General features: G+C 64.8%; 54 protein-coding genes and 2 pseudogenes (2 of these 56 only partly in view). 15 read left to right on the forward strand and 41 right to left on the reverse strand.

Annotated features, from left to right (window positions below; all coding sequences use genetic code 11):
* Positions 1 to 345 carry the start of an ABC transporter substrate-binding protein gene (locus tag BPNPMPFG_RS30105; protein WP_258592191.1) on the reverse strand. It extends 975 nt beyond the left edge of the window, so the window shows 345 of its 1,320 coding nt (coding positions 1-345); its start codon is at positions 343 to 345; the stop codon falls past the left edge of the window.
* A gap of 168 nt (positions 346 to 513) precedes the next feature.
* On the opposite strand from BPNPMPFG_RS30105, the gene BPNPMPFG_RS30110 reads away from it, so the two are divergent.
* Complete coding sequence (locus BPNPMPFG_RS30110; protein ID WP_258592192.1) at positions 514 to 1,299, forward strand: IclR family transcriptional regulator; 786 nt, start codon at positions 514 to 516, stop codon at positions 1,297 to 1,299.
* Between the two features lie 64 nt (positions 1,300 to 1,363).
* Complete coding sequence (locus BPNPMPFG_RS30115; protein WP_258592193.1) at positions 1,364 to 2,203, forward strand: amidohydrolase family protein; 840 nt, start codon at positions 1,364 to 1,366, stop codon at positions 2,201 to 2,203.
* Positions 2,204 to 2,228: 25 nt separating this feature from the next.
* On the opposite strand, the gene BPNPMPFG_RS30120 is transcribed toward BPNPMPFG_RS30115, so the two are convergent.
* The 8 genes and pseudogenes from BPNPMPFG_RS30120 to BPNPMPFG_RS30155 all read right to left on the reverse strand — a co-directional run bounded on the left by BPNPMPFG_RS30120 (position 2,229) and on the right by BPNPMPFG_RS30155 (position 9,822).
* On the reverse strand, positions 2,229 to 3,200 hold the full coding sequence (locus BPNPMPFG_RS30120) for an ABC transporter permease (protein WP_258592194.1): 972 nt from the start codon (positions 3,198 to 3,200) through the stop codon (positions 2,229 to 2,231).
* A 1-nt stretch (position 3,201) separates the two neighbouring features.
* On the reverse strand, positions 3,202 to 4,152 hold the full coding sequence (locus BPNPMPFG_RS30125; protein ID WP_258592195.1) for an ABC transporter permease: 951 nt from the start codon (positions 4,150 to 4,152) through the stop codon (positions 3,202 to 3,204).
* Positions 4,149 to 4,883, reverse strand: a complete 735-nt coding sequence (locus BPNPMPFG_RS30130) for an ATP-binding cassette domain-containing protein (RefSeq protein WP_258592196.1) — start codon at positions 4,881 to 4,883, stop codon at positions 4,149 to 4,151. Before BPNPMPFG_RS30130 ends, BPNPMPFG_RS30125 begins: the two co-directional genes overlap by 4 nt.
* Entirely contained in the window at positions 4,876 to 5,613 is a 738-nt protein-coding gene (locus BPNPMPFG_RS30135; protein WP_258592197.1) for an ATP-binding cassette domain-containing protein, read from the reverse strand. Before BPNPMPFG_RS30135 ends, BPNPMPFG_RS30130 begins: the two co-directional genes overlap by 8 nt.
* A 104-nt stretch (positions 5,614 to 5,717) precedes the next feature.
* Entirely contained in the window at positions 5,718 to 6,905 is a 1,188-nt protein-coding gene (locus BPNPMPFG_RS30140) for an ABC transporter substrate-binding protein (RefSeq protein WP_258592198.1), read from the reverse strand.
* Between the two features lie 25 nt (positions 6,906 to 6,930).
* Positions 6,931 to 8,093 (reverse strand): annotated as a pseudogene (locus BPNPMPFG_RS30145) (extracellular solute-binding protein).
* A gap of 14 nt (positions 8,094 to 8,107) precedes the next feature.
* Positions 8,108 to 9,268 (reverse strand): CaiB/BaiF CoA transferase family protein, encoded by a 1,161-nt coding sequence (locus tag BPNPMPFG_RS30150; protein ID WP_258592199.1) that lies wholly within the window; start codon positions 9,266 to 9,268, stop codon positions 8,108 to 8,110.
* A 2-nt stretch (positions 9,269 to 9,270) separates the two neighbouring features.
* Positions 9,271 to 9,822: a MaoC family dehydratase gene (locus BPNPMPFG_RS30155; RefSeq protein ID WP_258592200.1), complete on the reverse strand. Its 552-nt coding sequence runs from the start codon at positions 9,820 to 9,822 to the stop codon at positions 9,271 to 9,273.
* Positions 9,823 to 10,021: 199 nt separating this feature from the next.
* Between BPNPMPFG_RS30155 and BPNPMPFG_RS30160 the strand changes: the two genes are divergently transcribed.
* Positions 10,022 to 11,119, forward strand: a complete 1,098-nt coding sequence (locus BPNPMPFG_RS30160; protein WP_258592201.1) for a lactonase family protein — start codon at positions 10,022 to 10,024, stop codon at positions 11,117 to 11,119.
* A 56-nt stretch (positions 11,120 to 11,175) separates the two neighbouring features.
* Here BPNPMPFG_RS30160 and BPNPMPFG_RS30165 read toward each other — a convergent pair whose 3' ends face one another.
* The 11 genes from BPNPMPFG_RS30165 to BPNPMPFG_RS30215 form a co-directional block, all read right to left on the reverse strand.
* On the reverse strand, positions 11,176 to 12,168 hold the full coding sequence (locus BPNPMPFG_RS30165) for a Tim44 domain-containing protein (protein WP_258592202.1): 993 nt from the start codon (positions 12,166 to 12,168) through the stop codon (positions 11,176 to 11,178).
* 73 nt (positions 12,169 to 12,241) lie between these two features.
* Entirely contained in the window at positions 12,242 to 12,541 is a 300-nt protein-coding gene (locus tag BPNPMPFG_RS30170; RefSeq protein ID WP_258592203.1) for a TFIIB-type zinc ribbon-containing protein, read from the reverse strand.
* A gap of 256 nt (positions 12,542 to 12,797) precedes the next feature.
* Positions 12,798 to 13,274 (reverse strand): hypothetical protein, encoded by a 477-nt coding sequence (locus BPNPMPFG_RS30175; RefSeq protein ID WP_258592204.1) that lies wholly within the window; start codon positions 13,272 to 13,274, stop codon positions 12,798 to 12,800.
* A gap of 91 nt (positions 13,275 to 13,365) precedes the next feature.
* The gene (locus BPNPMPFG_RS30180; RefSeq protein ID WP_258592205.1) at positions 13,366 to 14,535 is read right to left on the reverse strand and encodes a substrate-binding protein; all 1,170 of its coding nucleotides are present in this window, start codon (positions 14,533 to 14,535) and stop codon (positions 13,366 to 13,368) included.
* Positions 14,536 to 14,616: 81 nt separating this feature from the next.
* Positions 14,617 to 15,318 carry an ABC transporter ATP-binding protein gene (locus tag BPNPMPFG_RS30185; RefSeq protein WP_258592206.1) on the reverse strand — a complete coding sequence of 234 codons (702 nt, stop codon included), beginning with the start codon at positions 15,316 to 15,318 and terminating at the stop codon, positions 14,617 to 14,619.
* Between the two features lie 2 nt (positions 15,319 to 15,320).
* Entirely contained in the window at positions 15,321 to 16,025 is a 705-nt protein-coding gene (locus tag BPNPMPFG_RS30190) for an ATP-binding cassette domain-containing protein (RefSeq protein ID WP_258592207.1), read from the reverse strand.
* The gene (locus tag BPNPMPFG_RS30195) at positions 16,022 to 17,008 is read right to left on the reverse strand and encodes a branched-chain amino acid ABC transporter permease (protein WP_258592208.1); all 987 of its coding nucleotides are present in this window, start codon (positions 17,006 to 17,008) and stop codon (positions 16,022 to 16,024) included. Before BPNPMPFG_RS30195 ends, BPNPMPFG_RS30190 begins: the two co-directional genes overlap by 4 nt.
* Positions 17,005 to 17,862 carry an urea ABC transporter permease subunit UrtB gene (gene urtB / locus BPNPMPFG_RS30200; RefSeq protein ID WP_258592209.1) on the reverse strand — a complete coding sequence of 286 codons (858 nt, stop codon included), beginning with the start codon at positions 17,860 to 17,862 and terminating at the stop codon, positions 17,005 to 17,007. Before urtB ends, BPNPMPFG_RS30195 begins: the two co-directional genes overlap by 4 nt.
* Before the next feature lie 4 nt (positions 17,863 to 17,866).
* On the reverse strand, positions 17,867 to 18,988 hold the full coding sequence (locus BPNPMPFG_RS30205; RefSeq protein WP_258592210.1) for a class II histone deacetylase: 1,122 nt from the start codon (positions 18,986 to 18,988) through the stop codon (positions 17,867 to 17,869).
* 84 nt (positions 18,989 to 19,072) lie between these two features.
* The gene (locus BPNPMPFG_RS30210; RefSeq protein ID WP_258592211.1) at positions 19,073 to 21,787 is read right to left on the reverse strand and encodes a winged helix-turn-helix domain-containing protein; all 2,715 of its coding nucleotides are present in this window, start codon (positions 21,785 to 21,787) and stop codon (positions 19,073 to 19,075) included.
* Positions 21,788 to 22,456, reverse strand: a complete 669-nt coding sequence (locus BPNPMPFG_RS30215) for a GNAT family N-acetyltransferase (RefSeq protein ID WP_258592212.1) — start codon at positions 22,454 to 22,456, stop codon at positions 21,788 to 21,790.
* 181 nt (positions 22,457 to 22,637) lie between these two features.
* Here BPNPMPFG_RS30215 and BPNPMPFG_RS30220 point away from each other — a divergent pair.
* From BPNPMPFG_RS30220 to BPNPMPFG_RS30235, 4 genes and pseudogenes are all read left to right on the forward strand, one after another.
* Positions 22,638 to 23,940 (forward strand): annotated as a pseudogene (locus BPNPMPFG_RS30220) (ArgE/DapE family deacylase).
* On the forward strand, positions 23,937 to 24,995 hold the full coding sequence (locus tag BPNPMPFG_RS30225; RefSeq protein ID WP_258592213.1) for a phosphotransferase: 1,059 nt from the start codon (positions 23,937 to 23,939) through the stop codon (positions 24,993 to 24,995). Before BPNPMPFG_RS30220 ends, BPNPMPFG_RS30225 begins: the two are co-directional and overlap by 4 nt.
* Positions 24,996 to 26,306 carry an aspartate aminotransferase family protein gene (locus tag BPNPMPFG_RS30230; RefSeq protein ID WP_258592214.1) on the forward strand — a complete coding sequence of 437 codons (1,311 nt, stop codon included), beginning with the start codon at positions 24,996 to 24,998 and terminating at the stop codon, positions 26,304 to 26,306. It abuts the gene before it with no gap.
* Positions 26,307 to 26,321: 15 nt separating this feature from the next.
* On the forward strand, positions 26,322 to 26,978 hold the full coding sequence (locus BPNPMPFG_RS30235; protein WP_258592215.1) for a GntR family transcriptional regulator: 657 nt from the start codon (positions 26,322 to 26,324) through the stop codon (positions 26,976 to 26,978).
* Between the two features lie 8 nt (positions 26,979 to 26,986).
* Here BPNPMPFG_RS30235 and BPNPMPFG_RS30240 read toward each other — a convergent pair whose 3' ends face one another.
* From BPNPMPFG_RS30240 to BPNPMPFG_RS30260, 5 genes are read right to left on the reverse strand one after another with little or no spacing between them, the layout of a single operon-like run.
* Complete coding sequence (locus BPNPMPFG_RS30240) at positions 26,987 to 28,291, reverse strand: NAD(P)/FAD-dependent oxidoreductase (RefSeq protein WP_258592216.1); 1,305 nt, start codon at positions 28,289 to 28,291, stop codon at positions 26,987 to 26,989.
* Positions 28,288 to 29,262 (reverse strand): branched-chain amino acid ABC transporter permease, encoded by a 975-nt coding sequence (locus BPNPMPFG_RS30245; protein WP_258596986.1) that lies wholly within the window; start codon positions 29,260 to 29,262, stop codon positions 28,288 to 28,290. The genes BPNPMPFG_RS30240 and BPNPMPFG_RS30245 overlap by 4 nt, the downstream gene beginning before the upstream one ends.
* Positions 29,259 to 30,167: a branched-chain amino acid ABC transporter permease gene (locus BPNPMPFG_RS30250; protein ID WP_258592217.1), complete on the reverse strand. Its 909-nt coding sequence runs from the start codon at positions 30,165 to 30,167 to the stop codon at positions 29,259 to 29,261. The genes BPNPMPFG_RS30245 and BPNPMPFG_RS30250 overlap by 4 nt, the downstream gene beginning before the upstream one ends.
* Entirely contained in the window at positions 30,164 to 30,931 is a 768-nt protein-coding gene (locus BPNPMPFG_RS30255; RefSeq protein WP_258592218.1) for a branched-chain amino acid ABC transporter ATP-binding protein, read from the reverse strand. Before BPNPMPFG_RS30255 ends, BPNPMPFG_RS30250 begins: the two co-directional genes overlap by 4 nt.
* On the reverse strand, positions 30,928 to 31,728 hold the full coding sequence (locus BPNPMPFG_RS30260) for an ABC transporter ATP-binding protein (RefSeq protein ID WP_258592219.1): 801 nt from the start codon (positions 31,726 to 31,728) through the stop codon (positions 30,928 to 30,930). Before BPNPMPFG_RS30260 ends, BPNPMPFG_RS30255 begins: the two co-directional genes overlap by 4 nt.
* A 127-nt stretch (positions 31,729 to 31,855) precedes the next feature.
* Between BPNPMPFG_RS30260 and BPNPMPFG_RS30265 the strand changes: the two genes are divergently transcribed.
* The 7 genes from BPNPMPFG_RS30265 (at position 31,856) to BPNPMPFG_RS30295 (ending at position 37,857) form a co-directional block, all read left to right on the forward strand.
* A complete protein-coding gene (locus tag BPNPMPFG_RS30265; protein ID WP_258592220.1) occupies positions 31,856 to 32,587 on the forward strand; it encodes a GntR family transcriptional regulator in 732 nt (243 codons plus the stop codon).
* Positions 32,584 to 33,066 carry a DUF3830 family protein gene (locus BPNPMPFG_RS30270; RefSeq protein ID WP_258592221.1) on the forward strand — a complete coding sequence of 161 codons (483 nt, stop codon included), beginning with the start codon at positions 32,584 to 32,586 and terminating at the stop codon, positions 33,064 to 33,066. The genes BPNPMPFG_RS30265 and BPNPMPFG_RS30270 overlap by 4 nt, the downstream gene beginning before the upstream one ends.
* A complete protein-coding gene (locus BPNPMPFG_RS30275) occupies positions 33,067 to 33,420 on the forward strand; it encodes a TIGR04076 family protein (RefSeq protein ID WP_258592222.1) in 354 nt (117 codons plus the stop codon).
* Complete coding sequence (locus tag BPNPMPFG_RS30280) at positions 33,417 to 34,472, forward strand: aldo/keto reductase (RefSeq protein ID WP_258592223.1); 1,056 nt, start codon at positions 33,417 to 33,419, stop codon at positions 34,470 to 34,472. The genes BPNPMPFG_RS30275 and BPNPMPFG_RS30280 overlap by 4 nt, the downstream gene beginning before the upstream one ends.
* A complete protein-coding gene (locus tag BPNPMPFG_RS30285; RefSeq protein ID WP_258592224.1) occupies positions 34,469 to 34,897 on the forward strand; it encodes a DUF4440 domain-containing protein in 429 nt (142 codons plus the stop codon). The genes BPNPMPFG_RS30280 and BPNPMPFG_RS30285 overlap by 4 nt, the downstream gene beginning before the upstream one ends.
* Before the next feature lie 166 nt (positions 34,898 to 35,063).
* Complete coding sequence (locus tag BPNPMPFG_RS30290) at positions 35,064 to 36,323, forward strand: ABC transporter substrate-binding protein (protein ID WP_258592225.1); 1,260 nt, start codon at positions 35,064 to 35,066, stop codon at positions 36,321 to 36,323.
* A 130-nt stretch (positions 36,324 to 36,453) separates the two neighbouring features.
* On the forward strand, positions 36,454 to 37,857 hold the full coding sequence (locus BPNPMPFG_RS30295) for an FAD-binding oxidoreductase (protein ID WP_258592226.1): 1,404 nt from the start codon (positions 36,454 to 36,456) through the stop codon (positions 37,855 to 37,857).
* A gap of 29 nt (positions 37,858 to 37,886) precedes the next feature.
* Here the strand turns inward: BPNPMPFG_RS30295 and BPNPMPFG_RS30300 are convergent, their stop codons facing one another.
* From BPNPMPFG_RS30300 to BPNPMPFG_RS30335, 8 genes are all read right to left on the reverse strand, one after another.
* Positions 37,887 to 38,687 (reverse strand): ABC transporter permease, encoded by an 801-nt coding sequence (locus BPNPMPFG_RS30300; protein ID WP_258592227.1) that lies wholly within the window; start codon positions 38,685 to 38,687, stop codon positions 37,887 to 37,889.
* Entirely contained in the window at positions 38,684 to 39,556 is an 873-nt protein-coding gene (locus BPNPMPFG_RS30305; protein ID WP_258592228.1) for an ABC transporter permease, read from the reverse strand. Before BPNPMPFG_RS30305 ends, BPNPMPFG_RS30300 begins: the two co-directional genes overlap by 4 nt.
* A complete protein-coding gene (locus BPNPMPFG_RS30310) occupies positions 39,553 to 40,656 on the reverse strand; it encodes an ABC transporter ATP-binding protein (protein WP_258592229.1) in 1,104 nt (367 codons plus the stop codon). Before BPNPMPFG_RS30310 ends, BPNPMPFG_RS30305 begins: the two co-directional genes overlap by 4 nt.
* A gap of 76 nt (positions 40,657 to 40,732) precedes the next feature.
* Entirely contained in the window at positions 40,733 to 41,758 is a 1,026-nt protein-coding gene (locus BPNPMPFG_RS30315) for an ABC transporter substrate-binding protein (RefSeq protein ID WP_258592230.1), read from the reverse strand.
* Between the two features lie 52 nt (positions 41,759 to 41,810).
* Positions 41,811 to 42,809: an AraD1 family protein gene (araD1, locus tag BPNPMPFG_RS30320; RefSeq protein ID WP_258592231.1), complete on the reverse strand. Its 999-nt coding sequence runs from the start codon at positions 42,807 to 42,809 to the stop codon at positions 41,811 to 41,813.
* Between the two features lie 32 nt (positions 42,810 to 42,841).
* Positions 42,842 to 43,618, reverse strand: coding sequence for an SDR family NAD(P)-dependent oxidoreductase (locus BPNPMPFG_RS30325; protein ID WP_258592232.1), 777 nt, complete (start codon positions 43,616 to 43,618; stop codon positions 42,842 to 42,844).
* A gap of 11 nt (positions 43,619 to 43,629) precedes the next feature.
* Positions 43,630 to 45,357, reverse strand: coding sequence for an IlvD/Edd family dehydratase (locus tag BPNPMPFG_RS30330; protein WP_258592233.1), 1,728 nt, complete (start codon positions 45,355 to 45,357; stop codon positions 43,630 to 43,632).
* Entirely contained in the window at positions 45,354 to 46,097 is a 744-nt protein-coding gene (locus tag BPNPMPFG_RS30335; RefSeq protein ID WP_258592234.1) for a FadR/GntR family transcriptional regulator, read from the reverse strand. Before BPNPMPFG_RS30335 ends, BPNPMPFG_RS30330 begins: the two co-directional genes overlap by 4 nt.
* A 109-nt stretch (positions 46,098 to 46,206) precedes the next feature.
* On the opposite strand from BPNPMPFG_RS30335, the gene BPNPMPFG_RS30340 reads away from it, so the two are divergent.
* The gene (locus BPNPMPFG_RS30340; RefSeq protein ID WP_258592235.1) at positions 46,207 to 47,130 is read left to right on the forward strand and encodes an aldose 1-epimerase; all 924 of its coding nucleotides are present in this window, start codon (positions 46,207 to 46,209) and stop codon (positions 47,128 to 47,130) included.
* A gap of 34 nt (positions 47,131 to 47,164) precedes the next feature.
* Here BPNPMPFG_RS30340 and BPNPMPFG_RS30345 read toward each other — a convergent pair whose 3' ends face one another.
* The 8 genes from BPNPMPFG_RS30345 to pcaQ form a co-directional block, all read right to left on the reverse strand.
* Complete coding sequence (locus BPNPMPFG_RS30345) at positions 47,165 to 48,610, reverse strand: aldehyde dehydrogenase (protein WP_258592236.1); 1,446 nt, start codon at positions 48,608 to 48,610, stop codon at positions 47,165 to 47,167.
* Positions 48,611 to 48,686: 76 nt separating this feature from the next.
* Positions 48,687 to 49,472, reverse strand: a complete 786-nt coding sequence (locus BPNPMPFG_RS30350) for a coniferyl-alcohol dehydrogenase (RefSeq protein WP_258596987.1) — start codon at positions 49,470 to 49,472, stop codon at positions 48,687 to 48,689.
* 2 nt (positions 49,473 to 49,474) lie between these two features.
* Positions 49,475 to 50,533: a branched-chain amino acid ABC transporter permease gene (locus BPNPMPFG_RS30355; protein ID WP_258592237.1), complete on the reverse strand. Its 1,059-nt coding sequence runs from the start codon at positions 50,531 to 50,533 to the stop codon at positions 49,475 to 49,477.
* Positions 50,530 to 51,426, reverse strand: coding sequence for a branched-chain amino acid ABC transporter permease (locus BPNPMPFG_RS30360; protein WP_258592238.1), 897 nt, complete (start codon positions 51,424 to 51,426; stop codon positions 50,530 to 50,532). Before BPNPMPFG_RS30360 ends, BPNPMPFG_RS30355 begins: the two co-directional genes overlap by 4 nt.
* Positions 51,423 to 52,151 (reverse strand): ABC transporter ATP-binding protein, encoded by a 729-nt coding sequence (locus BPNPMPFG_RS30365; protein ID WP_258592239.1) that lies wholly within the window; start codon positions 52,149 to 52,151, stop codon positions 51,423 to 51,425. The genes BPNPMPFG_RS30360 and BPNPMPFG_RS30365 overlap by 4 nt, the downstream gene beginning before the upstream one ends.
* Positions 52,148 to 52,795 (reverse strand): ABC transporter ATP-binding protein, encoded by a 648-nt coding sequence (locus BPNPMPFG_RS30370; protein ID WP_258596988.1) that lies wholly within the window; start codon positions 52,793 to 52,795, stop codon positions 52,148 to 52,150. Before BPNPMPFG_RS30370 ends, BPNPMPFG_RS30365 begins: the two co-directional genes overlap by 4 nt.
* Positions 52,796 to 52,912: 117 nt before the next feature.
* Positions 52,913 to 54,229 (reverse strand): ABC transporter substrate-binding protein, encoded by a 1,317-nt coding sequence (locus BPNPMPFG_RS30375; protein ID WP_258592240.1) that lies wholly within the window; start codon positions 54,227 to 54,229, stop codon positions 52,913 to 52,915.
* A gap of 141 nt (positions 54,230 to 54,370) precedes the next feature.
* Positions 54,371 to 55,059, reverse strand: partial view of a pca operon transcription factor PcaQ gene (gene pcaQ, locus BPNPMPFG_RS30380; RefSeq protein WP_258592241.1) — the 3' portion only. The gene runs 229 nt beyond the window's last position; only the last 689 of its 918 coding nucleotides appear in the window; the start codon falls outside the window, past its right edge; the stop codon is at positions 54,371 to 54,373.

A 55,059-nucleotide genomic window follows, 5' to 3' on the forward strand; every position in this document is an offset into this window, starting at 1 on the left:
GGGCAAGAGCTTGCTGAGGTCGGTGTAGAGGCCTGTATACTGCGGCGCGAAGGACGAATGGTTCCAGCCGACGCACCAGTTGGTGCTGCCCGAGGCGATGTCGGACTTGAGTTCCTTGTCGATGTCGAAGCCGTTCTTCTTGGTCAGGATGTTGACCTTGGCGCCGGTCAGCTTCTCCCATTCGGGGATCCGCTCGTAGAGCTTTTCATATTGCTGGCCACCGATCAGCTTGACGTCGACGGTGACGCCTTCGAACTTGCCGGGCAGGTCGCCGGCAAGGGCCGTGCCTGCACCGAATGCAAGCAACAATGCGCCGGCGGACACGCCGGAAAGCAGTCTGTTCATTGGTATCCTCCCTAGGTGCGCCTTAGCGGCGACCGCAACTCGCCTAATGACAAGAAGCGTTACATTCATATACAAACAAAACATTCATGGATACGTCAAGGCGAAATTTGTTTCCGCCGGCCGCGTTCATGCGTATATGAAAGCCGGAATTCACTGGAAGGATGGGCCATGGACGACAGCGAAGACGAGCGCTATCGCGCGCCGGCGCTCGACAAGGGGCTCGACATCCTCGAACTGCTGGCCGGCGTGGACGGCGGCCTGACGCAAGCCGAAATCGCCAAGAAACTCGACCGCAGCCCCAACGAATTCTACCGCATGCTGGACCGGCTGGTGCGACGCGGCTACGTCACGCGGCTAGACGGGGATCGCTATTCGCTGACGCTCAAGCTGTTCGGCCTGGCGCAATTGCACGCGCCGGTGCGGCGGTTGGTTTCCTACGCCACGCCACTGATGCGCGAGCTCGCCGAGACATCGCAACAGGCCAACCAACTCGTTGTTTTCGATCGCGGTTCCGCCGTTGTGATCAGCCAGCAGGAGGCGCCGAACTACTGGGGCATCTCGATCCGGGTCGGCTCCCACATCAGCCTGTTCGACACCGGTTCGGGCCATGTGCTGCTCGCCTTCCGTCCACAGGAAGAGCGGCAGATGATGATATCGGAACATGTCCGCAGCACCGACAAGACGGCGCAGTCGGCCGAGTTCTTCACCCGGCTCGACCAGATCCGCGACCGCGGCTACGAGATGATGGCATCGTTGCAGACCGCCGGTGTCTTCAACCTCTCCGCACCGGTGCGGAGTTCCGATGGCAAGGCCATCGCGGCACTGACGATCCCCTACATCACCGTCGTCAATGCGCCTTCGGCGCCTGACATCACCAAGACGATCGAGCTGTTGGTGGCAACAGCTGAAAAGCTGTCGCATCTGGCCGGATCGTCCATTGGCTCGTCAGCTTGAATTCTTATTTGAATGAAGAATTCCTCCGTGAGATGATTTGAACAGCCAAACAGGAGGAGCCGCCATGATCATCGACACCCATCTGCATCTCATCGATCGTTCGGTGCTGCGCTATCCCTGGCTGGCTGGCGTGCCGGCACTCGACCGCGATTTTTCCTACGACGAATACGCCGTGGAAGCGCATCGCGTCGGCGTCGAGCGTGTGCTGCATATGGAGGTCGATGTCGATCCGGCCGACATCGAGGCCGAGACCACCCGTATCGACAGCCTGTCGCGACAGCCAGGCAGCATGCTGGCCGGCGCAATTGCGTCCTGCCGGCCGGAAGAGGCGGATTTTCCAGCCTATCTCGAACGCCAGAGGGCAAATCCATTCGTCAAGGGTTTCCGCCGCGTCCTCCATGTCATGCCCGACGATCTTTCGGAGGGCGCGCTGTTTCGTGACAACATCAAGCGGCTTGGCGGCACCGGCCTGACCTTCGACCTCGTCGTCCTGCCGCACCAGATTCCGAAGGCGATCGCGCTTGCCGATTTGGCGCCCGATGCCCAGTTCGTCCTCGACCATTGCGGCGTCCCCGACATCAAGGGCGACAGTGAACATCCGTGGCGCGAACACATCAGCGAGATCGCGCGGCGCCCGAATGTCGTGGCCAAGATTTCCGGTGTCGTCGCTTATGCCGATCCCGGCAGCTGGACGGCCGAGACGCTGCGGCCTTATGTCGAACACACCATCGCTGCGTTCGGCTGGGACCGTGTCGTCTGGGGCAGCGACTGGCCGGTCTGCACGCTCGGCGGCGGCCTGTCGACCTGGGTGGCGGCGACCCATGCGCTGCTTTCAGGCTGCAGCATTGCCGAGCGCGACAGACTGCTGTCCGCGAATGCCCGCAAGCTCTGGCGGTTGGCATAGAAGTCGCCGGGCCCGATGTCGTTCCTCAGATCGTCGTCGAGACGTGCCGTTCGCGGCCATAGAGCGAGACCAGCAGCACGATGATGAAACCAAGCGCGGCCTGCACCGCGGAGGGCTGGAAGCCGAGGCCGATCAGCAACGTGTTGATTTCGGTCAGCACCAGAACGCCGGCGATCGTGCCGAGATAGCTGCCTCGACCGCCGACCAGCGCGGCGCCACCGACGACGACCGCCGCGATGGTCTGGAACAGATAGGGCTGACCGACATCGCCATAGGCCGAGCCGGTGAAACCGAGCAACAACACGCCCGCCACGGCGGCGAAGAAGGCGCTTGCCGCATAGGTGATGACCCACATGCGAACCGGATCGATCAGCGCCAAAGGCGCCGCGCCAGGATTGCTGCCAAGCGCATAGAGCCGGCGCCCATAGGGTGTCCGCTCCAGCACCAGCACGACGAGTGCCGCCAGAACCACAAGGCTTGGCACCAGCCACGGCACCGGCAGTGGCCCGGCGGATCCGCCGATCGACACGAAGCTGGAAACGGCTTGCGGCGCCGAGCCCGACGGGAAGCCGGCCGTCCACAACAGCACCAGCCCCTGCACGACCATGCCGATGCCGAGCGTGACGATCAGCGGCTGGATATCCAGGCTGCGCGAGATCAACCCGTTCAGTGCGCCGATGGCGAGCGCCAGCACGCCAACGACGCCGCAGACGAGGACAAAGTTCCAGCCATCGCCATAGAGCTGCGCGGCCACGACATTGGCAAAGCCAATGACGAAGGGGATCGACAGGTCGATGCCCCCCATGATGACGACCAGCGTCTGCCCAATCGAGGCAACGGCAAGCAGAGAGGCGAGCACCAGCATGGCGCGTACGGCAAACGGCGCCGAGTAGCCCGGAATGAGAATGGTGCCGGCGAGATGCAGGAGGGCGGCGACACAGAAGGCGCCGATGACGCGGGCATTGGTGGTCGCGAACAGGTTTCGGCGCAAAATCATGTCAGCGCCCCCTCGTGGCAAGACGTTCCTGCAGCGCGGTCAGCATCACGGCCAGCACCAGTATGGCGCCATAGGCGATCTGCAGCACGAAGGTCGAGACGTTGAATGTCGTCAGCACGCTTTGCAGCAGGAAGATATCGATGGCGCCGATAGCAGCACCCGCGACGCCACCGCGCCCGCCCGCCAGGCTGACGGCGCCAAGCGCGACGGCGGCAATGGCGATCAGTGTGTAGGTCGGCCCGATGTTGGGGTCGGCGGAGCCTATCAGCGCCGTCAACATCAGCCCGGCGCATCCGCTAAAGATGCCGGTCATGACATAGGCGATGAAGCGGACGCGCGTGACATCGACGCCGGCGGTGTAGGCGGCGCGGTCGTCACTGCCAACCGCCATCAGCTGATCGTAGTAGGGGGTGCGCCGCACCAGCCACCAGGCAATGAACATTGCGGCCAGCGGCAGCATCGACAGTGGGCCGGACAGCGCCTTCAGCCAGGCCGGCGCGGGGCCGATCGGCGCCGGCAGGATCGTCAGCGTGACGCCGGTGAGGATCAGATAGGTGCCGAGCGTGGCGACGATCGGCTGGATGCGCACGACCGTTGCCAGAAAGCCATTCGCCGCACCGACCAGCGCGCCGACCAGCAGCGCTGTCGGAACCAGCACCAAGGGCGATGAAATGCCGGCTCCAAGGAACAGCACCTGGATCGCGAAAGCGTTGACGAAGCCCATCAGCGGCCCGACCGAAATGTCGATGCCGCCACGGCCGGCGAGGATCACCGGTGTCGAGGCGATCGCCGCGCCGATCAAGGGCGCGGCCAATCCGATCAACGCGCCCCAGGAGCCCGGCTGGAACCGCACCGGACTGAGGATGAGATTGACCGCAAGCAGGATGACCAGCAGCACGGCAGCGAAACCGACGCTTCGCCAAAGAGACAGAAGGCGCGTGACAGGGCTCATGCCGCGCGTCCGAACATGGCTGATATCACGCTGTCGGTGGTCAGCGCCTGACCGGCGATCTCGGACGCGACCTCGTTTTCCCTGAACACCAGCACGCGGTGGCACAAGAGCAGGATCTCCTCGATCTCGCTGGACAGGATGACGAGCCCCATGCCGTCGGCCGCCAGCCGGCGGAAGACGTCGTAGAGAACATGGCGCGTCGCCACATCGACGCCACGCGTCGGGTCGTTGAGAAGCAGGATCGCGGGCTCCAGAGCCAGCGCCCGTGCCAGCAGCACCTTCTGCTGGTTGCCTCCCGACAAGGTGGTGATCGGCGCATCGGGCCGGGGTGCGACGATCGACAGCTTTTCGCGGTAGATGTCATAGCGGGCCTTGCGCGCCGCCGGGCTGATCAGGCCAAGGCGCGTATCGCGCGACAGCGTGGAAACGGCGAAATTGTCGAGCACCGACTGCGTCGGAAAAATGCCGTTCGCGCGCCTGTCGCGCGGTAGATAGGCGATGCCGCTGGAGACGGCTTTGCGAAACCCGGTGATCTTGCGGGATGCGCCGAGCATGATCGAGCCGCCAAGCGGCGGCGCCAGGCCGGCAAGCATCTTCAGGAACAGCTCCTGGCCATGACCATCGAGGCCGGCGAGGCCGACGATCTCGCCTGGAGCGATCGTTTGCGTGATCGGGCTGGCGCCGCGCGCGATGATGAGGTCACCAACCGTGAGCGCGGCGCGGTCAGCCATGCGCCAGCTCCGCCGCCGTGCGTGGCGCCATGGCCTTGAGAAGTTCAGCCGGCGTCGAAGTGCCGCGCTCTTCGGTGCGCACCACGCTGCCGCCGCGCAGGATCGAGATGCGATCCGAAAGCGAGATCACCTCGTCCATGCGATGCGTGATGAACAGGATCAGGCAGCCTTCGCCGGCAAGGGTGCGCATCAGGGCAAAGACGGACTCGCGGTCGGCGAAGTCGAGTGCGGCGGTGACCTCGTCGAGGATGAGGATTTTTGGATTGCGCACGATCGCCCGGGCGAGCACGACCAATTGCTGCGCGGCAAGCGGTAACAGACCGGCACGCGCGTCGAGAGGCACGTCGGTAATCGCGAAACGCTTCAGTGCGGCGGCCGCCCTGTCGCGGCGCTCGTTACGAGGAACGGCGCGCCGGACCAGCCCGTCGAGGCCGAGCAGGATATTGTCGGTGACGCTGCGATCGGGCGCAACCAGCACCTCCTGGAACACCGTCGCAAACCCTTGCCCCTGGAAGGCCGAAGGGTTGACGCCGGAAAACGGTTTGCCTTGCAACAGGATCGCGCCGCTGTCCGGCTGGACGATGCCGGACAACAGCTTGACCATCGTGCTCTTGCCGGAACCGTTCTCGCCCAGAATGGTGTGGATGGTCCCCGCCCGGAACGCGATCGAAGCGTCCGCGAGCGCGACCGTCTCGCCATAGCGTTTGGATATGGTTTTGATTTCAAGCATGTCGCGTTTCGATGCTGGCAAGCCGGCTCCCCGAAGAGAGCCGGCTTGCCGAGATGTTAGTTGGCGCAGGCATCACTTTGCACAGGCGTCACTTTGAGCAAGCGTCACTTTGCACAGGCGTCTGGCACCTTCGAATAGTCCCAGCCCTTGGTCGGCGCCGGGTTCGAGAAATAGGCGTTGAGCCATTCCTCCGGCATCGGGTCCGTTGGCGGGATCGGGAAGATTGAGACGGCGTCCGTCGTCATGCAGTCCTTGTACCAGGCGCCGAGATCGGCGCCGTGAACCGGTGGGATCGGGATCAGCAGCGTGTTCAGTTTCGGCTTCTGGCCGTCGAGCATGCGCTCGCCGACGCGAAACAGCGTCTGCGCGGTCCAGTGCGGCAGCACCGCATGGCCTTCGAAGCGATACTTGTCGGGATTGGCCTTCCAGTAGCCTAGCGCATCGCCGGTTATCGAGCCGGTGATCAATGGCGCCGGCCGGCCGGCTTCGGCAAACGCTTCGGCGACGACGCGGCTTTCGCTGCCGGTCGTCCACACCGCGTCGATCGGCGCCGGGTTGGTGGCGATCGCCTGCAGCACCACGGTCTTGGTGACGTTCGCCGTCCAGTTGCCGTTGACGTTGCGCGAGATCTTCAGCTTCGGATTCTCCGTCAGCGCCTTGTCCGCGCCCTGGCGTTCCTGGACCACGATCGGGTGGCCGGCAATGCCTTCGACCAGCAGGATGCTGGCTCCGTCCGGCTGCGCCTTGCCGATCGCCGTCATCATGTCATAGCCCCAGCGCGCATAGTTGGAATCGACATTGATCGCGTTCGGGCTGGTCACCGAACCGGCGGCGGTGATGAACGGGATGCCGGCCTTGGCGGCGGCATCGATGGCGTCATCCAGCGCGGTCGCCGATCCCGGGATCGAGGTGATGATCGAGCACTTCTTGTCGATGAAGGCGCGGATCTGGTTGATCTGCTGGCTGGCATCGTTGTTGGAATCCGACACTTCGAAACTGGAGACGGTGCCGTCGGCGATCAGCCCGTCGACGAGACGCTTCAGTTCCTTGGTGACGGTGACCCGCCACGGATTGCCCTGGTAGGATTCCGAGTGGCACCACTTCCACGGCTTCGGTGGTGGCGTGAAATTGTCCCAGGCCGAGGGCAGCACCTTCTGCGGCGCGCCGTCATACTGCGCCTTCAGTTCGGTCGGCAGCCCGCCGATGACGCCTTGCACATCCTGTGCGAAGGCGGTCGTTGCGAGCGAGGCAAGCGCCGTTGCGGCCATCAGGCCGCGGATCATTCTTGTCATCTTGTTCTCCTCCGTTCGGTTTCGTTCAGGCTCCTCCACCGGCAACGCCGGTCGCCTGCGCCGGAACACTTTCCCGGAACAGGCGATTGAGATCGGCAACGACCTGGGCGGCTCGATGCCCGCAGGTCATGCCGGAAATGATGCGCTCGGACGCCGCCTGCTGGAAGGCCATATAGCCGTCATGGCGCGGCCGCACCCAAGCGCCCTCCAGCGTCGCGCGCGTATCCCTGTAGAAATTGCCGGTCGCGGCATTGACGGCCTGATCCTCCCAGGCCGCTGCATGGCCGGGCTGGCCGCCGGCGGCGGCATAGGGACCGCGCTGGACATCGCCGCTGGCGACCCAGTAGGCGAAGTCGGTCGCCGCATCCTTTGCCTTGGAAAACGCAGATACCGCTATGCCCGTGCCACCAAGCGCCGAACCGATGGGGCCGCCGGATCCAATCACCGGGATATCGGCAAAGGCCAGGCGATGCGCGCGAAAACCCGCCACCGCATAGGAAACATAGCCGTAGATCAGCGGTGCGCAGACGATTTTGGAATCCGCCTCAGCCATGCGCTCCGAAATGGCGATCGGATCCATGTCGAAGCAGGCGGGGTCAACCATCGCCGCGATCTCGCGCATCGTCTCGAAGGCCTTGCTCCCGGTCTCGATGTCGATGAGATCGCGGGATGGGTCCGTCGCGCAGGCATGGCCGAGATTGCCGGCCAGCGTGTAGAACACCATCAGCGCATGGGGTGGACGCAACGGCAACAGCACGCGGCCTTGCCGGGCGAGATCGAGCACTTCGCTCCAGCGCGATGGCGGCGCATCGAGCGCATCCGGCCGCCAGGCCTGCACCTGCGTCGCCGCATCGATCGGGAAGGCCCATTGCCGTCCCTGCCAGCTGTAGCTTGGATAGGATTGGCCGACGCTGCCCGAGGCCAGCACCGCGCGCTCCGCCTCGCGGCCGTTGACGTCGAGCGGTTCTAGGCACCGCTCCGCCGTGATCTGGCCGACATGCGGATGGTCGATGACGATCAGGTCATACGCGCGTGCCAACTCTTCCACCGGGAAGGATTCGAAATCTTGCAGCGAGCGCTTGTCCACTCTATCGAGATACCAGTCTGTTGCTGCCACAGCGACGAACACGCAACCATCGGATCGTAGCCGCGCGGATGGCTCCAGGTCATGCCCCTGAGCGTGGGCATGAGCGTGCGCACGCTCACAGGCCGAACTCCTCGCGGATTGCCGCACTGTGCTCGCCGATGCGCGGTGCTGCCCGGTCGACCTTGGCTCTGATGCCGTCGACCCTGAGCGGCGAGCTGGTGGTGAGGATAGAGACGTCGTCCTCGCGCGTCACCGTCTGCAACATGTCGAGCGACTGGAACCCCTCGCTTGCCAGCATCTCCGGCCAGGTCAGCACCTTGGCGCACCAGATGTCGGCCGGCTCCAGAATGGCTAGCCATTCGTCGATCGTCTTGGTGGCGATCCTTTGCGCGATGATCGCCTTGATGTCGTCACGCGCCGTGAACCATGAAGCCGGTTTGTCGCGATAGGGCGCCAGTTCGCTGAGCGACAGCAGGTCGGCCAGCTTGGGGATCGGCGTCATGGCGATGGCAAGGTAGCCGTCCTTGGCCGGATAGACGCCGTAGGGCGCCGACAGATAGGCATGCGCGCTGCGGAAGCTGGAGCGCCTGGGCAAGCGGCGGCCGTCATTGAGATGCGTGGTCAGCACCTCGAACTGGAAATCGACCAAAGCTTCCAGCAGGCTGGTTTCGATGTGGCTTCCCTGGCCGCTGATGCCGCGCCGCACGAGTGCCGCCAGGATGCCTTGCGCGCAGGCCGCACCCGCCAGCATGTCGCCGATGGCAAGGCCGAACGGCACCGGTCCCTGGTCCTCGTCGCCGTTCAGCCACATCACCCCGGAGCGCGACTGCGCCAGGAGATCTTGGCCGGGGCGCTTGACCCATGGGCCGTCCTCGCCATAGCCGCTGATCGAGGCATAGACCAGGCGCGGGTTGATCTTGCGGACGGCCTCGTAGTCGAAGCCGAGCCGTTCGATGACGCCCGGCCGGAAATTCTGGATCAGCACGTCGGCCTTGGCCAGCAGGGTGCGTAGCGCCTTGAGGTCGGCCTCGTTCTTGAGGTCGATGGCGAGGCTTTCCTTGGCCCGGTTGATGGCATGGAAGATGGTGGAATCGCCGCCGATCTCGGTATCGCTGAGGTAGAGCCGGCGCGACAGGTCGCCGCCATCCGGGCGCTCGATCTTGATGACGCGGGCGCCGAGATCGAGCAGCCTGAGCGAGCAGTAGGGCCCAGACAGGAACTGGCTCATGTCAACGACGATCAGACCGGCAAGCGGCAATTCGGCTGCTGCCGGCATCTTCATTTCTCCGTCTTGCCGGCGAAATCGGCGGCGTTGCGGTATTTTACCGTCTGCAGATGCTCGCAATACAAAACGAGTTCGCCTTCGCCCTTGAACACCTCGTAGCTGGCACGGATCAGCCCCATCTCCTTGTAGCGGGGCTTCTTGTCGAGGTTCGAGCGGATCGAATAGATCGTGTCGCCAATGAAGACGGGCTTTATGAAACGCAGTTTGTCGTAGCCGTAGGAAAAGGCATTCACGCAATTGGTGGCGACCAGCCCGAGGCCCGCCGAAAACACGAAGGCGCCGGCGACCAGCCGCTTGCCGAAAATGCCTTCGGTCTCGGCGAACATCTGGTCCTGCACATAGGGGTGGATGTCGAGCACCAGCGTGTTGAAAAGGTGGCTGTCGCCTTCCGCCATGGTGCGCCGCAACGAGCGGATTTTCTGGCCGACCGGCCAGTCCTCGTAGAACCAGTTCTCGGCATTCCACACCGGCAGTGCGGCGTGTTCCTCGGGCATGTTGGTGGGATGCGTCGAGGCGACGCCGACAGTGGGTGCGAAATCGTTCATCACCGGCTCCATACCTCCAGCGGGAGCGTACCGGCGACCGTTTGAACACGCGTCAAGGCGCCTGAAAGCACGTCGTTTCCTCCCGTCAATCTTCTTTTGTAAATAGTATTTTCACATATGGGGTTGCGTTGCAAGCGTGAACAGGCGAAATTTTGGCTGTTCCCGCGCGCCGAAGCGCTGGCGGGCAGGGAGAAAAAACATGCGCAATGCCTGTCTGGTCTTTGTCGGCAGCCTGAACCGTGAAGCGCCGTATTTTCAGGGCGCGCGCGGTGTCGGCCTCGGCGTCTACAGCTTCGACGAAGCGACGCTGGAAACGCGAAAACTGGCCGAGACCAACGACGTCGACAACCCGACTTTCCTGTCGGTGACGCCGGACGGCTCGCACGTCTATGCCAATTCGGAAGTCTTCACCTGGCGCGAGGGAACCGTCTCGGCCTATAGCTTCGATCGTGGCTCGGGCACGCTGAGCTATCTGAACAAGCAGCCTTCGCTGGGCAGCATCACCGCGCACAACACCATCACCCGCGACGGGACGAAGCTTCTGGTCGCCAACTACGGCATGGGCGAGGGCGGCCCCGATCGTGCCGTGGCGGTCTATGGCTTCGAGAAGGACGGGGCGCTGTCGGCGCCGCTGGCCAGCATATCGCACAAAGGCACAGGCCCGAATGCGGCACGGCAGGAACGCTCGCACGCCCACACCGTCACCGAAACCATTGCCGGCGGCACGGCTGTTGTCGCCGACCTCGGCATCGACCGGCTGGTGTCCTACCGGATAGGGCGCGATGGCAGCCTGACCAAATCAGCCGAATCCGCTTTGCCGCCAGGTGCTGGCCCGCGCCATCTTGCCTTGCACCCGAACGGTCGCTTCGTCTTCGTCATGAACGAGCTGGACTCGACCATCGTGTCGATGGCGCTGGACGAAGCCAGCGGCAAGCTCTCGATCATCGATGCCAGGCCGGCGGTGCCGGCACAGGCGCGCGACTGCAACCATTGCGCCGATATCCAGATCTCGCCGGATGGCCGGTTCGTCTACGGCTCCAACCGTGGCCATGACAGCGTGGTCATCATGGCGGTCGACCAGCAGAGCGGCGCCCTGAGCCTGGTCGGCTACGTCCCTTGCGGGGGTGCTACGCCGCGCAATCTGGCGCTGACGCCGTCAGGCGGCCATCTGTTCTCGGCGAACCAGAACGCCGACCGCATCTCGATCCTTGCCCGCGACGCCGAAAGCGGCATGCTGACCGACACCGGGCGGGCCATCGAGATCGGCACGCCGATGTGCGTCAAGATCGTGGCCTGACCGCCCGCAAGCAGCCATCACACCCGCACCGAAGCCTCGGACCAAAATGGCGGGGCTCAAGCCTGTTGTATTGCCGAGAGCTTCCAGCTTGAGCCATTCTCACGCGTGAATGTCCACAGCTCGGTCGTCTCTGTCGGATGATCATCGTCGCCCTCGACGACCTTGCCGCTGGCTCGTTCGCGCGTCACGTCACGAGACTCGTAGCGCAATGCGGCCGTGGCGTAGTCGCGGTCATCCTCGCGCCAGCTTTCCGCGATGTCGGCCTGCAGCAAAGTGATGTCCGATACCTCGTTCCTGAGACCTTTCTGGGCATTGTCGGCCAGTTCCTCGGACAGATAGGACACCATCTCTGGGGTCACCGCCCGGCGCAGAGCGGCATGGTCTTCGCGCCCGAATGCTTCCTGAACATCAGTCAACAGCTGCTGGAACGCGTCGAGGTCGGTCTGGGCCAGCGTGATCTCATCAGAACCGGTGGCCGGAGAGCCTCCGCCCGAACCGCCGCCAAAGCCGGGAATCGTGAAGGAGCGTGCGGTGTCCGTCTGCTGCTGTGCCGTTGCGCGGTTTTCAAACCTCGAAGTCTGGGCATTGCCGGCACCGGCGAGCGCAGGGACTGGACCACGCGCGGATTGCGACCGGAAAAAGCGAATGGCCAGCATGATTGCGCCACCTATGAGCAGGGCCTGAAGCAAGAAACCGAACATGCCGGCCAGACCGCCGAAGCCTTGGCCCATGAGCAGGCCGATCAGGCCGCCGATCAGCAGGCCGCGCATTATTGTTCCACCCAAGCCGCTCATGAAGCCGGGCCTTTGCAGGCCGGCCTGCGGCTGCCGGGCCGCGGTGTTCACACCGGTGTTGGGTGTCATCGAACGCTCGACGGGAGCGGTCGGCGCGGGCGCGGTCCTGGTTGGCGGTGCCGATTGGAACGTGCGCGTGCCACGACTGCCGAAACTGCCGCCGCGACGGGCCTCGGCATGATCCATCGCGACCATGGAGAATGCAAGGAACAGTCCTGCAAAGAGGGCTGCAAATCGGCTTGTGCGGGAAATCATCGGGATGGACCTTTATCGATGTGGTTTCGGAGGTTTTCAGCAAACGCGGGCCCGGGTACCGGGCGTCATGCGGTCAGTCGAACAACTCTTCGAAGAATGATTTCTTCCGCTTCGGATAGCGTTGGCCTTGTGAGCGGGAATGATCGTCATCGCGGCCCTGCCCATGTTGCGGCTGGGAGAATGCTGCCGTGTGTGGCTGCGGTGCGGGCGACGCATCCCTGCCGGAACGCTCGATTATCTTGTCGAGTTCCCCTCGATCAAGCCAGACGCCGCGGCACTGCGGACAGTAATCGATCTCGATACCCTGGCGTTCGCTCATCACGAGCGCCACGCGGCAGGAGGGGCAAACCAGACCAAGAAGGGAAGATGTCATGCGAGGCTCCGAACCAGAAAGGAATGAGCCCGCTTGAACGAAAAGCATGGAAACGGGCCCGTTACAGCGGTCCGACATCACAATCGCCAAAAGCGACAGTCAGAGGGGCCCGGCCCGCACGGGACAGTTAGGAATACGGAGCCGCGCCTTCAAGGGCGATATTGCCCGCGAGAATGATTTGTTCGCCATCGCAGGCCTGTCTGAAAATCGTAGCTCGCGGCCGAGGCCTGTGTATTCGGTCACAGTGCCGGCGCCCTCAGTTGAGGTCGCGCGGATACTCCTTGACCTCGGCGCGGTCGACGATCAGCTCATCTCCGTCATGCGCGGTGATGTGGGTCTCGATCCGCCAGACTTTTCGCAGCGCTCGCACCGTCGCCTTCACGCAAAGGCGCACTTGCCAGTCGTCGCGGCCATAGGACTTTTCCCATGTGCAGGTGCCGACCGCCGAGTTCGGATCGTCGGGGTGGATGGTAAACCGGTCGACATGCCTCGCCGAAACGACCATCCGCGTATGCGGATGCCGCACCGTGCCGCCGTCATTGACGACCTGATAGACGGTCTCGCCGGTGATCTGGTCCGTCGACACCGAGCGCTGGAAGCCGTCGCCCTTGACCAGGACCTCTTGCTCCATCGGCTTGGCGCTCTCTGGGCCGGGGAAGGCCGGCAATGTGTCGTCCAGCGGTTGAGGTTGGCGCACCGGCAGGATCAGCCGCTCCGAAGGAACTTTTCGCATCGCCGAAAGCGGCGAGCTGCAATACGCGCCTGTGATTGGAAGCTACGCGGCCCGGGCATCGCAAGGTGCCTGAGCCGCGCGGCTTTGTTCGCTACAGTTTGCAGTAAGGTGTTACCGGCGCGATGACGCCGAAATCCCTAGCGATCTCGTAGCCGATGCCGTCGGCCGCCGCCTTGCCGACATAGGAATGGCAGAGCGTGTGGTTGTTGGTGGCGTCGACGCGGATCTTGCCCTGCGGCGCGTCGAACTCGATGGTTGGCAGCGCCGCCAGCACATCATCGTCCTTCAGCGATCCGGCCTTCTCGGCGGCCAGTGCGTAGAGGTGCAGGCCGTTGTAGCCGGCTTCGCCGATGCCGTTGACCATCTTCTCCTGGCCGAACTTTTCGCGGAAGCTGGAGATGAACTTCTTGTTGACCGGGTTGTCGAGCGCCATCCAGTAGGGCTGGGGCGCGTAGGTGCCGGCCGCCACGCCGGCTGGCAGTGCGTCCTTGTTGAAGACCTCGTCGAGCGGCGCGATCAGCGGCTGCTTGATGTCGAAGCTGCGATACTGCTTGAGCTGGGTGACGGCGTCGTTGCCAACCACCATCGACCAGACGACATCGGGCTTCAGCGACTTGATCTTCTGGAACGCCGGGCCGAAATCGTTGGTGCCGAACGGGTAGTAATCGGCGCCGATGATCTTGCCGCCGGCCTTTTCATAGGCGGCCGTGATCGCCTCGGTCATCTTCTGCGGCCAGGCATAGTCGGAGGCCATGATGTAGATCGTCTTGCCGAGGTTTTCGGCCACCCAAGGCATCATCGGGTCGACCTGCTGCATCGGGATCGGGCCGGTGGCGACGAAGTAGCGGTTGCATTCGCCGCCCTCGAAATTGGTCGGGTAGAAGAACAGCTTCTTGGCCTTCGAGGTCACCGACAATGTCGCACTGCGCTCCGGCGAAATGATCGTGCCCATGATCACGTCGACCTTGTCTTCGTTGATGAGCTTGCGGGCCTTATCGATCGCGCCCTTGGTCGTGGTCTGGTTGTCCTCGATGAACAATTCGACCTGGCGGCCGCCAATGCCGTTGGCGGCATTGAGTTCGGCGGCGGCGAGCTTGTAGCAATTGAGCAGCGTCTCGCCGAGGATCGCCTGCAGCCCGGTGATCGGGATCGACAGGCCGACCTTGACCGTATCGGCGGCGCGCAGGATTGACGGCGCGCCGACCATAGCGAAAGCGGCCGCGGCGCCGCCGGATTTCAAAACAGTTCTTCTGCTTATCATTGTTGTGTTCCCTTCCAGTTCAGGCGCGCCCCATGCACGCCTTACAAAGCCAACAAATCCCAGGCGCGCTTCAGGCGCGCCTTATAAAGCCAACAAATCCTTGAGCAGGGTCTCGTCGGCGAACGCCTCCGGCGTGCCTTCATGCACGATCCTGCCCTTCTCCATCACCAGGCAGCGGTCCGCCGCCTTGAGAACGAGATCGAGATTCTGCTCGACAAGAACGATCGCGATGCCGCGCTCGCGCGCGATGCGTGGCACCAGCTCGGCGATCGACTGCACGATGTTCGGCTGGATGCCTTCCGAGGGTTCGTCGAGCAGCAGCACCGATGGCAGGCCGCACAGCGCGCGGCCGATCGCCAGCATCTGTTGCTGGCCGCCGGAGAGCGTGCCGGCGACCTGCGTTTCGCGTTCGCGCAGGATCGGGAAATAGCCGAAGATGTCAGCCGGAATACCACCGTCGCCACGCCCCTTAGCGGCGCGGGTGCCGACCTCCAGGTTCTGCCGCACGGTCAGCTGGTTGAAGATGCCGCGCCCCTGCGGCACATGGGCGATGCCGGCCCGCGCCCGGCGGAAGGCCGCAGCATTGGTGAGGTCCCGGTCGCCGAGAACCACGGCGCCGCCGCTCGCCCGTAGCGCGCCAGCGATGACGCGCAGCAGGGTCGTCTTGCCGGCGCCGTTGCGGCCGAGCAGGCCGACGACTTCGCCCGGCGCGACGCTGAGGTCGATGCCATTCAGCACCGGGAGCAGGCCGAAGCCGGCCGAGACCGCCATTGTCCGCAGCACGGTCAGCGCCTCCCCAGATAGACGTCGCGGACCATTTCGTCGGTCTCGATGTCATGGAAGGGACCGCTGCGCAGCCGGCGCCCCTGATGCAGCACAAGTGTCTCGCAGTTCAGCGCCCGCACGAAGCGGATGTCATGCTCGACCGCGACGATCGAGAACTCGCCCCTGAGCCGCAGCAGCATCTCGGCCGTCGCCAGCGTCTCCTGCGGCGTCATGCCAGCGGTCGGTTCGTCGAGCAGCAGCAGCCGCGGCTCGATCGCCAGCGCCATGCCGATCTCCAGCCATTGCTTCTGGCCATGCGCGAGTTCGCCGGCCAGTGTCGAGGCGCGATTGCCGAGCGCGACCAGTTCCAGCAATTCAGCAACCGGCCGGACCGGTGAGGGCACGCCCCACCGCGCCACCTTCAGATTGTCTTCCACCGACAGGCTGGGAAAGACCGACGGGATCTGGAATTTGCGGGCGATGCCCAGCCGCGCGATGCGGTGCAGCGGCAGGCCGGCAATGTCGTGGCCGAGGAAACGCACGCTGCCGCTGGTCGGACGAAGCGTGCCGGTCAGCACATTGAGGAAGGTGCTCTTGCCGGCCCCGTTCGGCCCGATGATGCAGCAGAGCTCTCTGTCGCGCACGGTGAGGTTCAACGCTTCCAGCGCCTGCAGACCGCCAAAGCGGATGCCGACGTTCTCGGCCTGGAGCAGGACGTCGCTCATTGCACGCGCCTCCGGCCGGTGAACAGGCTCTTCAGCCGCGCGTAGATCGACAGGATGCCGTCCGGCAGGACGAAGACAATGACCACGAAGACGCAACCGAGCAGCAGCGGCCACAGGCTCGGATTGAAGCTGCTGATCGTCTGCTGCGCGCGTTGGATGAAGATGGCGCCGAGCACCGGACCAAGCAGCGTGCCGCGCCCGCCGACCGCTACCCAGACGATGACCTCCGTCGACAAAAGCAGCCCGGACAGGTCGGGCGCCACCAGCCCGGCCATGCAGACATAGAGGGCGCCGGCAAGCCCGGCGATGGCAGCGGACAGGGTGAAGGTGACGAGCAGCCGCAGCGGCGCGTTGTGGCCAAGTGCGGCCGCTCGGACCTCATTGTCCTGGATGGCGGTCAGCACCGTGCCCCAGCGGCCACGGCTGATCGACCACAGCGCCAGCACGGCCACCGCGACGATGGCCGAGACGAAGATATAGGAGGGCAGGTCCTGGCTGAGATCGACATGCAGCCCGCCGACATCGAACGCGATCGGCGGGATGCCGATCAGGCCGCTGTCGCCGCCGGTGACCGAACTCCAGGAAACGGCTGCCTGCTGGCAGATGACACCCATGGCCAGCGTGACAATGGTGAAATAGCTGCCACGGATGCCGCCGAAGAACAGGAAATAGCCGATGATGGTGGCGACGAAGGCCGCCCCGGCGACCGCGCCGGCCAGGCCGAGCAGGCTGGCGAAGGGGATGGCGTCGTTGAGCGTGACCAGCGCCATGATGTAGCCGCCGATGCCGAAGAAGGCGGCGTGGCCGAAACACAGTATCCCGGTGCGGCCCCAGAAGAAGTCGAGGCTCGCCGCGAAGAGGCCGAAGATCAGCGCGTCGCGGATCACCGTCAGCTGATAGCCGTCGGCAATGAGCGGATAGAGAATGGCGAGCACCACGCAGACAGCGAAGATCAGCAGCCAGTTGCGGTCCCGGGCGATCATCGCGACGCTCCGTTGAACAGGCCGTTGGGCCGCAGCCGGACGGCGACAATGGCCGCCAAGAGCACGATCGCTTGCGCCAGCGACGGCGATATCTGGTAGTTCAGGACACTGGTCAGGCCGCCGACGAAAACGCTGCCGGCGACGAGGCCGCCGATCGAGCCGACGCCGCCGACGATGACGACGAAGAAGGCGTTGGCGAGATAGTTCACCCCCATCTGCGGCAGCACGATCGCCAGCGGCGCGACCAGCCCGCCGGCAAGCCCCGCGATGGCGGCGCCGAAAGTGAAGGCGATGGCGTAGGTGCGCCGCGTGTTGATGCCGACGCCTTCGGCCATTTCGCGGTTCTGGATGACGGTGCGGATGTCGAGGCCGAACGACGTCCGGCTGATCAGCAGGACGACGCCGAGCAGGGTCAGCATGGCAATAGTGATCAGGATCAGCCGGTAAGCCGGATAGACGGTGAAGAAGAGGTCGAGCGTGCCCTCGATCGGCGGCGTCACCGGCTTGGCGCCGAGACCGAAGGTCAGTTCCAGCCCTTGCTGCAGGATCAGGCTGACGCCCCAGGTGGCGAGCACGGTCGAGACCGGCCGCGAATAGAGATGGCGGATGATGGCGAATTCGAGGATGCAGCCGACCACCGCGCCGGCGATGGGCGCGGCGGCCAGCCCCAGCCAGAAGGAGCCGCCGATGCTCTGGACGAAGTAGACCGCGAAGGCGCCGACGGTGACGAACTCGCCATGCGCGAGATTGGTCACGTTCATCAGGCCGAAGCTGATCGCCAGCCCGAGCCCGACCAGCATCAGGATGCTGACCAGCGTCAGTGCATTGAGAAGCGTGGTGATCAGAAAATCCATCGCGTCAGGCCGCGCTGGCGAGGCGTTGGCGCAGGCCGGCGAGCAGGCCTTCGGCGGCATCGATCACATCAGTCTGATGCGGCTGCAGGTCCTGCCCGGCCCAGTCGTCGATATGGTCTGACAGCGGATCGACCACTTCGGTGCGATGATTGGCCAGCGTCTCGATGACGGCATGGCCGCAGAACGGCACATAGCCCTCGGAGTAGCCGCCCTCATGGCTCATGATCAGGCGACCGTTCGATGTCTCGGCGGCCAGCGCCACCATCCGCGCGGCGAGGCGGCGGAAGCATTCGCTGTTGAGCATCATGCGGCCAAGCGGATCGAAGCCAGATGCATCGAAACCGGAAGCAACGATGACGAGGTCCGGCTTGAAGGCCCGCAGGGCAGGGGCGATGACGCGGTCGAAGGCCGATTCGTAGGCACCCGTGCCACTGCCTGCCGGCAGCGGGATGTTGATGTTGTAACTCTCGCCGGCCCCTTTGCCATTGTCGGCCAGCGCACCGCGCCCTGTCGGATAAAGATTGTCCTGGTGCACGGAAATGGTCAGCACCGAGGGGTCGGAATAAAACACCGTCTCGGTGCCGTTGCCGTGATGCACGTCCCAGTCGACCACGGCGGCACGGCCGAGCAGGCCTTCATGCTGCAGCCGGCGCACGGACACGCCGATGTTGGAGAACAGGCAGTTGCCCATTGCCTGGTCGGGCTCGGCATGGTGCCCCGGCGGCCGCGCCAGCGCATAGGCGTTGTCGACCCGTCCGGTCAGCACGGCGCGCATGGCGGCATAGGTGGTGCCGGCCGATAGCAGCGCGATGTCGAAACTGTTGAGGCCGATCGGCGCCTGCGGGCCGGCGAAGCCGGAACCGCGCTCGCTGAGCATTCTGATGTCGTCGACATGGCGTTGCGTATGCACGCGTAGCAGATCCTCGACCGAGACCGGCTCGGGAATGATCGGCACCAGATGGCGTGACAGGCCGCTGACCTGAATGAGATTGTTCAGCCTGCGCTTCGAGCCGGGTGATTCCAGATGCCGGCCAGGTTCCACAAAGCGGCCGGGAGGCATCATGTCGGCGCTGGAGCCGGTGTCATGCCACATCAGCTGTTCGTGAAAAACGTAACCTGTCGCCATCCGCAGCGTCCTCTCCGAAGCCAGATGACGCTAGCAGGCTAACGATGACGCGGCCCGACCCGAAAGAGGGGTTGTGCCTGTTATCTATGCCCCTCCTTTCGGAGGGGTACGGAGGTTTGCCGAAGCTTGCGCGGCGCGCACCGCCTGCACGCGGTTGCTGACCGCCAGCTTGCCGAAAATGTTCTTCAGATGCCATTTTATCGTCGTTTCGCTGACCGACAGGGCAATCGCGATATCACGATTGGACATGCCCTCCGCGAGATAGCGCAGCAGTTCGGTCTCGCGCTGGGTGAGCTGTTCCTTCTCGGCGACGGGTGCTGCCGGCTTGCGCATCGCCACAGGCATCGTCCGCGCGGCATCGATGATGCGCGTGGCATAGGCTGACAGTGCCGGATCGGTCCTTGCCTGAGCCGCACGCAGCCGCATCAACCCTTCGACAACAGGCCTTCCCTCGTCGACGAAGGAACGGATGAAGCCAGAGGGGTGAGCGAGGCGCAGCGCATCGAGCAGATAGCGGTCGGCCTCGCGCTGGTCATGGCCGGCACTCTTGGCGCGCAGGATCAACGCCAGGATATGGCGGCGCATGCGCCCGCTGTTTTTCGTGCGCTCCAGAAGCGCATCGAAAATACCGGCCGCCGCGACATAGGATTTTTCCGCCGTCAGCAGGCGGCCCTCGGCGAAGAACTCGAACTCGTTGGCAACAGTGGGGGTGGCCTCGGCGCGTCCTTGGCGATGTTCGCTCAGCAGGGTGCGTGCCTCGGCGCCACGGTTCTGATCGAGCAGCAGCCTGACGCGATCATGCACGAGCACCGAAGCAAGGCGGCGATACACCGAGCCCCGCACGCGCTGGTAGACGCGCTCCAGCATGTCCAGCGCCGCCTCGGTGCGATCGGTCAGCTGCAGCACGCGGGCATAGGTCGGCACGCTCGCCAGCGGATAGACGATGACCGCCGCCCCTTCGATCAGCGGCCCGAGATTCTCGACCAAGGTCAGGGCCTCGCCGGACGCATTGGTCTCGTAGGCAAGTTCGGCAAGCAGCGTGCCGGCCAGCGCCTCGGCGTAGGAATTCGGACCGATCCGCGCCCTGGCCTCGGCGATCGCGTCGCGCAGCAGCCGTTCGGCGGCGGGCAAGCGGCCAGCCGAGCGCTCGATGACGGCCATGTAGCAATTGGCAATGGTGACGCCGAGCAGGCTGCCGCTTCGCTCATGCGCCTTGCGCGCCGCGTCCACAGCCGCGCGCGCGCCGTCGAGGTCGCCCAGCGCATAGAGGTTGTAGCCGATGATATTGGCCGTAGCACCCTCGATGAACCACGCATCGGGCGCGATGACGCGCAGGGCTGCCAGTGCTGTATCGCGCGCCTGCTCGAACTGCTCCAGCGTGCTGTGGACGGCGGCGGCGAGCACCGCGAGCTCGGCCTCGATCGTGGTGCCGGTCAACGTGCCGGGATCCTTGCCGTCGGCCGGCCCGGTCTCGACAAGCTTGCGTGCATTGCTCAGCGTCTGTTGGGCAATCTCCGGCTGGCTGCTGTGTACCGCCAGCCACAGCACGACGAGCTGCAGCCGGATGCGCTGGTCGATCAGCTTTTTTGGCAGCAGCGCCAGCAACTGGCGCACGTAGAGAAGCTGGCACTGGGCGATGAGGTCGAGCGCATTGTTCTCGACGAACACCGCCGCGCGGGCCTGGTCGCTGGCGGCGAGTGCGTGTCCGATGGCCTCGGTCAGCATCTTGCGTTCGCCGAACCATTCGGCCGCCGCCAGATGCAGCGGCGCGATCATCTCCGGCTCGCGCCTTTCCATCTCGCGGCTGAGGAAGTCGCGGAACAGATGATGGTAGCGAAACCAGCGCCGCTCCTCGTCGAGCGGCACCAGGAACAGGTTGCGGGTCTCAATTTCGGTGATGGCGGCTTCGGCATCCGCCGCCCGCATCACCGCGCGGCAGGCCTCGGCGCTAAAACGTTCGAAGATCGAACTGTAGAGCAGGAATTTTGCGATCGCCGGCGGCAGTTCCAGAAACACTTCGCCCATCAGGAAGTCGGCGACGTTGCGGTTGGCGCCGGTGAAGTTGCCGATGACGGTTTCGGGCGCATGCGTGGCGCTGAGCGACAGCGAGGCGAGCTGCAGGCCGGCGGCCCATCCTTCGGTCCGCGAACACAGGGTTTCCACCGTGACGCTGCTGACGCTCAAGCCGAGCTTCTCGTTGAAGAAAGCCTCGGCCTCGGAGGAGGCGAAACGCAAATCGTCGGGGCCGATTTCGAAGACGTCGCCCAGCACCCTGAGCTTGCCGAGCTGCAGGTCGGGCAGGCTGCGCGAGCCGATGACGAAGGCGACGTTTGCCGGCGCCTGCCGCGTCAGGCGCTCCATGAACCGCTTCACCGCCGGTGCTTCGATGGCGTGGTAATCGTCGAAGAACAAGGTGATGTCGGCCTCGCGCGCCGCCAAACCCGCCACCAGTGCGGCGAGCACGACATCGAGCTGCGGGATCGGGCTCGATTGGAAGGCGAGGTCGAGTTCCGCCGGGTTCTGGACGAGATGGCGCAGCGCCCCCACCAGATGCGACAGGAAGGCGCCCTCGTCATTGTCTGATACCTCGCAGGACAGCCATGCGCTCAGCCGGCCGAGGCGCGCGACTTCCGCGGCCCATTGCGCCATCGTCGTCGACTTGCCGAAGCCGGCGGGCGCGGCGAACAACACGATGCGCGTATCGCCATGCCGCTTCAGCGTCGACAGGATGGTCTCGCGGCGAACCCATCGGCGGTGATGCGGCGACGCGTGTGGGACGGGTTGCGGAGCTGTTCTCATCTAGGCTTGCGCAACCTGGCGGTTCTCTAGATTGCTGGCGCGCCACTCGGCTTCGATCAGCGGAATCTGCGGTGCGGCATTGCGGGGCAAGGTTCCCTTTATCCGGGGGTCGTCGACGATTTCAAACCCGGTTGCGAAGGGCACGAATCCGCAGGCGCTGTAGAAACCGATGACGCTGTGATGATCGAAGCTGCTTGTGTGCAGCCAGATATGGCTCGGATTGAGGCGCCATGCCAGTTCGAGCGCGCCAGCCATCAGCCGCTTGCCGAACCCGCGGCCAGTCAGCGACGGGAACAGGCCGAAATAGGTGATCTCGATCTCGTTGCTGTCGGCGACGCAGAATTCGACCATGCCGAGATGCGCGCCGCTTTCATCGTAGCCGTAGTAGAGATGCTGGCGCGGATCGGCGAAGTGATCTGTGATTTCGGCGTCGGACATCTCAGACACGCGGTCCCACAGCCAGGGCGCACCGATCTCGAGGAAGATCGCCCGATAGGAATTGCAATCGGGCATGGTGATGCGGGCCATCGCCAAGGGTTTCGCGAGATCGGGTCGCGGCGCGCGCGCCTCCATCCATGTCACCGCATTGGCGAGCTTGCCCGCCGGCAGGCGCCGGTAACCGATGGCGAGATCGGTGATTTCGGCCGGCATCGTGTCTTCGGTGATCAACGCATTCCTCTTCAAGTCTGTCCGATAGCAGTATCGGCTTGCGGCCGTTGATGCCAACACCGCGAAAGCGCCGACAAGAGACGGCTGGGCCAGGATCGGATTTTTTGGCGCCGCTGCCTCTTGCATTTCACAGGAATGGCATATGAGATATGATACACCATCCAGATGAAAGCGAAATATGATGCCTGAGCGGATTGCGGACGAGGCCATTCTCAGCGCGGTCGACGACGGCTTCGCGCGGCAGGTCGCGTTCCTGGCCGATCTCGTGCGCTTTCCCTCCCAGCGCGGCGAGGAACACGCCGCGCAATCGTTCATGGCGGCTGCCTATGAAGCAGACGGCTATGCGGTCGACATGGTGGCGCGTCGACGTCGACGCGATTCGCGACCTGCCGGGTTTTTCGCCGGTAGCGGTTTCCTATGACGATGCCTTCAATGTCGTAGCCACCCACACGCCACGAAACGCGACCGGCCGCTCGCTGATCCTCAACGGCCATATCGACGTGGTGCCGACGGGACCGCTCGACCGCTGGGTGCGCGATCCCTACGATCCGGCGATCGAGGATGGCTGGATGCATGGCCGCGGCGCCGGCGACATGAAGGCCGGCCTGTCCGCGTGTCTCTATGCGCTGACCGCGTTGCGCAGCCTCGGCTATCAGCCGGCCGCGAAACTGTTCCTGCAGTCGGTGGTCGAGGAAGAGTGCACCGGCAACGGCGCGCTCGCCTGCCTTCAGCGGGGTTACCGCGCCGACGCCGCCTTCATCCCGGAACCGCTGGAACCAAGGCTGATGCGGGCGCAGGTCGGGCCGATCTGGTTCCGGGTCGAGGTCGATGGCGATCCGCAGCACGCGTCCGGCGCCTTCTCCGCCGGCGCCAATGCCATCGAAAAGGCATTCGTCATCATCCAGGCGCTGAAGCAACTCGAGATCGTCTGGAACGCGCGCAAGGTCGATGACCCGCATTTTTGCGATCATCCGCACCCGATCCGCTTCAATCTCGGCAAGATCGAAGGCGGCGAGTGGACATCGAGCGTTCCGGCGCGCTGTGTCTTCGAGATGCGCGTCGCGACCTATCCCAACCAGAAGCTTGGGGATGCCCGGGCCGAGATCGAGGCCTGCATCGCCGAGGCGGCGCGCGCCGACCCGTTCCTGGCCAACCGTCCGCCGCGCCTGACCTACAATGGCTTCATGGCCGAGGGGTATGTGCTCGAAGGGGCCGACGAGATGGAAGCCGTTTTGCGTCGCAGCCATGTCGCCGTGTGGGGCGAGCCGCTGCAGGAACACGTTACCTCGGCGACGACCGATGCGCGCTTCTTCGGTCTCTATGCCGACACGCCGGCGATCGTCTACGGCCCGATCTGCCGCATGCCGCATGGCTATGACGAGGCCGTCGATCTCGATTCTGTGCGCAAGGTCACCCAGACCATCGCGCTGTTCATCGCCGATTGGTGCGGCCTCGAACCTGTCGATCCCGGGGCCAGGCCATGAATGCGGCTGTGCCAGACGCTTTCGGTGAAACACTCGCCGAGGACGCGCCTGATGTGTCGACGATCGACGCGCTGGCCCTCCTGCGCCAGCACTACGGTTTTGCCGGCACCGCGCGTCCGCTGCCTGGCGAACGCGACCACAATTTTCACATCCAGACGGACGGTGAGGGTGAGTTCGTTCTCAAAATCTCCCACCCGGCGGAAGAGGCCGGCTTCACCGACTTCCAGAACAAGGCGCTCGACCACATCCTTGCGGTCGATCCGACCTTGCCGGTTCCCTCGGTGCGAAAGAACCTGCAGGGCGATGCGCAATTCGCGGTCGGCGTCGGTGGCTCGGCGGCGCGCATCATCCGGCTGGTCACCTATTTGCCCGGCCAGCTGCTTTCGCGCTCGCCGACGTCAGCGGCGCAGGATCGCAATCTGGGCATCTTCCTTGCTCGCCTTGGCCGGGCACTGCGCGGCTTCTTCCATCCGGCCGCCGGCAGCGACCTGCTCTGGGATATCCGCAAGGTCGCCAAGACGCGGCCGATGCTGGCGCACATCGCCGACGCTAGCCGGCGGGCCATGGTCGAGCGTGCGATCGACGCTTTCGAGGAGCATGCGGCGCCCGTCATCCCGACACTGCGCGCCCAGATCGTCCACAACGACATGAATTCCTACAATGTGGTGATGGATGCGTCGCGGCCGGAGGTCGTGAGCGGCATTCTCGACTTCGGCGACATGATCCATTCGCCGCTGATCTGCGATCTCGCCATCGGCGCCGTCTACCGCTGGCCGGCTGAAGGCCATCCGTTGGCGCCCGCCGCACGCTTCGTCGCCGGTTACCAGTCGGTGCAGCGGCTCGAGGCCGAAGAGATCGGCATTCTTTTCGATCTGATCCGTGCCCGCCTTGCGCTCATCGCCAACATCGCCAGCTGGCAGGCGGAGCGCTTTCCGGCCAAACGCGATTATGTCCTGCGTCTGGCCACCGAAGTATGGGCCTCGCTCGAACGGCTGGACGGTCTGTCGTCCCCTGACGCCCGCCGCTATTTTCTCGACCATTCCAATCCGGAGTAGATGCTCGTGTCCCAGTCCTCGCCTGCGAATGCCTTTGCCGATGCTTCGCCACAAGAGCGCGCCTTGCTCGAGCGCCGGGCCAGGCTGCTTGGCCCGACCTATCGCGCCTTCTACCGCAACCCGATCCATCTGGTGCGCGGCAGCGGCGTCTGGCTCTACGATGCCCAGGGCCGCAAATACCTCGACGCCTACAACAATGTTGCCTCGGTCGGCCACTGCCATCCGCGCGTCGTCGAGGCGCTGTCGGGGCAGGCCGCCACGCTCAACACCCACACGCGTTATCTCAGCGAGATCATCCTCGACTATGCGGAGAAACTTCTCGGCACCTGTCCGCCCCCTCTCGGCCACGCCATGTTCACCTGCACCGGCAGTGAGGCCAATGACCTCGCCATCCGCATCGCCCAGCATTCCAGCGGCGGCACCGGGGTGATCATCACCGACTTCGCCTATCACGGCGCGACGATCGCGACGGCACAATTGTCGCCGGCTGCGATCGGGACGAAAGCCGTGCCCGCGCAGCACCGCACTGTCGCAGCGCCGGACACGTTCCGCGACCATGGCCGCGCTGCACGCGATTTCGCCAGGGATGTCGCCGCTGCCATCGACGACATGCGCGCGCAAAATATCCGGCCGGCGGCCCTGCTTCTCGACTCGGCTTTTTCCAGCGACGGCATCTTCTTTCCTGATGCGGCGGTGATGCGTGAGGCGGCTGATCACGTCAAAAGAGCCGGTGGCATCGTCATCGCCGATGAGGTCCAGTCCGGCTTCGGCCGGCTTGGCCAGGGCATGTGGGGCTTTGCCAATTATGGCATCGAGCCTGACATCGTCACGATGGGCAAGCCGATCGGCGACGGGCATCCGATGGGCGCGGTGCTCGTGCGGCCGCAGCTTGTCGCTTCCTTCGGCTCGAACACCGGTTACTTCAACACCTTCGGCGGCAATCCGGTCGCGGCCGCCGTCGGCATCGCCGTTCTCGAGGTGATCGAAGGCGAGGGGCTGATCGAGAATTCCCGCATGGTCGGCGCCTATACGGCTGAGCTGCTGGACATGCTGAAGAGCCGGCACGGCATGGTCGCCGATATCAGGCACAATGGCCTCTATTTCGGCGTCGAGTTGACGGCGGAGGGCGACGAGGCCTTGGCCGCCACCAAGACATCGGCGGTTGTCGAAGCCATGCGCGAGGACGGCGTGCTGATCTCTTCCTGCGGCCCGCGCGGCAATGTGCTGAAGATCAGGCCGCCTCTTCCGTTTGCCAGGGACAATGCCGAACAACTGGCCGAGACGCTCGATCGCGCACTATCGAACTGGTGACCGGAGCAGGCCCGCATGCTGAAGCTTGAACATCAAACCCTGAACGACCGCGCCTATGGCGCGCTCAAGCAGGAGTTGATTTCAGGCGGGTTCAGTCCGGGCCAGACACTGGTCATCCGCAAGCTTGCCGAGACGTTCGGCATATCCACGACACCGATCCGCGAGGCACTGCAAAGGCTCGTCGCCGAGCGGCTGCTCGAGATGCAGAACAACCGCTCGGTCATCGTCCCTTTGCTGTCCGCGCCTGCCTTCGAGGAACTGACGCGCATCCGCGTCGCCGTCGAGGGACTGGCGGGCGAGATGGCGGCGTCGCGGATGACCGAGAGCGGGCTGGTGGACATCCGGGCCACGCTCGCAGGCATGCAGCATGCCATCGAGGCCGGCGACGCCAGGACCTATCTTACGCTGAACGAAGGCTTCCACTTCGCCATCTACCAGCATGCCGGCGCGCCGATCCTGCTCAACATGATCCGCGACCTCTGGGGTCGGGTAGGGCCGTATCTCAAGCTGCTGATGCAGGTTGATCGCTACATTCCGCAGTCGAACGACGCGCATCGCAAGATCGTCGCCGCTCTGGAACAGCGCAGCGGTTCTGCCGTCCGGACGTTCATAGAAGAAGACATCGCCGTGGCAGCCGCTGTTTTGTCGGCAAACCTTGGCGCTGCCAGGTGACTGTCGGCCTATCCCGTCCTGTCCAACCGGTCGCGCAGCATGCTCCAGCCGAGCAGCATGTTGGGCGCGTGCCGCAGCACCGCATGGAACGGGATCGGCGCCGGCGGCGCAAAGGGCAGCGGCAGGTCACGCGCATCGGTCCCAGTGGCCCAGTCGGCCAGCACCTTGCCCATCGCCGTCGTCATGGCGATGCCGCGCCCATTGCAGGCGCGGGCGGCGATAAGGCTCGGCCCGAGGTCGATGAGGTGCGGCAGGAAATCCGGCTCGACCGCCGCCATTCCCGACCAGCTGTGAGCAAGCGGCGGCAGGTCAGGCAGGTCGAGATGTCGGCCAAGCCGTCGCCAGATCACCTGCGGCACGCGCGCATCGGCGCCGGCGCTGAGTATATGCATGCCGCCGCTGATCAGCCGGTTCTCGGCGTCGAAGCGGAAGGTGAAGAGATTGCGCCTGGTGTCGCCGACGCCTTGCCCGCCGGGCAGGAGACGCGTGCGGACTTCGCGCGGCAGTGGTGCGGTCGCGATCTGGAAAACCTTCAGCGGAAAATAGGTTCGTTGCAGCAACGGATTGAGCGACCCACCATAGGCGTTGGTGGCGATCAGCACCTTGCCGGCACGCACCGATCCTGATGGCGTTTTCAGCACCCAGCCATCGGCCATGCGATCGACCGAGGTGACGCGCGTCTGCTCGAAGATGCGGGCGCCGGCCTTCTCCGCTGCATCGGCCAGTCCGCGCGCATAGGCGACCGGATTGAGCACGCCTCCGGAACGGTCCATCCAGCCGCCGACATAGCCGCGCGCACCCGTCAGCGCTTCGACCTCCTGCCGGTCCAAGGTAACGGCCGGCCTTCCGCGCTGCGCCCATTGCCCGGCCCGCGATTTGACCGTCTCGAAGGCGGCAGGCGAATGCGCCGGCTGGATCCATCCGCTCTGCACCGCGTCGCAGTCGATGCCATACTGCCGGATCAAACGGAAAACCAGATCGGCGCTGCCAGCGGCGAAATCGATCAGCCTTGCGCCGCGCGAAGGCCCCAGATGGGCAATGATGTCGTCGGGGTCCATCTTGGCGAAGTTCGGCACGACGAAGCCGGCGTTCCTGCCGGTGGCGCCCCAGGCGATGAATTCGGCTTCGAGAACGGCGACGGAGAGCCCTTTCCCGGCGGCGTGCAGCGCGGTTGAAAGGCCGGAAAAGCCGCCGCCGACAATGGCGAGGTCGACATCGAGCCGGTCGTGCAAGGCCGGCCGGTCGCGGCGATTGCGGCTGACGGCATGCCAGAGCGAAGCGCCATGCGCTTCCGGACGAACCACGGCGTTCATAATGCGGAGCTGCTCTTGGCCGTAGCGGCCTTCGCCCGTTTGCCAAACCGTGGCCTGTCGCCGAACAGGCCGTTCGGCCGGATCAGCAGGATGACGCAGAGCATGACGCCGATGGCGGCGATCTGCAGGGCGGCCGCGCGGGCCTGCTGCTCCGGCGGGAAAAGCACGCTGGTCAAGGTGCCCGATCCTGCCCATATCGCCCAGACCAGGATGCTGCCGATAACCGCGCCGAGATTGCTGCCCGAGCCGCCGACAATCAGCATCACCCAGACCTGGAAGGTCAGGATCGGCAGGTAATTGTCCGGCGCGATGAAGCCGGTGAAATGCGCCTGCAGCGCACCGGCCAGCGCCATGATGGCGCCGCCGACGGCAAAGGCCTGGACGCGGTAGAAGCGCGCGCTCTTGCCCAGCGAGATCGCCGCCCGCTCGTCCTCGCGCAGCGCCTTCAGCACCCGGCCCCATGGGCTGCGCGACAGGTGCTCCAAAGCGAGATAGACGATCAGGGTCACCGCCGAAACAACCGCAAGGTTGGACAGGTTGAACAGCAGCGGCGTCTCGGCGAGGCTGCCGAAGGGGCGCGGGATGAAGCCGATGCCGAACGGGCCGCCGGTCAATCTCTGCGCGTTGAGCGCGATCAACTGCACGACGACGGCAACACCGAACGTGGTGATCGCCAGGTAGTCGGATCGCAGCCGCAGCGTCGCCATGCCGGTGAGTGCTGCGGCGATGCCGCCGACGACCATGGCGCCGAGCCAGCCGACGAGGATCGGCAGGCCGAAGCCACCCAGCCGCGCGGCATCGTCCGGTGTGGTCAGCAGCGCCGAGGTATAGGCGCCGATGGCGACGAAGCCGGCGAGGCCGACATTGAACAGGCCGGTCAGTCCCCACTGCAGGTTGAGCCCCAGCGTGACCAGCGAAAAGATCAGCGCGGTGGTCAGGAAGAAGGCGCCGTAGCCGAGCAGGTCCATCAGCGTTCCCTCACACCAAAAAGGCCGATCGGCCGCACAAACAGCACCGCCATCAGGATGATGAAGGAGACAGCGGCGCGCCATTCGGCGCCGATCAGCTGCACCGCGCCCGCTTCGGCGAGCCCGATGATCAGGCCGCCGAGGACCGCACCGGGGATGCTGCCGATGCCGCCCAGAATGGCGGCGGCGAACATCGGCAGCAGCATGTCGAAGCCCATGAACGGGCGGATCTGCACCAGAATGCCGATCATCACGCCGGCCACGCAGGCCAGCGCCCCGCCGATGATCCAGGCGACGCGCACCACACTGGCGACGTCGATGCCGACGATGCGGGCCAGTGCCGCATTCTGGCTCAAGGCCTGCATCGAGCGGCCGGTTTGCGTGCGTGTCATCAACAGATGCACGCCGAGCACCAGCACGGCGGTCAGCAGCAGCAAGGCGATCTGGTCGGGCGTGATGCGGATGCCGAAGCCGACCGGCATGGCGATCTGGATCGCCCGGCTGAAATAGGTCGGGCGCGAGGTGAAGGTGAATTCGAGCAGGCTTCTGAGCGCCATCGAGGCGCCGAAACTCGCCATCACCACGATGATCGCCTGGCCCTGCGAGCGCAGTCGCGCAAACAGCAGCTTGTCGAGCAGCAGTGCCAGGAGCGCGGTAAATGCCATGCCGATGATCAACGCGACAAGGAGCGGCCAGCCGAAGGACAGCGGTGCGATCGGCGCCACCTTGCCGACTGTCGCGCCGATGGCGCTGACGACGGCCAGCGTCGCGTAGCTGCCCCAGGCCATGAAGTCGCCATGGGCGAAGTTGGAGAAGCGCAGGATCGAATAGGTGAGCGTCACGCCGATGGCGCCGAGGCCGATCATCGAACCGGTCAAAAGCCCGTCGACGACGAATTGCAGGTTCATGCCGCGCCTCCCTTCCCAGCGTGCAATGTCTTTTCTGCCTTGAGGGGGCGCTGGCCAAGATAGAGTTCGGCGACCACCGGGTCGTTCCACAATTCGGAGGCGACGCCTTGGTGCCGGTCCTTGCCTTCGACCAGCACATAGGCGCGGTCGCCGATGGCAAGCGCTGCCTTGGCGTTCTGTTCAACCAGCAGGATGGTGACGCCGGACTTGCGGATACCGGCCAGCATCTCGAACACCATCGAGACGAATTTCGGCGCCAGCCCGGCCGACGGCTCGTCGAGCACCAGCACCTTGGGGTGGACGATCAGCGCCCGTGCGACGGCGAGCATCTGCCGCTGTCCGCCTGAGAGGTTGCCGGCGGGGGTCCGGCGCTGGCGGACGAGGTCGGGGAAGGCGACATACATCTCCTCGATGCGGGCCGGGATTTCGCGCCGCTCGAGGATGCCGCAAGCGACCTTCAAATTGTCCTCGACCGACATCAGCGGGAAGATGTTTTCGGTTTGCGGAACGAAGGCCAGGCCAAGCCGCACCATGGTATGGGCGGGCGCGGCGGTAATGTCTTTTCCGTCCAGAAACACCGTGCCGCCGGTGATCGGGACGAGGCCGGCAATGGCCTTGATGAAGCTCGACTTACCGGCGCCGTTGGGACCGAGCACGACGACGATCTCGCCTTTGCTGACGGTGATAGAGGCGCCGCGCACGATCGGTACGCCGGGCTCGTAACCGGCTTCCAGATCGCGGACGTCGAGGACGGTCTCGCTCATGCCGTGCCTCCGAGATAGGCCTCGATGACGCGCGGGTCGCGGGCGACCTGTTCCGCCGTGCCTTCGCTGAGCAACTGGCCGCTCGCCATGACGAGGACCCGATGGCAGAGCCGCGTCACCATGTCGATGTTGTGCTCGATCAGCAGGAAGGTGATGCCGCGGGCGTTGATGTCGCGGATGCGGTCTATGATGACTTCGAGCAGCGTCGCGTTGACACCCGCCGCCGGTTCGTCGAGCAGGATGATCGCCGGATCGGCCATCATGACGCGGGCGAGTTCGAGCAGCTTGCGCTGGCCGCCGGACAGCACGCGGGCCGGCTCCTGCGCGAGGTGGGTGAGGGTGACCAACTCCAGCAGTTCCAGCGCCTTTGCCCTGGCCGCTCTCTCCTGCGCCGCCACGCGCCACGGCGTGACGAAGTTGGCAAGCAGCTTTTCTCCGGCCTGGTCCTGCGCCGCCAGCATGATGTTTTCGATCAGCGTCAGGTTGGGCAACGGCCTCGGGATCTGGAAGGTGCGGCCAAGACCGCGGCCGATGCGCAGATGCGCGGCTTCCCCCGAAACGCGCGTGCAGTTGAGCAGGATATCGCCGCTGGTCGGCAGGATGCTGCCGGCGAGCAGATCGAACATCGTCGTCTTGCCGGCGCCGTTCGGCCCGATCAGGCCAAGGATTTCTCCCGCCCTGACATCGAACGAGACGTCGTTGACGGCGACAAGCCCGCCGAACCGCCTGACGACGTTCCTTGCCGTCAGAACCGGCGCGCGGGTCTCCTGCCCTTGCCGTTCGGCTGTCTCGCTCATCAAACCCTCTGGCCGGAGACGATCGTTGCCGTCTCCTGATTTTTGATTTGTGATCACACTTGCTTTGATCACGCTATTCGGCTTTAATTTCGTCCGCAAGCCGAAAACCGGCCGAGAACGGAATTCCATGCAAAAGGCTGCCATCGAAAAGAACAACGAGGCGATCGCGGCCCAGCTTGCGCCGGTCGGCCGCGAGACCGTGCTGGATCGTGTCTATTCGGAGCTGCGCCGTGCTCTGATCGGGGGCCTATTCGAGCCAAGCCAGGTGCTGACCATCCGTGGCCTCGCCGATGCGCTGGTCACGTCGACCATGCCGGTACGCGAGGCGCTCGGCCGGCTGATCACAGAAAAGGCGCTGGAGGCGCTGCCCAATCGTTCGGTGCGGGTGCCCCCGATCACGCTGGATCGCCTCGACGATCTCTTGCGGGCCCGCATCCTGATCGAGGGCGAGGCCATCGCGCTGGCCGCCGCCCGCATGGGGCCGCGCCAGATCGCCACCATCGAGACCATTCTCGGCGAATGGGACGAGATGCGGGCGCTGAAGCACAAGAAGGATGTCGATCGTGAAGTGACGCTCAACCAGAGCTTTCACTTCGAGATCTACCGTTCGTGTGGTTCGGCCGTGCTGATCCCGATGATCGAGAGCCTGTGGCTGCAATCGGGCCCCTGCATCCGCGTCGCCATCTACGCCTTCTCGGAGGCCGGCGAGGTCGATACCGCCCAGTATCACCGCCGCATCGTCACGGCACTGGCCACGCAGGATGCGCAGTCCGCGCGCGAGTCTCTGGTCGCCGACATCAGCCGGCCCTTCACCTTCCTGCGCAGCAAGCTGCAATCCGCCGCGAAAGACCAGACATGACCTCCATCAGGATCACCGAGCCGCGCTCGCAGCTTTCCGTCACGGCGCTGCTGTTGCCGGAGAAGGCGCCGGAAAACGCTGCCTTCCTCAAGGCATATCTTAGCGCGCCACGCATCGTCCCGGGCATCCATGCAATGTGGACAGGGCCGGAAATCTCCTGTCCGGTTCCGGCTGCCGATCTCGAGGGCCAGCCCTATGCCAGGCCCTTGCCGGCGGAGAACGCGACGCTGACGCCGCAGCCGGGCGACATCGTGCTGTCCTATGTGCCGCCGCGCATGTGGGGCGGCAATCCCAACGCGATCTTCGACATCGGCCTCTATTACGGGCAGGGCGCACGGCTCCTGTTCCCGATCGGCTGGCTCGCCGGCAGCGTGGTGGCACAGGTGCTTGCCGACGAGCGCGACCGGTTCGCCGCCGCCTGCGGCGTCATCCGCCGCAACGGCGCTTGCGACGTCACTTTCAGCCTGGTGGAGGCCTGAATGGCCGACGACGGTTTCGAACTCTTCGATCTTCGCGTCGAGGCGGTCATTCCCGAAGGCAAGCCGATCTACTGCGGTGCCAGGGCCGGCGACTATTTCGAGTTGAAGGGCGAGATGCTGTCGATGCCGGCCGGTCAGGGTTTTTCGATCTATTCGATAGCGGCCGTATTGCCGCTGCTGGCCGCCAAGCAGCGTCCCACCCACCCGAACGACTGGATGACCTCGGACGCCGAGATCGCTTGTCCCGATCCCCATTGCGCCAGCCGGCTGAGGATCGTCAGGACCGGCACGCGGCGATTCAGCCATGCCGAGACCACGGCCGTGCCGCTGCCGAAGCAGAGAGACGACAAATGAGAGCCAAGACCTTCGAACTCGGCCCCGGCTACACGATCTCGCGCGTCATTCGCGGCGGCTGGCAACTGGCCGGCGGCCATGGCGCCATCGACCGTCAGCAGGCGGTGGCCGACCTGATCGCCACCTTCGATGCCGGTATCTGGACCTATGATTGCGCCGACATCTACACCGGCGTCGAGGAGCTGATCGGTGCGGCGCGCCTGCGGCTGGCCAGTGAGCGCGGCCTCGACGCCGCCGCCAGGATGAAGGTGCACACCAAGCTGGTGCCCGACCTCGAACGGCTGGCCACCATCAGCCGCGACTACATCAGGGGCATCGTCGACCAGTCGCTGCGGCGGCTGAAGACCGAGCGGCTCGATCTCGTGCAGTTCCACTGGTGGGACTATGCGATAGCCGGCTATGTCGAGGCGATGGGCTGGCTCAACGAGCTTCGGCTGGAAGGCAAGGTGCGCAATCTCGGCACCACTAATTTCGACACGCCGCGGCTCGCCGAAATCCTCGCCGCTGGCATTCCTCTGGTCAGCCAGCAGCTGCAATATTCGGTGCTCGATCAGCGGCCGGGCAACAGCCTTGCAGCACTCGCCGCAAACAACGGCGTCAGCTTCCTCTGCTATGGTTCCGTCGCCGGCGGCTTCCTCAGCGACAAATGGCTTGACGTGGCCGAGCCAGCCACGCCGCTCGAAAACCGCTCGCTGGTCAAATACAAGCTGATCATCGACGACTTTGGCGGCTGGGACCTGTTCCAGCAACTGCTTCAGGCGCTGAAGACCGTCGGCGGCCGCCACGGTGTCGACATCGCCACCATCGCCAGCGCCTGGGTGCTGGAGCAGCCGCAAGTGGCGGCCGTCATCGTCGGCGCCCGCAACCAGGCGCATGCCATTGCCAATGCTGGTATCATGGATGTTGCGCTCGATGCCGAGGATCGGGCGCGGATCGCCGCCGTCATCGCGCAAGGCACCGGCCTCGAGGGCGACGTCTACACGCTGGAGCGCGACCGCCACGGCCGCCACGGTTCGATCATGCATTACAACCTCAATGCGGGGAAGAAATGAGCGGCGAGCCCTCCCTGTTTTCACGCGCCAGCGCCGAAATCGTTGGCCTGCATCGCCTCTTCGTCGATTGGTTCGTCGCCGCGCGCGCCGACAAGGCGGATTTCAGCCGATTCGAGCGCGTTATGGGCGACGGTTTCGCCATGGTCGCGCCGGACGGCCAGATCCTCGATCGCGACGCGGTTGTGGAGCATGTCCGCGCAAGCCGCGCCTCTTGCGATGACGGCTTCGCCATTTCCATCGAGGATATCAGGCCCGGCTGGCAGGACGCCGACACGATCGTCGTCCTCTATGTCGAGGCGCAGCTGCGCGCGGGCAAGCACAGCCGCCGGCAATCCAGTGCCGTCTTCACCACCAGTTCATCGGCGCCCAATGGCGTCGAATGGCGACATCTGCATGAAACCTGGCTGCAGGTGCCGGAACGCTGAACAGGAGCATCGGACCAAAAAGTGCGAAGCGGTTTTTGGACAGATCCGATGCGCAGACAAAGAGCTAAAGCATCGGACCAAAAAGTGCGAAGCGGTTTTTGGGCAGATCCGATGCGTAGACACAGAGACATGTAATCCAGTTCGTGTAGCTCAAAGGGGAACAACAATGAGAAAGACGATACTCCAACTCACCACCGCGCTTGCTCTCGTGACGATGGCCGGCGCGGCACAGGCCGACGATTGCAAGATCACCGTCGGCCTCGTCATGGAACTGACCGGCCCGGCCGGCGAATACGGCCAGGCCGGCGCCAAATCGGTCGAAATGGCCTTTCGCGACATCAATGCCGCCGGCGGCGTGCGCGGCTGCGACCTGACGACCGATACGCGCGACAGCCAGAGCCAGGGCAACATCGCGGTCGACGCCGCGACCCAGCTGGTTCAGGTCAAGAAAGTGCCTGTCATCATCGGCGGCATCATCTCTTCGGTGTCGATCCCGATCCTGACCTCGGTCACGGCGCCGGCCAAGATCGTCCAGGTGTCGCCGGCTTCGTCGTCGCCGACGCTGACGGCGCTCGGCCGCGACGGCAAGACCAACGGCATCTTCTTCCGCACCATCACCTCGGATGCGCTGCAGGGCGTCGCCGCCGCCAAATACGCCATCGACAAGGGTTTCAAGAAACTGTCGATCATCCATGTCAACAACGACTTCGGCGTCAACATGGTGGCCGAATTCTCACGCGCCTACAAAGCGCTCGGCGGCACCATCGTTTCCGACACGCCCTACAACGAAAAGCAGTCGAGCTATGCCTCGGAAGTCACGGCGGCGATGGCCGGCGAGCCGGACGGGCTCTATCTCGTCAGCACGCCGGTCGACGGCGCCACGGTTGCCCGCACCTGGATATCGCAGGGCGGCGTGCAGAAATTCCTGCTCAATGACGGCATGAACAGCCCGGACTTCATCGAGTCGGTCGGCGCCGACTATCTGAAGGAGGCCTATGGCACGTCGTCCGGCACCAGCCCGACGGCCTCCACCGAGTACTTCATGAAGAACTACAAGGAATTTTCCGGCATCGAGCCGTCCAACCCGGCGGCCGACCGTTCCTACGATGCCGGCGCCATCGTCGGCCTCGCCATCGCCATTGCCGGCTCCGAGGAGCCGGCCAAGATCAGGGATGCGATGTACAAGGCGGTCGACCCGGCCGGCACGCCGATCTTTGCCGGCAAGGAAGAATTCGCCAAGGCGCTCGGCCTGATCAAGGAGGGCAAGCCGATCCGCTACGAAGGCGTCATCGGCCCGGTCGCCTTCGACAAATATGGCGACATCACCGGCCCGTTCCGGCTTTGGAAGATCGTCGACGGCAAGGTGACGACCGACGGTGAGATGACAACCGACGACGTCAACGCGCTGCAGGCGAAGCTTCAGTAAAACAACCCACCGTCCGGCATCGCGATCGATGCCGGACGGTGGGCCTGGTCCCGCATTGTCCACGGATGCGGACGACGTCGCCTGCACCGCAAGGGTTTGACCGGCGGGCGATCGTGATTAGGATTGGCCGATGTCGCCCGAAACCCAACAGCTTCTATCTGCACTCGGCGGCCGGCTGGGCACGGGCGGCGTGCTCGCCGGCTCTGACGTGGATCAGCGCTATCGTGACGATCCCGACGGCAAGCTCGGCGCGCTTCCCGAAGCGGTGCTGCGCCCGCACGACACCGAGGGTGTCGCGGCAGCACTCGCCGCATGCAACCGCCTCGGCCAGCCGATTGTCGTGCAGGGCGGACGCACCGGGCTGACCGGCGCCGCGCGTGTGCAGCTGGGCGAGGTCGTGCTGTCGCTGGAGCGTATGACCGGCCTTGCCGCTCCGGACCGTCAGGCTGCCAGCATCGTCGCCGAAGCCGGCGCGACGCTGCAGGCGGTGCAGGAGGCGGCCGACGGCGCGGGCCTGATGTTCGGCGTCGATATCGGCGCACGCGGTTCGGCAACGGTTGGCGGCAATGTCGCCACCAATGCCGGCGGCATCCGCGTGCTGCGCTACGGCATGTACCGGGCGCAAGTGCTCGGCCTGGAAGCGGTGCTGGCCGATGGCAGCGTGCTGACATCGTTGAAAGGTTTGCCCAAGGACAATTCCGGCTACGACCTCGGCCAGCTCTTCATCGGCACGGAAGGGACGCTTGGCGTCGTCACACGCGCGGCACTCAGGCTGCATCCGAAGCCGGCGTCCGAGGTGAACGCCTTCTGCGCGCTCCCTTCGCTCGATGCCGCGATCGCCTTGCTCGGGCTGCTGCGGCAAAAGCTCGGCCCGCTCTTGTCCGCCTATGAGGTCAATTTCGCCCCGCTCTATGATGTCATGGTCGCCAGCATGGACATGCCGGCGCCGCTGCCGGCGGGCTCGCCCGTCTATGTGCTGGCCGAGATCCAGGGCAGCGAGCCCGAACGCGACAGCGAGCGCTTCGCCGAGGTCTTGATGCAGGCGGTCGAGGATGGCGTGATCGACGATGTGGTCGTCTCGCAATCGCCGCGCGAAGTCCGGGCACTGTGGGCCGTGCGCGAGGACGCCAATCGCTTGCTGTTTTCGATGAAAGGTCTGATCGGCGTCGACATTAGCATCCCGCTGGCGCGGATGGGAACGTTCCTGCAAGAAGCGGACGCTGCCATCCACGCCATGGATCCCGGCGCCGACATCTATGTCTTCGGTCATCTCGGCGACGGCAATCTGCACTACCAGGTCCGCACGGCCGATCCGGCGGCAGCCTATGACATCATCTATCGCGGCGTGGCGACAGCAGGCGGCGGCGTCTCGGCCGAGCATGGCATCGGCCTCGACAAGAAGAAGTGGCTGCATCAGGTGCGCAGCGACGCTGAAATCGCCACGATGCGGCGGCTGAAGGCAGCGCTTGACCCCAAGAATATCCTCAATCCGGGGCGGGTCTTCGACCCTGTTCCATCAGACTTCCCCCGGTGACAACCACCAGCTTGTAATCAACGCAGCACTCAGGTCCGTTCCGTCGCGACTTGCCTGGGGATGAGAAAACGGGCGGCAAGCGCACAGAGCAGCACGGTGAACATCAGGATCAGCGCCACCAGCGCGTTGATGTCGGGTGAGAAGCCAAGCCGCATCATCGCCCACAGCCTGACCGGCAGCGTGCTCTGGGTGCCGGTGACCAGGATGGTGATCATCGTTTCGTCGAACGACAGCGCGAAGGCCAGGATGGCGCCGCCGACCATGGCGCTCGACAAGTTCGGCAGGATGATGCGCCAGAATGTCTGCCAGCCCGTGGCGCCGAGATCGTAGGACGCTTCGACCAGCGTGCGGCTCATCGACTGCAGCCGCATCAGCACCGTGCGGTAGACGATCGCCAGCACGAAGACGGTGTGGCCGATGACGATCGTCAGCAACGAGCGTTCGAGCCCGATTTCGCGGAAGAAGATCAGCAGCGCCAGACCGCTGATGATGGGTGGCATCAGGAACGGCAGGAAGATGATGAACTGCAGCAGCGAACGGCCTGCACGGCGGCTGTGATAGTAGAGCGCCAGCAGCGTTCCGCTGACCACCGACAGGATGACGGTGCAGACACCGACGATCAGCGTGGTGCGCAAGGCGGCCAATATGTCATGGTTTCCGGCCAGCGCGACATAGGTCGCAAGCGTCGGCGACGACCAGTCGACATTGCCATGCGAAATGGCGAAGAACGACGATACGATCGGCACGAACAGCGGGCTGTAGAGCAGCACCGCAACCAGTGTCGTGATCGCAGCCAGAAAGATCGTCGAAGGCCGGGGCAGGGCGGTCATATTGACGTCCCCCGATTGCGCCCGAAGCGTTCGCCGACAAGGATCGCCGCGATCACCACGATCGCCAGCGCCACCGACAGCGCCGCGCCGAACGGCCAGTTGTAGGCCGTGCCGAACTGGCTGTAGAGGATGCGGCCGAAGGTGAAGCCGCTGATCCCGCCGACCATTTGCGGCGTCAGGAAATCGCCGATCGCCAGCACGAAGACGAAGCTCGCCGCCGAGGCGACGCCGGGCAGGCTGAGCGGCAAGGTGATGCGAAGGAAGGTCTGCAGGCCGCTGGCGCCCAGATCGTCGGAGGCGCGCAGCAGCACCTGCGGAATCCGTTCCAGCGACAGGAAGATCGGCAGGATGGCGAACGGGATCAGCAGCAGCGTCAGCGTCAGCAGGATGGCGTTCATGTTGAACACGAAAACCGTCGACGGCTCCTGCAGGATGCCGAGTGCCACCAGCGCCTTGTTGAGAAAACCGTTGAGGCCGAGGATGCTGCGGATCGCATAGATCTTGATGACGTAGCTCATCAGCAGCGGCACCAGCAGCAGCATCAGCAAGGCGTAGCGCCAGCGCCCCTTCAGGGTGGTCAGGAAATAGGCGGCGGGATAGGCCAGCAGAATGCAGATTGCCGCCACCGAGAGGCACAGCACGATGGTGTTCCAGAACACCGGAAGAAAGACCGGATCGGTGAAGAAGCGGGCATAATTGCCCAGTGACAGCGTGTAAACGATCGTGCCCTGGTCGACGCTGAAGAAACTGTAGCCGAGGAAGATCGCCAGCGGCACCAGGACGAAGACCACCGGCGAGGCGAAAGCCAGCGCCGTCACCAGCAGCGACCATCGCCTTTCCGCGAGCGGTATCGCACCGGTTCCGCTCATGCCAGCACCAGATGGCCTTCGTGCGGCGCAAACGAAAGCGAGATCGTCTCGCCGGATTTCAGCGTGCTGCCGTCAACCCGGCTCGGTGTGCGCAGCCGCAGGCGTTGTGCGGGATTGTCGGCGCCTGCCGTGATGGTGGCGACGGTCGACGAGCCGGCAAAAGCCATGTCGGAGATCGTGCCTGAAAAGCGATTGTCGGTATCTTGCGCCCCTGCAAGGTGCAAGGCCTCGGGACGGAATGCCGCGAAGGCGCTGGCGCCGTCCGCCGCGGCCTTCAGACGCGGTTGGCCGCTGATCGAACAAACCAGGCGCCCAAGCGTCGTCTCGATCGATCGCAGCTCGCCCTGGACGGCCCCAAGTTTCCCGGCCACCAGATTGTTCTCGCCGAAGAACCGCGCCACGAACTCGCAATTCGGCTTGTAATAAAGCTCGTGTGGCGTGCCGAGCTGGCGGATATGGCCGGCCTGCATGACGCAGATGCGGTCGGCCATGCCGATGGCCTCTTCCTGGTCGTGAGTGACGAACAGGAAGGTGGTCTTGATCTCGCGCTGGATGGATTTCAGGAACTCCTGCATCTGCCGGCGCAGCTCGAGGTCGAGCGCAGCCAGCGGCTCATCGAGCAGGATCAGGCGCGGCTGGCAGATCAGCGCACGGGCCAGGGCGACGCGTTGGCGCTGGCCGCCGGAGAGCTGGGCCGGAAAGCGGTCGGCAAAGCGGCCGAGCTGGACCAGGTCAAGCGCCTCCGCGACGCGGCGCGTGATCTCCTTGCGCTGGATATGGCGGACCGAAAGCCCGTAGCCGACATTGCCGGAAACGGTCAAATGCGGGAACAGCGCATAGTCCTGGAACACGGTGTTGAACGGCCGCCGGTTGATCGGCATGCGGCTGATGTCCTGGCCGTCGAGGCGGATCTCGCCCGCCGTCAGTGGCTCAAGCCCGCCAATCAGCCGCAGCACCGTGGTTTTGCCGGAGCCCGATGGCCCAAGAACGGTCAGGAACTCACCGTCCTTGATCGACAGGTCGATGTCGTGCAGCACGGGAACCGTGCCGTAGGATTTCGAAACGGACCGCAGCGTCAGCAGGTCGGTGTTCTGGTTCATGAAATACTCTCGCATACGCTGCGGCGGTCCGGAACGTCCGGACCGCCGGGTCCTTCGAAGTCAGAGCATCGAAAGGTCAGGGCGTCGCCTTGACCTCGTTCCACATGTCCGACCGCTTCAGCGGGTCCTCGACATTGTTGAGCCAGACCAGCTTGTCATTGCCGCCGGCGCTGCTGGTTTCGGTCACCGTGTTGCCGAAGCCGGTGCGTTCGGAAAGCGCGCCGCTGACCTTCTTGCTCAGCATGAAGTCGATCCACTTCTCGGCCGCCGCATTGTCGCGGACGCCCTTGGAAATGACCCAGTTGTCGAGCCAGGCAAGCGCGCCCTCGCTTGGATTGACGTAGGCGACATGGGCGCCGATCTTCTGCAGTGCCTTGACCTGCTGTTGACCATAGTTTGCCCAGATCAAAGCCACGTCATTGTTCTGGTAGATCTGCTGCGCCTCGTCGGCGGTGGTGTAGAAGCTCAGCACGTTGCGCTTGAGTTCGACCAGTCTGGCCTTGACCGCTGCCATCTGCTGTTCATTCAGATTGAACGGATCCTTGTAGCCGAGCGTCAGCGCGGTGAACGAGAAATTGTGCTCGCCATTGTCGTAGGCCAGAACCTTGCCCTTGTAGGCCGGGTCCCAGAGGACCGACATCGAGGTCGGCGCGGGCTTGACCTTGTCGGTGTCATAGATCAATCCGATCGAGTCGAAGCAGAACGGGATGCCATAGACCTTGCCGTCCTTGGTGACGCCGCTGACCGCCGTCAGATCGCGGAAGCGCGGCAGCACCTCCTTCTGGTTGGCCAGTTTCGTCACGTCGATCGGCGACACCAGATCGGCCTTGATGTAGCGCTGCAACTGGGCAGTGTTGACGGCGAAGACGTCGAAATCCTGCCCTTCGCTGCCCTTGATCTTGGCCCAGATCTCGTCGTCGCTGCCGATGAAGACGACATCGACGCCGATGCCGGTTGCAGCGGTGAAGTCCTTGACCCAGTCAGCATCGGCGTAGCCGTCCCAGGCCAGAACCCGAAGGTTCGCGGCCAGGGCAGCCGATGTCATCAGCCCGATGCCGAGGCCGATTGTCGCCATTCTTAGAAACAGTTTTTTCAGTCCCATTTTTAATCTCCCATTGTCATTCTGATGGACCGCAGTTTCCGGACCTTTGCCGTCACAGCTGAGTGACGGCGACCAGTCCCTCGTCCGGCACCGACACCATCCGGTTGCGCAGCGGCTTGCCGAATGTCTGTGCCTGGATTTCATACTCGTCGCCGGAAGCCGTCTTGACGCCGGAGGCGTAGCTCATCACCGCCGCACCGAAGAAATAGGCATGCAGGTCGCCCGCCCTGCGGTGCATCGGGTAGCGGAAATGGAAATGTTCGAGATTGGCGATCGAGTGCGACATATGCGCCTCGCCCGACAGGAACTCCTGCTCCCAGATAACAGTGCCGTCGCGCAGGATGCGGGAATGGCCGCGCACTTCGTCGGGCAGGTTGCCGATCAGAAGCTCCGGGCCGATCGAGCAGGAGCGAAGCTTGGAATGGGCGAGATAGAGATAGTTCTCGGCTTCCGTCACATGGTCGGAATATTCGTTGCCGAGCGCATAGCCGATGCGATAGGGGCGCCCGTCCGGCCCATTGAGGTAGAGCCCGACGATCTCGGCTTCTTCGGCGCCGGCGCGCGCGAAGGCCGGCATCGGCAGCGCGGCACCGGGTGGCACGACACAGGTGCCGACGCCCTTGAAGAACCATTCGGGCTGGATCCCGATCTGCCCGGCGGCGGGCTTGCCGCCCTCCAGGCCCATGCGGAAGATCTTCAGCGAATCCGATTCCTCGGCGTCCTCGCCATGCGTCAGCACATGCATCTTGTCGCGTGCCGCGGCACTGCCGGTGTGGGTCAGGCCCGTGCCGGTGACCAGGAAGCGCGCCGGCTCGGGATGATCGACCGGGGCCAGCACGCGGCCATCGCGCAACAGCTCGTCATAGTCGATCGTGGCAGTGCCTGTCCGTTCCTCGACAAGTACCGCGATGGACGCGCCTTGGGCGATTGCCGCTTCGGCCAGCTCCAGCACGGTGTTGGTCCCGTCGAGCGGATGCAGGCGATTGCCATCGTCGGAGACACGGCCAACCCGCCTGCTGCCATCGGCCATTCTGAACTGAACAAGACGCATGAAACACCCTTCTTCCCTTGAAACCGTACGGATCACACCCAGCCGGCGTCGACGATGAACTGCTGGCTCGTGCACATGCGGCTGTCGTCGGCGGCGAGAAACAGCGCCATGCGCGCGATATCGGCGGTCTGCAGCCGGTCGGGCAGGCACTGCCTCTCCTCGATCTGCCGCTCTCCGGCCGGGTTCAGCCACAGGCGCATCTGGCGCTCGGTCATCACCCAGCCCGGCACCATGCAGTTGACGCGGATGCGCTCGGGGCCAAGCTCGCGGGCCAGCGCCCGCGTCATGCCGTAGACAGCGGCTTTCGCGGTGACATAGGCAGGGCAATCGGGATCGCCGACCATCCAGGTGATGGAGCCGAAATTGATGATCGAGCCACCGCCCAGCGAACTCATCTGCGGGCGCACCGCTTGGGCCGCAAAGAACTGGTGGCGCAAATTGATCGCCATGCGGTCGTCCCAATAGGCGACCGTCACATCCTTGGTTTGATGCCGGTCATCATTGCCGGCATTGTTGCACAGGATCTGGATCGGGCCGTTGTGCTGCATCGCCTGCACGGTCGCCGCCTGCAGCTGCTCGACGTTGCGCAGGTCGCAGGCAATGAACAGCGGTGCGCGATGTCCCTCCGCCGCGATCGCGTCGACCAGGCGCTGGGACGGTTCTTCGGCCAGATCGACAAAGGCGACATGGCTGCCTTGCGCGCAGAAATGGCGCACCAGGCTTTCGCCGATGCCACTGCCGCCACCGGTTATGAAGACACTGCGGCCCTTGAGGCTGGGATAGGTCGCGTAGCCGATTTCATCCGTCATGGCGCGCCTCTCTAGTGGGAATGCCGGGGGATGCCGGCATCGCGCCGGCCGACGAGGAAGTCGAAATCGCAGCCCTTGTCGGCCTGCAGCACGCGCTCGACATAGAGGCTCTGATAGCCGCCTTCGGGCGGCGTCGGCGGCTGCCAGTCACGCCGGCGGATGGCCAGTTCCTCATCCGACACCAGAAGCTCAAGGCGGCGGCCGGCGACGTCGAGTTCGATGAGATCGCCATCGCGCACCAGCGCCAGTGCGCCACCCGCGGCGGCCTCGGGCGCCACATGCAGCACCACGGTGCCGTAAGCCGTGCCGCTCATGCGCGCGTCGGAAATGCGCACCATGTCGGAGACACCCTGCTTGAGTAGCTTCGCCGGCAGCGGCATGTTGCCGACCTCGGCCATCCCTGGATAGCCGCGCGGTCCGCAGTTCTTCAGCACCATCACCGATGTCGCGTCGATATCCAGCCCCGGATCGTCGATGCGGGCGTAGTAGTGCTCGATGTTTTCGAAGACCACCGCCTTGCCGCGATGCTGCATCAGCTCGGGCGTTGCCGCCGATGGCTTGATGACCGCCCCGTCGGGCGCCAGATTGCCGCGCAGGATCGAGATGCCGCCTTCCTTGGTCAGCGGCTCGCTCAACGGGCGGATGACCTCGCTGTTGTAGTTGGGCGCGCCGTCGATCAATTCGCCGATCGTCTTGTTGCTGACGGTCATGGCGTCACGATGAAGAAGCCCCACTTCATCAAGCGACGCCATGACCGCAGCCAGCCCCCCGGCATAGTAGAAATCTTCCATCAGGAACCGGCCCGACGGCATCAGATCGACAATGGTCGGAACGTCGCGGCCAAGGCGGTCCCAGTCGTCCAGGCTGAGGTCGACACCGATCCGATTGGCGATGGCGATCAGATGCAGCACCGCATTGGTCGAGCCACCGATCGCGCCGTTGACGCGAATGGCGTTCTCGAACGCTTGCCTGGTCAGGATCTGCGCAATCGTCACGTCCCTGCGGACCAGGTCGACGATCTGGCGTCCGGCCATCTGGGCGAGCACGCCACGGCGCGAATCCACTGCCGGGATCGCAGCGTTGTCCGGCATGCCGATGCCGAGCGCCTCCACCATGCTGGCCATGGTCGAGGCCGTGCCCATCGTCATGCAGCTGCCCGCCGACCGGCTCTGGCCCTGCTCGGCGGCGAGGAAATCGGCGACCGGCATGCGGCCGGCCTTCACCTCTTCGGCGAATTTCCAGACATGCGTGCCCGAGCCGATGTCTTGCCCGCGGAACTTGCCATTGAGCATCGGCCCACCGGAAACGGTGATGGTCGGCAGATTGCATGATGCGGCACCCATCAGCAGCGCCGGCGTGGTCTTGTCGCAGCCGACCAGCAGGATCACGCCGTCGATGGGATTGCCGCGGATGGATTCTTCGACATCCATGCTGACCAGATTGCGAAACAGCATGGCGGTGGGGCGCATGTTGCTCTCGCCCAATGACATCACCGGAAATTCCAGCGGCAGGCCGCCGGCTTCATAGACGCCACGTTTGACGTGGTCGGCGAGCGCCCGCAGATGCGCGTTGCACGGGGTCAATTCCGACCAGGTGTTGCAGATGCCGATGACCGGGCGGCCGTCGAAGGCGTCGGCGGGAATGCCTTGGTTCTTCATCCAGCTGCGGTGCATGAAGGCGTTCTTGCCTTCGCCGCCGAACCAGGCCTCGGAGCGCAGCTTGCGTTTGGTCTCGGTCACGATGCCAGCTCCCGATCGGTGCGGCGCTTGTTGCGGTTCTCGACACTGCGGCGCACGTCTTCCTCGGCATCGTCGATCAGCACCAGCAGTGCCTTTTGCGCGCCGGCGGCATCGCGCGCGGCAATCTTTTCGGCCACTTCCCGGTGCAGCGGCAAAGAGTGGCGTTGCCCCTCCGGATTGTCGTTGGAAAGGCGAAAGCTCATCACCAGCGCGGTTTCGACCAGTGCCGCCAGCGAGCCGATCAGCTCGTTGCCGGTCATGCGCAGAATGGTCTGGTGGAACAGCAAATCAGGCTTGGCGAAGCGGTCGCCGTCATCGACAACCGCTTCCATTTCGGCGAGCGCGGCATTGATCTCGGCGATCTGCGCCGGTGTGGCGCGTTGAGCGGCAAGTGCCGCCGACATTGGCTCGATGGCCCGGCGCAACTCGAACAGCGCCCGGACATCGTCGACGCTGACACCCCTGGCGTAACGCCACGACAGCACGTCCGGGTCGAGAAAATTCCAGTCGGAGCGGGGGCGCACCCGCGTACCGGTCTTCGGCCGCGATTCGACGAGGCCCTTGCCGGCCAGCACCTTGATCGCCTCGCGCAGCACTGTGCGGCTGACCCCCAGCATTTCGCTGGAATCGTCGGCATTGGGCAGCGCCTCGCCGGGCAGGAAATCGCCTTGCACGATGCGCAGGCCGATCTGCTCGACAACAGTCGCATGCAGCGCGGTGGAGCCGCTGGAAACCGCCACCGCAACCCTTGATGTTCGCGCCGTGCTGAAAGATTTTCTATTCTTCATACTATTCATATGATATGTCTTATAGATGTGGCGATTGGAGTCAAGGGATGGGGGCGTGCCGATGACAAAGAATTCCGCAGCCATTGCCGAGCGGCACACAGAGCTGGTTTCGATCAGCGACGGCATTGCGACGGTCGAGATCGCTCCGGCTGCCGGCGGCGCGGTGGCGTCGTATCGCTGGTGGCAAGACGGGTCTGTCGTCGATTGGCTACGCCCGGCCGATCTGGCGGCGATCAGCCGCCGCGATGCCGGCGCCATGGCCTGCTTCCCGCTGGTTCCCTACTCCAATCGCATAAGGGATGGCCGCTTCGCATTCGCCGGCCGGACCATCGAACTGCCGACAGGCCCCGACGATCCGCATCATGAGCATGGTCATGGCTGGCGTCGGCCATGGACTGTCGTGCGGCACGAAGCCTGCAGCATCGTCCTGCGCTATCGCCACGCCGCCGATTCCTGGCCCTGGAACTACGAGGCCGAGCAAGCGATCTCGCTTGTCGACGGCCAGCTGGGCATCGCCATTTCGCTGCGCAACCTCTCGGACACGCCGATGCCGGCCGGCTTCGGCCTCCACCCCTATTTCCCGTCGACGCCGTGGGCGCATGTCCAGGCGCCGGTATCCGGGATGTGGGAGACCGATGCCGACATCTTGCCCACCCGCCATGTCCTGCCGCCGGCCGGTGCCGACCCGACCACTGGCTTCGACGTTTCAGAGACGGACTTCGACACGGTCTTCACCGGATGGGCGCGCCACATCAGGATCTCCTGGCCGGAGCATGGGCGGCAACTGGACATCGAGGCCGAAGCACCGCTCGATTTCCTCGTTCTCTACACGCCGCCCGGCGAGCCGTTCTTCTGCGCCGAGCCGGTCAGCAACATCACCGATGCCTTCAACCGCGTAGGCGAGGGGGGAACCGGCCGCATCGTACTGGCGCCCGGGCAGACACGATCCGCCAGCGTCCGCTTCACGCCGTCACAGGCTGTCTGATCGCCCACGCCGAACCGGCCAAGTTATGGCCGGGTCAGAACGGATAATGCTGGCCCGGGTCCTCGATCGTCACCCAGCGCAAATCGGTGAACTCGGCGATCGATGCCTTGCCGCCGAAGCGGCCGTAGCCCGAGCCCTTGACGCCGCCGAAGGGCATCTGTGCCTCGTCGCCGACGGTCGGGCCGTTGATATGGCAGATGCCGGCCTCGATGCGCGCGGCAATCGCCATGGCACGCTTGATGTCGCGGCTGAACACGGCTGACGACAGGCCGTATTCGGTGTCGTTGGCGACGCGCACGGCCTCGTCCTCGCCCTTCACGCGGATCACCGGCTTGACCGGCCCGAATGACTCTTCGGCATAGACGCGCATGGCCGGCGTGACATGGTCGAGCAACGTTGCTTCCACCACGGTGCCGGCGCGCTTGCCGCCCGCCACCAGTCTGGCGCCCTTGGCGACGGCATCAGTGATGAGTTCCTCCATCTTGTCGGCGGCCTGACTGCTGATCAGTGAGCCCAGCACGACATGGCCGCGCGGATCGCCGGCCGGCAGTTGCGACGCGCGAGCCGCGAGTTTCGCCACGAATTCATCGGCGACCTTCTCGTCGACGATCAGCCGCTCGGTCGACATGCAGATCTGGCCCTGATGCATGAAGGCGCCGAAGGTGGCGGCGTTGACCGCCGCGTCGATGTCGGCATCGTCCAGCACCAGCAACGGCGCCTTGCCGCCGAGTTCGAGCAGCGCCGGCTTCAGGTGCCGTCCGGCGAGTTCGGCGATGATCCGGCCGACCTTGGTCGATCCGGTGAAGTTGACGCGCCTGACCGCAGGATGTGCGACCAGCGCCTCGACAATCCCGGCGGCATCCTTGGGATCGTTGGTGACGACATTGATGACGCCTTTCGGCAGGCCGGCCTCGACCAGCACCTGGCCGATCAGCCGGTGCGTACCGGGACACATTTCGGATGCTTTCAGCACCACCGTGTTGCCGCAGGCGATCGGCATGGCGATGGCGCGGGTGCCGAGAATGACCGGCGCATTCCACGGCGCGATACCGAGGCACACACCGGCAGGCTGGCGGATAGCCATGGCCAGCGTGCCGGGCTTGTCGGACGGGATGATCTCGCCCGAGATCTGCGTCGTCATCGCCGCCGCTTCGCGCAGCATGTTGGCCGCCAGCATGACGTTGAAGCCGGCCCAGGGGCCGGTGGCGCCGGTCTCTTCCATCATCAGCCGGGTGAACTCACCGACCTTCGAGGCCATCACGTCAGCCGCCTTGCTCAGCAAGGCGCGGCGCTCGCCCGGCCCTGTCTTCGACCAGGCCGGGAAGGCGGCCTGCGCGGCTTCGACCGCGGCATTGGCATCGGCAACGCTCGCTGCTGCCGCGCGCGTTGCCAGCCTGCCGGTGAACGGATCCATGCGCTCGTAGGACGCCGCACCCGAGGCAGCCCGTTCGCCGCCGTCGATCAGAAGTCCGATATCCATGACTGTCTCCCTCGCTCTATCCTTGTTTGACCATGATCTTTTCCGAAAACCGCTTCCCACTTTTCGGGATCATGGTCTAGAAACCCAGCGCTTCGGCATTGATCGATGCTTCGAGGCCACCGTCGACCGGCACGTTGGCGCCGTTGACCCAGCGTGCGCCGTCCGAGCACAGGAACAGCACCACCGGCGCGATGTCGCCGGAGGTGCCGGCGCGCCCGACCCTGGCAATGTCGCTGTCGACGCGGGCGTCGCCAAGCACGCTGCGGAACTGTTTCAGGATCGGTGTCTCGACCGGGCCGGGGCTCACCGCATTGACGCGGATGCCGCGGCTCTTGAACAGGTCCTGGTGCGCCGCACGGAAGGTCCACAACAGCAGCAGCTCCTTGGAGACGGGATAGCCTTCCTCGTTCCTGACCGCGTGATCGGCGACCACCTTGGCGACATCGGGAAAGCCCTCGATGCCGACCATCGAGGCGGCGCGGTTGAGATTGGCGCGCCAGCCATAGCCGGCGATCGAGGCGACGTTGACGATGGCGCCGCCTTCGCGAAGTCTTGGCGCGAGACCTTCCGAAAGCGCTCTGAGCCCGAAGAAGTTGACGGCCAGCGTCGACACCGCGCCGGTGTTGCCGGAAAGGCCGGCGACGTTGCAGAGCGCGTCGATGCGCTGCGGCAGACGCGCGATGAGATCATCGACGCCGGCCTTGGTCGAGATGTCGGCCTTGACGAAACTGCCAGCCGGGCTAGCCGGCTCGCGCACGTCGACGCCGATCACATCGGCGCCGAGCTGGCCGGCGAGTTCCGCCGTACGGGCACCGATGCCGGAGGCGACACCGGTGATGAGGATGGTCTTGCCGAAGAGCATGGTCACGCCTTTTCCTGGTGCATCGTTGTTTTTTGTGGCGAAGGCGTCGCGTCGCCATCGGCGGCCGCGAGCCTGACGCGGTAACCGACCGGCAGCAGGCGCAGGCCAAAACGCTCCTCGATCGTCCCCCACAGGCCGCGCGGCAGGAAGAGTGAGAACAGTACGGCGGTGGCGCCGAGCCCGACCAGATACCAAACGCCGGTGCCGCCAAACCAGGTCTCGATGAGGAAGAACACCAGCGCGCCGAGAATGGCGCCCTCGAAAGTGCCGATGCCGCCGACCAGCACCATGAAGATCATGTAGGCGGTCCATTGCACGTTGAAGTAGGTTTTCGGCTGGAAGGTGATGGAAGTCGCCAGCCACAGCGCGCCGGCAATGCCGATGCCGAAGGCGGCAAGCACGAACAGCAGCCGCTTGGTGCCGATGACGCGCACGCCGACCGACGCGGCGGCGTCCTCATTGTCCCGGATCGCCCGGATCGCGGCACCCGTGCTGCCGCGCAGCAGGCCAAACAGAATGGCAAGCAGCGCGGTCATCGAGGCCAGCGCCAGCCAGTAGATCGTCGCCCGCCTTGTGCCGGCATCATAGACATTGAGCGAGATCAGCGACGTGCCGGTTTCGCCCTGCACCAGCCGGTCGAGATTGACCAGGAGATGCGTCAGTGCCGCGATCACCCACATGCCGATGGCGAACTCGCCATTCTTCAGCCGCAGCATGAACAGCGAGAGCGGCAGCGAAACCACGCCGACGAGAATTCCCGACGCAAACAGCGCCAGGAACGGGTTGAGGCCGGCATCGGCCAGCCGGATGGCGAAATAGGCGCCGAGCCCAAAGAACACCTGCTGGCCGACCGAGACCAGGCCGCCGAACCCGGCCAGCGCGTTCCACATCGCCGCCAGGATCACATAGATGAACAGCGCGGTCATGCGGTCGACCGCGCCGGCCGACAGGAACTGCGGTGCAATCGCCAGCAACGCGATGATGACGGCGACCGCAACCGCTGCGACGCGCGACGTCGCGGTGCCGCGCTCGATGACAGGCATGGTGGCGGACGCGCTCATGACGTCTTGCCCGATGGCAGGCGCAACAGGCCGCGCAGGCCAAGGCCGGACGCGGACAACCGCACGAACAGCACGATGAGGAAGACAGCGTGGCCGCCGATCAGAAAACCTTGCGGATGCACTTGCGCGCCGAGCGTCTGGGCGAGCGCCAGCACGATGCCGCCGATCAGCGTTCCCCACAGCGAACCGGCGCCGCCGATGACGGCCGCCTCGAAAGCGAACAGCAATTGCGGTGCGCCGGCATAGGGATCGAATGTGGCGCGCATACCCAGGAACGCGCCGGCAAGACCAACCGTGACCATGGCGATGGCGGCGGCAATCGCATTGGCGCGGCGCGCATCGACCCCGACCAGGCCGGCGGTATCGGGGTCCTCGGAAGTCGCGCGGATCGAGCGGCCAAGCCGGGTGCGGGTGAGGAACAGCTGCAGCCCGCCAAGCAGGACGACGGCTGTGGCGAACATGATCACGGCGAGCTTGCCGACATAGATGCTGCCCGGCCATTCCCAGGAATCATAGGACAGGCTGCCGATATAGGGCGCCAGTGAACGCGTGTCGGCGCCGAACTGCTCGAACAGCATGTTATCGATGACGATGGCCAGGCCGAACGTCGTCAGGATCGGCAGCAGCGCACCGCCGCGCGCGCTGCGTTCGAGCAGGAAGCGCTGCAGCGCCCAGCCGATCGCCGCCATCAATGGCAGGACGATGAGCATGCCGACAAAGGGCGAGACGTGGAACCGCGAGGCGAGCAGCCACAGCGCATAGGCGGCGAACACGGCAAGGCTGCCATGGGCGAGGTTGATGATGCGCATCACCGAAAACATGAACGACAGGCCGCAGGCGATCAGCGCATAATAACCGCCAAGAAGGACGCCCTGGATGATCTGGTTGCTCATGCGGGAACGCTCCCGGTGCTTTTTCGGTGCAGGCCGAAATAGGCCTTCGTCACCTCGTCGCGCGAAACCTCCTTGCTCGCCCCCTCAAGCGCGACACGCCCTTCGAGCAGGCAGATGACCCTGTCGGATACCGCGAGCGCCCGGTTGAGGTCCTGTTCGACCAGAATGATCGTCGTGCCCGAAGCGATCAGCCCTTGCAGCGCGGCGTAGACGCGGTCGACGATCAGCGGCGACAGGCCGAGCGAAACCTCGTCGAGCAGCAGCAGCTCGGGGTTGCTCATCAAGGCACGGCCGATCGCCGTCGCCTGCTGCTCGCCGCCCGAGAGATGGCCCGTCCTGGCATGGCGGCGCGGCTTCAAATTGGGGAACATCTCCAGCACCCTGTCGACGCTCCAGTCGCCCGGCCGGCCGGCGGTCTTGCCGAGCAGAAGGTTCTCCTCGACCGTCATCTGCACGAACAGTTTGCGTCCCTCCGGCACCAGCGCCACACCCATGCCGACGCGTCTGTGCGACGCAACATTGGCGAGATCGGCGCCGTCCAGCAGCACGCGGCCGGCCGCCGGCTGATGTGCGCCGGCGATCGCCCGGAGCAGCGTCGTCTTGCCGGCGCCATTGGCGCCGACCAGCGCCAGCGTCTCGCCGCGTTCGATGGTGAAGCTCACGCCGCGCACCGCTTGCAACAGGCCGTGCCGGACAACCAGGTTCTCGACCGACAGCAGGCTCATTTAGGGCCTCCGCCGAGATAGGCGCGCACGACCTCGGGGTCGGCCATCACCGCTTGCGGATCGCCGTCGGCGATGATCCTGCCGGCGTCCATGCAGATCAGCCGCTCGGCCACCTGTAGCAGGATATGCACGATGTGCTCGATCCAGACGATGCCGATCTTGCGCCGGCGCAATTCCTTGATCGTGTCGACAAGTTCGCCGGCTTCGCCATCGGTCAATCCACCGCCGATCTCGTCCAGCAGAAGCAGCGTCGGTCTTGCCGCCAGCGCCCGAGCCAGCTCCAGCCGCTTGCGGTCAAGCAGCCCGAGCGTTTCGGCGCGCCGGTTGGCGACATCAAGCATGCCGCACAGTTTCAGCGAACCGAGCGCCTCCTCATAGGCCTCGTCGCGGCCGAGGCCGGCGCCATGCGACGCGGCGACGAAGACATTCTCGAAGGTGGTCATGCCGCTGAACGGTTTTGGCACCTGATGCGTGCGCACCAGGCCGAGCCGGCAGCGCTGCGTCGCCGACAGCGGCGTCACATCGCCGCCCTTGAAGCTGACCGTGCCCGAGCTTGGTGGAAAAGCCCCGGCGAGCACACTGAGCAGCGTGGTTTTGCCGGCGCCGTTCGGGCCGACAATGCCGACCGCCTCGTCCGCGGCCATGGCGAAGTCGACGGCATCCAGCACCACAAGCGCGCCGAAGCGCTTGTGGATGCCGGCTGCGGCGAGGATCGCCTGTTGTCGCGGATGGGTCACCAGGCGATCCCCGTCAGCGGTCCATCAGCCGTTGTAAGGCAGAAGCTTGGCTTCGACAGGAACCTTCCGGTCGGTGGCGTTCTCCGTCACGACATAGTCAAGCGGGAACTTGGCTCCTTCCTTGGCGGCCACCCACTGCGTGCCGATGATCGGTCCGGGCGAGACATTGGCCACCGGGCCGCTGGTGAAATCGACCTTGCCGATCATGGTCTCGGTCTTGAGCTGGCTCAGCGCCTTGGCCACCGCTGCCTTGTCCTTGGCGTCGGTGCTTGCCTTCAGCGCCTCGAAGCCGGCGTCGAGCAACGACATCGAGGCGCCGAGCTGCTGCGTCCACTGCTTGCCGCTGGCCGCCTCGTAGCCGTCGGCCAGCTCGGTTCCCGAAACGCCGGTCAGCGGCGATTTGTACGGGAAAGCCTTGTGCCAGTAGGCGGCGCTTGAAATCTTCATGCCAAGATCGCCGAGCGCCTCGATGTCAGACGGGAACAGCCCGGTCTTGGCGACCTGGCAGATCTTGATCTGCTTGATCAGGCCCTGCTGTGCCGCCTGGCGCCAGAACGCCGCGAAATCCGGCGGGATCGGGAACGAGTTGAAGATCTCGACGCCTTCCTGCTTGAACAGCGCGATCTGCGAGGAGTAGTCGGTGGTGCCGGTCTCATAGGCACCGGGATCGACAATGGTGAACCCTTGCTTGGCAAGCAGCGGTGCCAGATTAGCGCGGATGGCGTTGCCGTCGGCATCGTTCGGATACATGACGCCGACCTTCTTGTTGGTCTCGATCAGGTTCCATTGCGAGATGTAGGTCTTGAAGAACTCGCCGACGCCGAAGCCGAAATGATAGGTCCATTTGAACGGCGAGGGCGCGCCGGGCTTGGCGCCACGGCCGAAATACCAGGCTTCCCACGGCATGACTGTCGACAGGCACGGCACGCCGGCGGCCTCGCAGGCGTCGGCGACCGGATTGATCACTTCGGGCGTCGACACCGCCAGCATCAGGTCGATGGCCTGGTTGTTGATCAGGTCCTTGGCCAACTGGCCGGCGCGCGACGGATCGGACTGCGTGTCCTGGTCGAGGATCTCGACACTGTATTTCTTGCCGCCGATGTCGAGCCCCCCGGCCAGCGCCTTGCGGGCCAGGTCGAGCACGTAGCCGTCGGTCTGGCCGAAGCCGGCGAGCGGCCCGGTGCGCGGGCTGACGAAGCCGACCTTGAGCGTGCCGCCGGCTTGAGCAAAGGCGCCGCGGCCGCCAAGCGCAAGCGCCGCGCCGCCGGCGATCGAGGTCGCAATGAACTGGCGTCGCGAAATACCGTGAGTGATGGATTTGTTGCCGATGGCGTGGGTCATTTGTTCCTCCCTCTATGGCTCCTCATCACCACAGTGCACCAGCGGTTTGGTTTGGTAAAATGATATTTTGTGGGGTTTCATTAACCTATGGGTTAGCAAAATTGGCCCGAGACAACACCCGGCTCGAACGGGTCCGACGCGTCAGCTGCCTTGCCGTGCCGCTTCACGAATGGTCTGCAAGAGGATGGAGAAAGCCGGCGAGGGCGCCGTATCCGTCCGCATCGTCAAGCCGACCGGGCCCTTGGTCTCCTCGGTGTTCACAGGCAAGGCGACGAAGGCGCCGCTGCCGAGCTCATTGGCAACGACGCCCGCCGAAATGATCCAGACGGCATTGCTTTGCCGCAGGAAGGCGCGGCCGAAGCTATCCGAGACGGTTTCGATCTCGGTTGCCGGCGCCGTCATGCCGTTGGTTATGAACAGCCGGTCGACGAAGGGACGGATGACCGATTCTCGCGTCGGCATCAGCATCGGGAATTCGTCGAGCCGCGCAAACACATCCTGTCCGGGGTCAAGCAGCGGATGGCCCGCCCGCACCACGAACAGCACCTGTTCGGAATAGAGGTGCTCGAAGAAGAAGCCGGTCATGTTTTCCGGCGCCGCCAGCCGCCCGACGACGAGGTCGAGCGCCCCGGTGCGCAATTGTTCGAGCAGCACGGCGTTCTCGCCGGTGACGATCTTGATCGCCGCACCGGTGCCCTCCTTGAGGAACAGGCTGATCGCAAGCGGCATCACCCGCGCCGAGACCGTCGGCAGCGCACCGATGCGGATCGGATGACGGTTGATCGCCCCGTCCTGCCTGACGGAATCGACGCCTTGCTTGAGCGCCGTGA

The organism is Mesorhizobium sp. AR07 (assembly GCF_024746815.1).
Lineage (GTDB): Bacteria > Pseudomonadota > Alphaproteobacteria > Rhizobiales > Rhizobiaceae > Mesorhizobium.

Excerpts from the sequence above, each read along its gene's own strand:
- BPNPMPFG_RS30260 (WP_258592219.1), bottom strand. The coding sequence starts at position 31,728 with ATGAGCGAGACAGCCGAACGGCAAGGGCAGGAGACCCGCGCGCCGGTT.
- BPNPMPFG_RS30365 (WP_258592239.1), bottom strand. The coding sequence starts at position 52,151 with ATGAGCCTGCTGTCGGTCGAGAACCTGGTTGTCCGGCACGGCCTGTTG.
- BPNPMPFG_RS30325 (WP_258592232.1), bottom strand. The coding sequence starts at position 43,618 with ATGACGGATGAAATCGGCTACGCGACCTATCCCAGCCTCAAGGGCCGC.
- BPNPMPFG_RS30160 (WP_258592201.1), top strand. The coding sequence starts at position 10,022 with ATGCGCAATGCCTGTCTGGTCTTTGTCGGCAGCCTGAACCGTGAAGCG.
- BPNPMPFG_RS30275 (WP_258592222.1), top strand. The coding sequence starts at position 33,067 with ATGGCCGACGACGGTTTCGAACTCTTCGATCTTCGCGTCGAGGCGGTC.
- BPNPMPFG_RS30190 (WP_258592207.1), bottom strand. The coding sequence starts at position 16,025 with ATGAGCGACGTCCTGCTCCAGGCCGAGAACGTCGGCATCCGCTTTGGC.
- BPNPMPFG_RS30235 (WP_258592215.1), top strand. The coding sequence starts at position 26,322 with ATGCTGAAGCTTGAACATCAAACCCTGAACGACCGCGCCTATGGCGCG.
- urtB (WP_258592209.1), bottom strand. The coding sequence starts at position 17,862 with ATGGATTTTCTGATCACCACGCTTCTCAATGCACTGACGCTGGTCAGC.
- BPNPMPFG_RS30345 (WP_258592236.1), bottom strand. The coding sequence starts at position 48,610 with ATGGATATCGGACTTCTGATCGACGGCGGCGAACGGGCTGCCTCGGGT.
- BPNPMPFG_RS30310 (WP_258592229.1), bottom strand. The coding sequence starts at position 40,656 with ATGAACCAGAACACCGACCTGCTGACGCTGCGGTCCGTTTCGAAATCC.
- BPNPMPFG_RS30120 (WP_258592194.1), bottom strand. The coding sequence starts at position 3,200 with ATGATTTTGCGCCGAAACCTGTTCGCGACCACCAATGCCCGCGTCATC.
- BPNPMPFG_RS30270 (WP_258592221.1), top strand. The coding sequence starts at position 32,584 with ATGACCTCCATCAGGATCACCGAGCCGCGCTCGCAGCTTTCCGTCACG.
- BPNPMPFG_RS30315 (WP_258592230.1), bottom strand. The coding sequence starts at position 41,758 with ATGGGACTGAAAAAACTGTTTCTAAGAATGGCGACAATCGGCCTCGGC.
- BPNPMPFG_RS30360 (WP_258592238.1), bottom strand. The coding sequence starts at position 51,426 with ATGAGCAACCAGATCATCCAGGGCGTCCTTCTTGGCGGTTATTATGCG.
- BPNPMPFG_RS30225 (WP_258592213.1), top strand. The coding sequence starts at position 23,937 with ATGAATGCGGCTGTGCCAGACGCTTTCGGTGAAACACTCGCCGAGGAC.
- BPNPMPFG_RS30370 (WP_258596988.1), bottom strand. The coding sequence starts at position 52,795 with ATGGCCGCGGACGAGGCGGTCGGCATTGTCGGCCCGAACGGCGCCGGC.
- BPNPMPFG_RS30340 (WP_258592235.1), top strand. The coding sequence starts at position 46,207 with ATGACAAAGAATTCCGCAGCCATTGCCGAGCGGCACACAGAGCTGGTT.
- BPNPMPFG_RS30125 (WP_258592195.1), bottom strand. The coding sequence starts at position 4,152 with ATGAGCCCTGTCACGCGCCTTCTGTCTCTTTGGCGAAGCGTCGGTTTC.
- BPNPMPFG_RS30130 (WP_258592196.1), bottom strand. The coding sequence starts at position 4,883 with ATGGCTGACCGCGCCGCGCTCACGGTTGGTGACCTCATCATCGCGCGC.
- araD1 (WP_258592231.1), bottom strand. The coding sequence starts at position 42,809 with ATGCGTCTTGTTCAGTTCAGAATGGCCGATGGCAGCAGGCGGGTTGGC.
- BPNPMPFG_RS30140 (WP_258592198.1), bottom strand. The coding sequence starts at position 6,905 with ATGACAAGAATGATCCGCGGCCTGATGGCCGCAACGGCGCTTGCCTCG.
- BPNPMPFG_RS30150 (WP_258592199.1), bottom strand. The coding sequence starts at position 9,268 with ATGCCGGCAGCAGCCGAATTGCCGCTTGCCGGTCTGATCGTCGTTGAC.
- BPNPMPFG_RS30205 (WP_258592210.1), bottom strand. The coding sequence starts at position 18,988 with ATGGCGACAGGTTACGTTTTTCACGAACAGCTGATGTGGCATGACACC.
- BPNPMPFG_RS30135 (WP_258592197.1), bottom strand. The coding sequence starts at position 5,613 with ATGCTTGAAATCAAAACCATATCCAAACGCTATGGCGAGACGGTCGCG.
- BPNPMPFG_RS30255 (WP_258592218.1), bottom strand. The coding sequence starts at position 30,931 with ATGAGCGAGACCGTCCTCGACGTCCGCGATCTGGAAGCCGGTTACGAG.
- BPNPMPFG_RS30175 (WP_258592204.1), bottom strand. The coding sequence starts at position 13,274 with ATGCGAAAAGTTCCTTCGGAGCGGCTGATCCTGCCGGTGCGCCAACCT.
- BPNPMPFG_RS30110 (WP_258592192.1), top strand. The coding sequence starts at position 514 with ATGGACGACAGCGAAGACGAGCGCTATCGCGCGCCGGCGCTCGACAAG.
- BPNPMPFG_RS30170 (WP_258592203.1), bottom strand. The coding sequence starts at position 12,541 with ATGACATCTTCCCTTCTTGGTCTGGTTTGCCCCTCCTGCCGCGTGGCG.
- BPNPMPFG_RS30240 (WP_258592216.1), bottom strand. The coding sequence starts at position 28,291 with ATGAACGCCGTGGTTCGTCCGGAAGCGCATGGCGCTTCGCTCTGGCAT.
- BPNPMPFG_RS30180 (WP_258592205.1), bottom strand. The coding sequence starts at position 14,535 with ATGATAAGCAGAAGAACTGTTTTGAAATCCGGCGGCGCCGCGGCCGCT.
- BPNPMPFG_RS30280 (WP_258592223.1), top strand. The coding sequence starts at position 33,417 with ATGAGAGCCAAGACCTTCGAACTCGGCCCCGGCTACACGATCTCGCGC.
- BPNPMPFG_RS30290 (WP_258592225.1), top strand. The coding sequence starts at position 35,064 with ATGAGAAAGACGATACTCCAACTCACCACCGCGCTTGCTCTCGTGACG.
- BPNPMPFG_RS30350 (WP_258596987.1), bottom strand. The coding sequence starts at position 49,472 with ATGCTCTTCGGCAAGACCATCCTCATCACCGGTGTCGCCTCCGGCATC.
- BPNPMPFG_RS30265 (WP_258592220.1), top strand. The coding sequence starts at position 31,856 with ATGCAAAAGGCTGCCATCGAAAAGAACAACGAGGCGATCGCGGCCCAG.
- BPNPMPFG_RS30115 (WP_258592193.1), top strand. The coding sequence starts at position 1,364 with ATGATCATCGACACCCATCTGCATCTCATCGATCGTTCGGTGCTGCGC.
- BPNPMPFG_RS30230 (WP_258592214.1), top strand. The coding sequence starts at position 24,996 with ATGCTCGTGTCCCAGTCCTCGCCTGCGAATGCCTTTGCCGATGCTTCG.
- BPNPMPFG_RS30295 (WP_258592226.1), top strand. The coding sequence starts at position 36,454 with ATGTCGCCCGAAACCCAACAGCTTCTATCTGCACTCGGCGGCCGGCTG.
- BPNPMPFG_RS30355 (WP_258592237.1), bottom strand. The coding sequence starts at position 50,533 with ATGAGCGCGTCCGCCACCATGCCTGTCATCGAGCGCGGCACCGCGACG.
- BPNPMPFG_RS30195 (WP_258592208.1), bottom strand. The coding sequence starts at position 17,008 with ATGATCGCCCGGGACCGCAACTGGCTGCTGATCTTCGCTGTCTGCGTG.
- BPNPMPFG_RS30155 (WP_258592200.1), bottom strand. The coding sequence starts at position 9,822 with ATGAACGATTTCGCACCCACTGTCGGCGTCGCCTCGACGCATCCCACC.
- BPNPMPFG_RS30210 (WP_258592211.1), bottom strand. The coding sequence starts at position 21,787 with ATGAGAACAGCTCCGCAACCCGTCCCACACGCGTCGCCGCATCACCGC.
- BPNPMPFG_RS30285 (WP_258592224.1), top strand. The coding sequence starts at position 34,469 with ATGAGCGGCGAGCCCTCCCTGTTTTCACGCGCCAGCGCCGAAATCGTT.
- BPNPMPFG_RS30250 (WP_258592217.1), bottom strand. The coding sequence starts at position 30,167 with ATGAACCTGCAATTCGTCGTCGACGGGCTTTTGACCGGTTCGATGATC.
- BPNPMPFG_RS30375 (WP_258592240.1), bottom strand. The coding sequence starts at position 54,229 with ATGACCCACGCCATCGGCAACAAATCCATCACTCACGGTATTTCGCGA.
- BPNPMPFG_RS30165 (WP_258592202.1), bottom strand. The coding sequence starts at position 12,168 with ATGATTTCCCGCACAAGCCGATTTGCAGCCCTCTTTGCAGGACTGTTC.
- BPNPMPFG_RS30305 (WP_258592228.1), bottom strand. The coding sequence starts at position 39,556 with ATGAGCGGAACCGGTGCGATACCGCTCGCGGAAAGGCGATGGTCGCTG.
- BPNPMPFG_RS30300 (WP_258592227.1), bottom strand. The coding sequence starts at position 38,687 with ATGACCGCCCTGCCCCGGCCTTCGACGATCTTTCTGGCTGCGATCACG.